The organism is Gluconacetobacter tumulicola, assembly GCF_014174215.1.
In the GTDB taxonomy this organism is placed as follows: Bacteria; Pseudomonadota; Alphaproteobacteria; order Acetobacterales; family Acetobacteraceae; genus Gluconacetobacter; species Gluconacetobacter tumulicola.
The window spans coordinates 1-56,441 of the sequence record NZ_JABEQL010000016.1; the positions used below are offsets into that span (position 1 = coordinate 1).

Genomic DNA, 56,441 nt, shown 5'->3' on the forward strand with positions numbered 1-56,441 from the left:
ATACGGATTCCCCGCCGGCGCATTGAGGCTGACACCCGCCAGACGGCTGTCCAGCGCATGCAGCATGTCGGCGGTGCCGGTCCCTTGCAGGTCATGCGCGGTCAGGATGGCCGTCGCGGCCGGCAGACGGTCACGGTCGATGCCGGAACCGGGCAGTGGCGAGGTTCCGATGACGGTGATGTCCTCCGCCTGCATGCCGGCGGACACGCCACCCGGGGCCGCTTCCGGCGCCGTCTGCGCCAGCACCGCGCGGGCGGGCAGAAAGCAGAGCGTGACCGAGGCCAGATACAGGGCCCTCCGTCCAGTCGTCTTCTCAAACATGCGTTTATTCTTCTTTTTTGATTGGCATGCCACGCGGTTCATCAGATCGAACGGGGCCAGGGAAGTCGATGGGACATTTTCCCGAAAATCATAAAAATCATCCGCCCGGCACTGCATTCTTCCCGTTCCGCCCCATCGGTGCGCGCCTGCGGCTGCTGGAGCGCCTGCTGCTGGCACTCATAGTGGCCACGATGATCGGCCTGGTGGCCGGCTCCGGCCTCGCGGCGTGGCAGGCCGCCCGCTCGATCCGGGTGGAGCTGGTCGCCGCCCTGGCCAATGCCCGCGCCGATATCAGCGCGATGCCCCCACCATCGGCCCCGTCCGCCGCCCGCTGGCTGGCGGAACTGTGCGACAGTTTCGACGGCAATCGCCACATCCAGGCCCGCATCACGGATCAGGCCGGGCGCGTGCTGCGCCAGTCCCAACTGGCTGCCGGGCCCCGCCCGCCCGCCTGGTTCCTGCACGCCACCACGCCGCCCATGGCCCCGGTCACGCTCGCCCCGGCCAGCCTGCCCGCCGGATGGCGGCTGCACCTGCAAGCGGATGCGACCAACGAGGCGGCGGAACGCTGGGGCGAACTCCGGGTGCAGATCGCCACCATCACGCTGCTGGTCCTGCTGATCGCCGGATCATGCTGCGTCATCATGGTGCGCGGCCTGCGCCCGCTGGCCACCCTGTCCAACGGCTATGCCCGGATCGCGGCGGGCGACGAGGCGGTGGAACTCCCCGAAAGCGGCCCGGCCGATATCGCCGCACAGGCCGCGTCCTTCAATCGCATGGCCCAGGCGCTGCGCACGGCCACCGCCCAGAATCGCCATCTTCAGGACCAGCTCGCACGTGTCGCGGAGGAAGAACGCGCCGACATCGCACGCGACCTGCATGACGAGGTCGGCCCCCTGCTGTTTGGAATCACGACCTTCGCGGCCACCCTCGCCCGCTCCGCCGCCGAAGGCCGCCACGACGCCATCCCCGCGCAGGTGCGCGCCATACAGGACGCCACCGGCTCCATCCAGCGCACCCTGCGCGCGATCCTGCAACGGCTGCACGGCACGCCGGGACGCGGGCTGCCCGAAGCCCTGGAGGCGATCGTCCTGTTCTGGAACAATGTCGCCCCGCACATCATCTTCACGCTTTCCTGCGATCCATCGCTCGGCACCCTGGACGGAGCAGAACGCGACGCCCTGTTTCACGTGGCACAGGAAGCTGTCTGCAACGCCGCCCGCCACGGACATCCTTCGCGCATCGCGCTGCGGGCCGGACGCGATGGCGGGCGGATCATCCTCTCGGTCCGTGACGACGGCACCACCGGCCCCAGCGCACCGGGTCTCGGGCTCGCCGGCATGTGCCGCCGCCTCTCGGACTTGGGCGGCCATCTGGACATCAGGCGCGACCAAGGCTGGACCGTCACCGCCAGCCTACCCGATCCGGACGCCCTTCCCCCATCGGCCAACACCCGCACCATGGCGCCGGAGGCGCACAACGCATGAAAATCCTGCTGGTGGACGACCATACGGTGGTGCGCGCCGGCCTGGGGCAACTGCTTTCAACGGCCCTGGGCGCCACGATCCTGGAAGCCGCCGACACCCCGACCGCCCATGACCTCGCCCTGCGCACGCGGCCGGATCTGGTGGTGCTGGATCTGGGCCTGCCCGGCGCCGGCGGCCTGTGGCTGCTGCCCCGCCTGCACGATGCCGGCCTGCGCGTGCTGGTCCTGAGCATGCACGCCGACCCGATCTATGCCCGCCGCGCGCTGGATGCCGGGGCCACAGGCTATGTCTCGAAGACGATCGGCCCCGACGACCTGCTGGACGCCATCCGGCAGGCCATGGACGGACAATGCTATGTCGAATCCGGAATCGCCTCCATGCTCAGCGAACATCGCGACGTGCTGGGCCGCAATTTCGGGCGCCTGACGGCCCGCGACCTGGATATCATGCGGTTTCTGGGCGAGGGACGCAGCCTGTCCGACATCGCGGCGACACTGGGCGTCAGCTACAAGACGGTGGCCAACACCGCCGGCATGATCAAGACCAAGCTGGGCGTCGCACGCACCGCCGACCTGGTCCGTCTGGCCATTGCCATGCCGGTGGGCTGGACCATCGGCGGGCGGGAAAACCGGGAAACGGTTTGACGCCTGCGGCAGGGTTCGGAGTCTTCTTTTTCTGAAGAAAAAGAAGCAAAAAGACTTTTATTCGTTTTGGCCATCGTCTGGGTGGCGGCCATCCACAAGACCGTGCGGAACGATCCGGGGGCACGAATGCCCCCGGACGAAAACATCAGAAGAACAGGATCGCGCCGCCCGAGACGGTATTGTCACTGGCCGAATTGCCGTTATGCGCCGCTGCCTGCGTATGAGCATATTCCGCCACCAGCTTCAGCCAGTCGGTCAAATCGTAATAGGCCGCACCAACCTCGGACTGGTTGCGACGCACCAGCCCGGTCGCGGTATCCCCCGACGCCAGATAAAGGTTGCTGACGCCATAACTGCCCACCAGCTTGAAGCGCTTGGTGAAGTTGTAGGCGCCCTGCACGTAATACCCTTCCGAATCACGCTTGTGCCCGTTCGGCGCAATGCCGTCGAAGAACAGGCCCGTCGTGCCGAGGCCGCTGCCGCGATAGTAATAGACCACGGCCTGAGCGGGGCCATAGGTCAGCTTGGCACCGATTTCGCCGGCCTCGGCCATGGCACCACGCCGGTCCGTTTCCGCCAGCAGGCCGCTCGTCAGACCCTGCTGATGCTGGATCAGGAAGCTGGACCAGATCCGGGTACTCAGCTCGCCGATCTTGAAATCGTACGTGATCTTGCCCTGGACCATCGGCGAACTGTGCTGCGTCGACTGCGCCGACAGGCCACCACCGGCAAAATTGAACGCATCCAGCGGCTGGAAGACACCAACCGACCCCTGGAAGCCGGCAATGACCGGCGACGCATAGGAAATCTGCGGAATCCAGTCGGCATAGACATAGCCCAGGCCGATCCGGCCCAACGAGGTATTGGCCGGAGCCGTATTGCTGCCCGTCGTGCCGACGCTGAGCAGCGTCGCATCGTTCAGGATCGCGTCGGAACCGAACAGCGCCAGATCGCGGCCGAGCTTGACGGTGCCGAAGCTCTTCGTTCCCGCCGTCACATAAACCTGGCGCAGATCGATGCCCGCCGTGCCCAACCCGACCGAACTGCCGCCGGAATTGGCATTGAACGCGCCCGGATTGGCGTTGTTGAGGCCGGGATACAGGCCCAGCACCGCCGACAGGTCGATCCCCGACTGCGTCGTCGACAGTTTGAGGACGAAACCGGCCGGCAGCAGCCCGTTGCGCACCGCCGACGAATCGAATCCGCTGCCCCCGCTCGACAGCCCGCCCGCCACCGGCAGGCCGTGCCCTGGCGAATTGTAGCTGTAGAACCCGTTCACGAAACCGGAGAAATTGATATCGATCTGGCCGGCCTTGAAGGTCAGCCCCTTGCCCGCGACATAAGGGGCAACCCGGACCACGCTGGGGCTGTCGATCGTGCTGCGTGCCGCCAGCATCGAGGCCTCGGCGGCGCGGGCGCTGGCCGCGGCACTGTCGGCTGCCCGCTGGGCGGCGAGCACCGCCGGCATCACCGCGCCATCCGCGGCGGCCTCGGTCGTGACCGCGCCATGGCGTGCCGCCGCACCCCGCCCCCGTCGCGGAGCCTGGGCCGAGGCCGGCTCCACCGCATGATGGCGATGCCTGGCCAGCAGGGTCGAATATTCGACCTGCGTCAACGCACCCTTGGCCCGCAGGATATCTAGAAGATCGCTGTAATCGTCAGCCCTGGCGCAGCGGGCCGACAGCATGGACACGCCGCCAGCGGCCAGAACGGCCGTCAAACCCACCTGCGCCCAATGTCTTGCCGACATCTGACAAACTCCGTTGTTTCTTGTTTTTATTATAACGCGTTCGCCTATGGCGCGAACTACCAATTACGCCGCGCCTGTACAGGCTCCGGTAACGTTCTGGAGGGCACGCAGCCGCATCTGTTCACGGTCCGGTCCGGCCTGCAACCTGGCCGGACCGGGTCCCCGCTTCCTAATCCCCGCTATAGACCAGCGGCACCGTCGACGATTTGGCCCCGTCGAACGTCAGTTCGGCCGAACCGGCAGGCATGCCGTTCTGCTGCAGCAGAAACGCCATGATGTTCACATAGACATCGTGCGGCAGGCTGGCCGGCTGGGTCGCCGGCATATTCTGCGACACGATCGTGAACACATCGCCAACATGGAAATTGGCCTTGGGCGAGGCGAAATTCTTGCCCTTGAGCGCGGGGCCGGCCATCCCCTCCAGATTGTCGCCATGGCATTGCGCGCAATTATCGGCATAGGCCTTCTTGCCTGCATCGGCCTGCGCCGCCGTAAAGAGCGCCGGCTTCGCCCCACCGGCAGCAGGCGTTGCCGGAGCGGCCGCCGGCGCTTCCGCCGCCGCGAGGACGATCGGGTTGGCCGGCGACATGGCATAAGGGCGCAGCAGGGCCGCCAATTGGCCGGACCGCCGCAGCGCCGCGATGCTCTTCTGGAAAGACGCCGCCGCCGCAGCACCCTGCGGGCCATACAGCGCCACGACGTCCCAGTCGGCATGGGGCTCGCTCAGCGCGTGCATGCAATAGTCACGCGCTTTTTCGCCACCGGGCAGATAGGCCACGGCACTGGCGCGCCAGACCATCGCCGCCCGATCCGTGCGATGGACCACGCTCGCAATGGTCTGCGCATCGGTCGGATAGATGTCGGCGTGGACGTTGGGATGTTTCACGAAATACAGGTTCGGCGCCGTCAGGTAGGTCACCGCCACATCCGTCCCGCTCGGCAGGGCCGCCAGCGTTTCGGCCTCGTGGCCGCGCGGCGTCACCAGCACGAATCCCATCCGTGCATAGGGCGCCGTCGCCCGCATCCCCTCTGGCACCGCGCCATGCGTGGCATCGACGGGAAAGCCCAGCACCAGCGCACAGCGCGAGGCCGCGAGCGTGCTGAATTTCCGGACATCGAATCCGTCATCGTCCCCTGCGCCACTGCCGTCGAACGTATAGATCGCGGCATCGGTGCCCTGCTGGTGGGCCACCGCCTGGACAACCCGGCGATCCATCGCATGGGCCGGGTTGGAGGAATCGATGCAGACCGAAACCGTGGCCCCGGCCGGCCGGGCGGCAAGCACGGCACCGGCCGCGACAGCACAAACCAGGGCGCGGCGCGACAGGCGGGCAATATTCATGCGCATGCGGTCCTCCTTACAGTGCGAAGACATAGAGATGGCCACCCAGTGGAATGGAGCGGACACGCGGGTCCTTCGCCATGTCGCCGCCCCAGATCGGCACGCCGCCGCCCCAACCGGCATAGACGCCGACATATTGCCTGTCGCCGACCTTCCAGGTGCTGGGCACGCCAAGAACGCCCGACGACATTTTCGGACTCTTCCACAGCACGGAACCCGTTTTCGCGTCGAAGGCATACAGATAGCCGTCGGCGCTGCCCGAGAAGACCAGCCCGCCCGCCGTCGCCAGCATGCCGCCATTCCACGGCAGCGCGGATTTGAACGACCAGGCCTGCTTGCCGGAATTCAGGTCGATGGCCTGGACCGAACCCCATTCATCGGGATGTTCCGGATCGCGCATGACGGTAAAGGTCTCGCCCAGGAACGGCAGGCCGGCCTTGTACGAAACCGAGGCCCCCTTCATCTTCATGCAGGTGTGCAATGTCGGCACATAAGCGAAATGGGTCTGCGGATCGACGGCGATCGGCCACCAGTTCTTGCCGCCCAGGAAGCTGGGGCAGGTAAAGATCTCCTTGTCCACGTCCGGCCGCATGGCGGGGTCGGTCATCGGCCTGCCATCCTTGAATCCGGAAACCGACGTCGCATGCGCGAACTTTTCAGCGTAGATCAGTTTCCCGTTCGTACGGTCGACCGCATAGAACCAGCCATTGCGGCTGGCGCTGACCAGCGCCTTGTACGCCTTGCCCTGATAGGTCAGGTCGGTCAGGACCGGCTCGTTCGTGCCGTCATAATCCCATGTATCGTTCGGCGTGTACTGGTAATGCCACTTGATCTTGCCGGTCGCCGGGTTCAGCGCGATCACGCTGTCGGTATAGAGATTATCGCCCGGCCGCAGCACCGCCAGCCACGGCCCCGGATTACCCACGCCCCAGATCAGCGAATCGGTCTGCGGGTCGTAACTGCCGGTCAGCCAGGTGGCGCCACCACCGGTCTTGTAGGCACCCTTGGGCCAGGTATCGCCGCCCGGTTCGCCCGGAGCCGGAATCGTCGACTGCCGCCAGATCTGCTTGCCGGTCTTTGCATCCAGCGACGCGATGAACCCCCGCCCGCCATACTCGCCACCCGAGACGCCGACAATGACATGGCCCTTGACCACCAGCGGCGCCAGCGTCATCGCATAGCCCAGGTCCGGCGCCTCCAGCGCCTGGTCCCACACCACCTTGCCGGTCGTGGCATCCAGCGCCAGCACATGATTGTCCAGCGTGGCCATATAGACATTGCTGCCATACAGCGCGACGCCACGGTTCACCACGTCGCAGCAGATCGTCTTCAGCCCCACATCGGACAGGTCGCGCTGATATTTCCACAGCAGCTTGCCGGTGCTGGCCTGAAAGGCCAGCAGCCCGTTCTTCGGCGTGGTGATGAACATGTAATCGCCATTGACGATCGGCGGCGCCTCATGCCCGCTCTTCGAGCCCGTCTCATAATCCCAGACGGGCTTGAGCTGGGCGACATTGCCCGCGTTGACGCCATCCAGGACCGAATAGCCCGTGCTGGAATAATCATGCCGGTACATCAGCCAGCCATTATCCTGCGCCGCGTGGCCCAGCCGCTCGCTCGTCACCGGCTGATAGGGGCCGGCCGGGTCTTCCGCCCGGACGGGGGATGTAACCGTCAGCGCGGTCGCACAGGCCAGTGCGACCGGCAGGGCCAGCACCGCATTGCGCAGGGGCCGCCTGGTAACGCTGGTACGGTAAGCAAACTTCATCTTGGATCTCCCGCAACACTCTTCCGGTAGGAACCGTCCGCACGGCATTTCAGCTTCCGGGAAATGAAAGTCGCGCCCAACCGTCCGCAACGCCGCCCGGCCGAGGGCCGGGCAAGCGTAACGATAGGAACAGGGCGCAAGATCCGTAAGTAATCCCCGGCAAGACCGTTCATGACGATGCTCCACCTGCACGTTCGTCGTTCTTATGTGTCAGGCCCCTCAGCATTTGCCGGTTCAGGCGTTTCTGTCACGACAGCGAAAAGGCATGGGGCCGGCGGACTGTCGCAAAACTGCGACAAGTCCGGACCCAGCCGCGCAAGAACAGGGCCGGAAAACCATGGTGCAATGCAGAAAATCGCGGACGGCGCTTTTATTTCCCCGCGGCATCGATACGGATTGACTATAATCACGTTTCAGAGATTATGACCGGCACGATGAAAGCGCCCCTGTTTCTGTCTCTCTATTGCGTGGCTTGACTGGGAATGTGGGCTGGTGCGCCAGAACGCCGCGCAAGCGGCACGTCCATCATGTGCTTCCGAGTCTCGGCGCGGAGCATGGAAAGCGCACGCCCAATTGCCGGCCCGCATTTCCAATCGGGCCCCGGATTTCCATCCCCTGATCGCGCGCGCCTGTCTCAATTCTGCGACAGGTCACGTATCCGGATCGAAACCGCCCCCGTGACAGGCCAGCGGCGACATCGGAAAGTCGCAGCCGAAGAGCGAGCGGGCCAATAAGCAAGAATACCAGGAACCGCGATGTCGGGGGATTGCGGGCTGTGCCCGATTTCCGGCAATCGCCTATAGCCTATCATATCGGCAAGACACCCGAACGGGAGAAAGGCATGCACCAGGCGGCGGAAAGCATCATCCGTCCAGGCCGGCGACGGGCTGGCGTATTGACGTTCTTGGGACTCACCCTGCTGGCCGCGCAACCGTCCCGCGCGGCCGATACGCCCGATCCGGCGGCGGGGCGGACAATCGCGGAAAGCGGCGTCCTGACCGGCCATGTCGGCTGCTCGGCCTGCCACCTGATGAACGGTGCCGGACAGCCCGACGTGGGCATACCGCGCCTGGCAGGCTTCTCGGCCACCTATCTGGAGCAGCAGTTGGGCTTCTTCGCCTCCGACAAGCGCAGCAACAGCTGGATGGCTCCCTATGCGCGGATGCTGACCCAGAAGCAGATGCAGGACGTCGCCGCCTATTATGCCAGCCTGCCCGAGCCGCCCCCGGCCGAGAACGACCCGGCCGGCGACACATTGCGCGCGCGCGGCAAGGAGATCTTCCAGAAAGGGGACATGCCCCATGGCGTGATGCCATGCGGCGGCTGTCATGGCCCGGCGGGCCAGGGCATGGGCAGCTTCGCCCCGCATCTGGCCAGGCAGTCCGCCCCCTATCTGCTGGAACAGCTGCGGCAATGGCAGCAGGGCAAGGATCGCGATCCGATGGGCAAGATGATGGTAACGGAAACCCACGCGATGGCCGACGCCGACATGCAGGCCGTCGCGGCCTACCTGCAAAGCCTGCCGGCACCGGACACGGGAGCCACGAAATGAGCACACCGACCAGACATGATGACGGGGATGACGGCATCGCCCCACCCGTGACGGAGGTCCGGCCAGTCGGCACCTGGGTTGTCAGCTTCGTGCTGCTGGCGGCGACGCTGACGGTCTGGATCCTGGTCTCGGTGATCTTCCTGCATCGCGCGTGACGGGAGAGGAACGGTTATGGACAACAAAACGGGCATGAGCCCTTTCGACGCCGCCTTCCACGCCTCGGCCGAACGGCACGAGCGGTTCTGGATCTTCGGCGTGCTGGTCATGCTGGTACTGCTGACGATCGGGACGATGTTCTACGTCGTCCATGATTACGGCCTGGTGACCGGCACCCAATCCTATGCGACCGACCCCCAGGCCCCGGCGCGCGAAGCCGCGTTCCAGGACGGCAAGGTGGTCCGCACCGGCCCGAATAGCTATGCGGTCTATATGGTCGGCCGCGCCTGGCACTGGGCGCCGGACGTGATCCATGTGCCCGAAGGGGCCGAAATCACCTTCTACGTCACCAGCGCCGACGTGCTGCATGGTTTCGAGATCCAGGGCACGCCGGTCAACCTGACGGCAATGCCCGGCGTGGTCGGCACCGTGAAATACACATTCCGCCATGCCGGCCTTTTCCGCATCATCTGCAACGAATATTGCGGCATGTTCCACCACGCCATGGTGGCCCGCATCATCGTCGATCCGGCAGGCACGCCATGAACATGGAAATCGCAGCCGACACCCTTCCGTCCACCCTGCCCCGCTCCGAGTCCGACCGCGCTGCCGCGAGCACATGCCGGCTGATGCTTGCCTTCCTGATCACGGGCTTCTCCGCCCTGCTGATCGGGGCGACCATCGGCCCGCTCCAGGCATTGAATTACGGTGGAGTCGACGCCTACCCCGCCCTGCGCCCGCTGCTGCAAAGCTATTACCAGGGCCTGACCATCCACGGGGTGATGAACGGCTACGTCTTCACCTTCTTCGTCACCTGCGGCCTGCTGGTCTACCTGCCCGCCCGCGAACTGGGTGTTGCGCCCAACCTCACGATGTGGCGCACCTGTTTCGCGGTCATGGCGGTAGGCGCGCTGTGCGTAATCTATGCCATGGCGGACAATTCGTCGTCGGTCCTGTGGACCTTCTATCCGCCACTGAAGGGCAGCCCGTTCTTCTATTTCGGCATCACGCTCCTGGCCCTGGGCAGCACGATGCCGCTGCCGATCCTGCTGAAAATGCGCGCGACCTGGCGCCGGCACCGCCCCGGCGAAATCACGCCGCTGGTCACGTACATGTCGCTCACCACCATGCTGATGTGGGGCCTGGCCGGCGTGGGCGTGATGGCCGAACTGGTGCTCCAGCTCGACCCGTGGTCGCTGGGACTGATCGGCACCGTCGACCCGATCATCAACCGCACGCTGTTCTGGCTGACGGGCCACCCGATCGTCTATTTCTGGCTGATGCCGGCCTATGTCTCATGGTACGGCCTGCTGTCGCGCCAGGTCGGCGGCAAGCTGATCTCCGACCCGATGGCGCGGATCACCTTCGCCCTGCTGATGATCTTCGCGCTGCCCGTGGGCACGCACCATCAATTCTCCGATCCGGGCTTCTCGTCGATCTGGCGCGGCATCCTGGTGGTGCTGACCATGTCGGTGGCCACCCCCAGCCTGGTCACCGCCTTCACCATCGGGCTGAGCCTTGAATATGCCGGCCGCCTGCGCGGCGGAAAGGGCTGGTTCGGCTGGTTCCGCGCCCTGCCCTGGGGCGATCCCAGCGTGGCGGCACAGATCCTCGCGGCAATCACCTTCATCCTTGGCGGCGCCACTGGCATCGTCAACGGCAGCTGGCAGCTCAACGCCATCGTCCATAACACCACCTTCATCCCCGGCCATTTCCACGTCACCGTCGGCAGCGTCACCGCCATGACCTTCATGGCGATCAGCTTCTGGATGGTGCCCCATCTGACCGGCCGCCAACTGATCAGCCGCCGGCTGGCGCTGTTCTCCGTCTGGACCTGGTTCGTCGGCATGACGATCTTCGCCATCGGCATGACATGGGCCGGCCTCTACGGCGTGCCGCGCCGGGCATGGGTCTCGGCCCTGCCCCACGACACCTATCACGCACTCTATGGTGCGGCATCGGTCCCGCTGGCACTCGTGGCGGCAGGCGGTGTCCTACTGTGGGTGGCCAGCTATGCGTTCTTCGCCGTCTTTTTCGGCAGCATCCTGTTCGGCCGGCGCGCGGCCCCTCCGCCCGTTCCCTTCGCCCAGTCCTTCGGCGGCCCGGCCAGTTCCACCATCGACTCGCCGCCCAACCCGGCCCAGTCGGCCTCGCCCCTGATCCGCGCGCTGGATCATGTGTGGCTGCTGACCGGCATCACGGTCCTGGCGACCCTCGCCGCCTATATCCCGATCCTCTGGCCGTTCCTGCATCATGTGACGCGGGCACCGGGCTGGATTCTCTGGTAGGCCACGCGGCGTGACGGCACTTGCGCCACCGCTCCGCCAGTCCCTGCGGCGCGCCGCCTGCACGGTGGCCGCCGTCCTGGCCCTGCTGGCGCTCCATGCCGGCTGGAGCGGCGGCTTCGGCCGGTTCGGCTCTCCGGTCGCACCGGTCCCGGCCCCGAGCCTCGCATTGCGCGACGATCTGGGCCGCCCGTTCGACCCGGCAACGCTGCACGACCGGGCAACGCTGGTCTATTTCGGCTATGTACGCTGCCCCGATGTCTGCCCGACCGTGCTGGGGGCGCTGGAACCCGTCTTCGCACGACTGGGCCCCGACGCGGCGCGGACAGGCATCCTGTTCGTCACGCTGGACCCGGCGCATGACACGCCCACCGTGCTGCACGCCTTCCTCTCCCAGTTCCAGCCGGCCCCGACCGGCCTGACCGGTCCCCCCGCCGATGTGGCCGCGGTAGCCCGCGCCTGGGGAATCGGCTGGACGGGAACCGACGGCCATATCAATCACAATTCAGTCCTGACGCTGATCGGCCCGGACGGGCGGATGCGCGCCCGCTACGGCATGACCCAGTTGAACGATCCTGATGCGATGGCCGCCGACATCCGCGCGGTTCTCCCCCGATGAGGGGCTGGAGCCCCCTGCTCCAGGCCGGCTGGGTCGCCGCCGGGCTGCTCCTGGGCACCGCGATCCTGCTGCTGGCCGCCCTGCACCGCCGGCCAGCATGGCGGCTGGCGGCAGGCGGCACCGGCACGCTGCTGCTGGCGGCCTCCTGCCTGGGGCTGCGTGACCCCCTCGCATCGATGACCCAATACACCACTGCCCTCATGGTCATGGGTCAGGTCGTTCCTCCCTTCCTGCTGCTGGCCCTCGCCGGCCCCACGACCAGGCAGGCCGCCCCCGTCCGAGTCGCGGGCTGGATGCGCGATCCCGGCGTGGCAGCGGCGCTGTTCGGCGGCCTGGCGGCGGCGACCGGCCTGCCATCAATCCTGGACCGCTCGCTGGCCAACGCCCTGTTCAGCGCGCCCCTGGGCCTGCTGGATCTGCTGGCCGGCCTGCTGTTCTGGGCCCAGCTGTTGCCAGGCAGCCGCGTGATCCGGCACGATCCGCTGGCCGGCGCCTACGCGCTGCTGGGCAGCCTGCCGATGACGGTCGTGGCCGTGATATGGATGACGGCGCCGCGCGTGCTCTACGCCCCCTATCTCGACGTGCTGTGCCGATGGGACCTGACCCCGCTTCAGGATCAGCACTGGGCGGGTTTCGTCATGCTGGTGGCGGGCCTGCCGCTCCAGGTCGTGGGCGCATGGCTGCTGGTCGCGGCCCAGGGGCAGAAACCCCCGCCGGCCTTGACCGGCCCCGCCGAATGATTTTATCTGCGCGCATGATCACCCCGTCCTTCCTGTCCGGACTGTATTACGCGCCGCATTCATAGCGGCGGGGGCTTGTCATGTGTTCAACCGCTGCGTCGTCGGCGGTCGAACAATCCAGATTCCTCCTGACAACGCAGCTTCCCGAAAGCAGTGTCATGTCAGACGGATCTCTTCCCTCTTCTTCCCAGATCGGCCTGTTCGGCTTCGGCGCCTTCGGGCGGCTGATCGCCCCCCACCTGGCCGCCCATTGCCCCATCCGCGTCCACGATCCCCTTCTGCCGCCGGGCCTCCTCATGCCGGGGGTCACGGCGACGAATCTGGAAGATGCCGCCGCCTGCCCGATCGTGATCCTGGCGGTTCCGGTCGCGCGGATGCAGGCGGTCGCGCGCGCAATCGCCCCCCATCTACCGCGCCACGCGCTGGTGGCCGATGTCGGGTCGGTCAAGATCCTGCCGGCGGAGATCCTGTGCCGGGAACTGCCGGACCATGTCCGGATCATCGCCACCCATCCCCTGTTCGGCCCCCAGAGCGCGCGGGACGGCATCGCCGGCCACCGCATCGTGCTCTGCCCGCTCCGGCGGACCAGGCCCGGCCCCGTGGCCGCGTTCCTGCGCCGGACCCTGGGGCTGGACGTGATCCTGACCACGCCGGACGCCCATGACCGCGACGCCGCGATGGCGCAGGGCCTGACCCACCTGCTGGCGCGCATCCTCTCCGAGATGGGCCCGATGCCCGAACGGATCAGCACCAGCAGCTTCGACCTGATCCGCGCCGCCACCGCCATGGTGCGGGACGACGCGCCGGACGTCTCTCACACCATCGCGCACCTCAATCCCCACGCAGGCGCGGTGCGCCGGCGCTTCCTCGCCATCGCCGGCCGGATCGCGGAAAGTGATGACGCGAAGGACGCAGCCCCCTTCCCCGAAAGGGCGTTCGGGTGAAAGATGATACGGTCTTGGACAGGGAGAAGAAGATCATGACAACGATCGACCCCGTGACATATGTCGTCGCCGACGCGCACACGGCGCGCCTGCTCCGCCACGAAGGACCCGCGCTGCACACCATCCGGCACATCGCGACCACCGAACAGTTCGCCACCACGATCGCCGCGACGCTGAACCACGGCGTGACGGACGGCACGATCAGCCGCTTCGTCCTGGCCGCGCCGGGCCATCTCCTGCACGCCATCCGCGCCGAACTGACCGCCGCCGCCCAGGACAGGCTGATCCTGGCCGTGCCCAGGGAACTGGCACAGCTGCCGGACCACGAACTGATCGATCATTTCGACATACCGGCGACCGGCTGGCCATAACCCACGCAATGGAGCGCCGGGGCTAAGCTTCGGCGCCCACGCCCTCCGCGCCCGACCCGTTCAGGCCGGAGCGCTTGGCCCATGCATCCAGATCGAGAAAGGCCTCGATCATCCGTTCCAGCGCGATCGCGCGGTTCGGCAGGTCCGACTGCCGTGCCTGCCAATCCTCGACACGCCGGAGAACGGAACCGTTGAGCGTAACCGTCACGATCTCACTGTCTGCGACCACCCGCGATGACGAGGGCACATGGACGGTCCGTACCGTCTGCAAGGCCACATGCAACCCCGACACCTCAGCGCGCAGCGCGGTCAGGTGCGACAGGATCTCGATGGCGGTCAGATCACGCATGACCGTTTCCTCCGAACCAGACAGAGAGCAAAAAGGGGGCCGTCAACCGATTTCGTAGCGCGCCGTGCCCACGATGGTTGCATCCGCCCCCAGCGCCGGCATGGCGCCCCCTTCTGGACAGCCACGGACGTTCCCGGTCATATGCGCCATCGGCGGGCCAGCGCCCGGACAGAAGCCTGATGGATGCGACCAGTGAGACAGAGCGGCCATGCCGGAAACCCGGATGCGGGGATCGGAATCCTTTTCGCATTCGAAAATCCGCTCCCCAGTGCCGAGGCCGACGCCGAAGTCTTCATCACCACCGCCCGTTATCTGGCCCGCCTGGCGCCCCGCGCGCGGCTGCACGTTCCCATGCGCGACCAGGCGGCCTGCGCAGCCATGGGCAAGGCCACGGGGCTGACGGTGGTACGGGCATGGGCACCGCTGGGCCCGGCCGTCCTGCGCCATCTGATGTGCGGCCTGACCATCGTCTGCCGCCGGGCCTTCCGTCAGGCCGACCTGGTCTATACCCGCAACCTGTGGATCGCCTGGATGGCCATCCGGTTCGGCCAGCGCGTGGTCTTCGACCATTACCGCCCCTGGCCCGACCAGATCCCCCCGCTGCGCCGCTGGCTCCACCGGCTGATGAGCCATCCGCGCTTCATCCTCAATATCTGCCATTCGGACTATACGCGGCGGAAATATCTGGAACTCGGCGTGCCCGCCGCGAGATTGCGCTGTATCCATAATGGCTTCGAGCCCGAGCGGCTGGATGCGCGCCCCACGCCGGAAGCCGCGCGACAGGTCCTGTCCATCCCCCCCGCCGCCCGGACGGTCGTCTATACGGGCCGGATCAACCAGCGAAAGGGGCTGGACGTGGTCATCGAGGCGGCGCGCCTGCTGCCCGACCGGCTGTTCATCCTGGTCGGCTCCTATGGCGACGGCCCGATCGAAGAGAAGGCCCGCCCCCTGCCCAACGTGCGGATCGTGCCGTTCCAGCAGCCCGAGACCCTGGGCCTGTATGTCGCCGCCGCCGATGTCCTGCTGATCCCGCCTTCGCTCCAGCCCCTGACGCGCTTCGGCTCGACCGTCCTGCCGCTCAAGCTGTTCTTCTACATGGCATCGGGCCGCCCCATCCTGGCCGGGGACACGCCAGACGTGCGGGAAATCCTGCGCCACGGGGTCAATGCCTGTCTCTGCCAGCCAGACTCTCCCTCCGCCCTCGCGGAAGCGGTGCGGCAGATGACCGACGACCCCACGCTCTGCGCCCGCCTCGCCGAGGCCGCGCTGGCGGAAAGCCGCACCCTGACCTGGGAGGCCCGCGCCACCCGGATCATGACCGCGATCTCCGAACGCCTGGATGCCCCGGCCGATCCGGTCATGCGCTGGCAAGCGCCCCAATGGCGCCTCTATCGGCGCCAGTGCTGGCGCTGGCTGAAACATCTGCTGCGCACCGGGTCGCCGATCCTCCCGCCCTCCGACACGTGAACCGGCCGGGGTAACTGGTTTGACGAAAGCAGGCCGCTCTTTTATCCTCGGGCAATCAGGGGTGCGTTCACGCGCGGCACAGGCCGCGCCCGTCCGGCGTGACAGGACGGAGGGACCGGTTCGTGCGCCCCGGCGCGACGCGTGTCCCCGACAGACGGTTTTCATACCTTGATCATTCGCAACTATCTTCTGCGCGAAATCGGGAGGCCCCTGGCGACCATGCTGGTGGTGTGCATGGCCCTGTTCGCCGGCTACAGCGCCGCCGATTTCCTGTCGGACGCGGTAAACGGCCTGCTGTCCACCAACACGATCGTGGAACTGATCGTGCTCAAGCTCCTGATCAGCCTGGAAGTGCTGGTGCCGGTGGCGCTGTACCTGTCGATCGTGCTGGCGCTGGGCACGCTGTATGGCAATTCCGAAATCACGGCGCTGCATGCCCTGCGGGTCACCCCCACCATGCTGCTGCGCCATGTCATGGTCCTGGCCGGATGCGTCGCCATCGGGGTCGGCCTCCTGTCACTGGTCGTGCGCCCCTGGGCCTATGAGCGGCTGCATGCCCTCTCGCGCAGCGCCGAACTGACGCTGGACGTCGACGCGATGCAGCCCGGCACCTTCTATGTCGTACAGAACGGCGCGCGCGTCATCTTCCTCACCCGGCGCCAGGGCCCCAACGGCCCGGCCCGGGATATCTTCGTCCAGCTGCGCCGCCCCACGGACATACGGATCATCCATGCCGAACTCGGCTATCCGGTGGCCGAAGAGGACAATGGCCGCACCGATCTCTATGTACGGCTGAAGAACGCCCATATCTACGATATCGGCACCAAGCCAGGGGCGCACGATCAGGTCCTGACCGTGCGCGAAATCACCCAGGACCCGAATCGCCATGTCGTGGAAACGCCGGACTACAGTTCGGTCACCGCCGGCAGCCTGCGCATCGCCACCTCGCACAAACCGGCGGACGTGGCGGAATTCCAGTGGCGCCTGTCCACCCCCCTGACCACCATGCTGCTGGCGATGCTGGCCGTGCCGCTGGCCCGGGGGCGCCCCCGGCAGAACCGCTACGGCAAACTGGGGACCGCGATCCTGATCTTCTTCGTCTATTACCTGCTCTATACCTCCGCCCGAACCTGGGTCCAGCACGGCATGGTCGCCCCCGTTCCCGGCATCTGGTGGGCGCCCGCCCTGCTGGCGGCCCTGACGGGGTTCATGCTGCGCAGCCAGATCGCCGAGCTGCTGTCCCGGCGGGATAACGCAGCATGAGAATGAGACGCTTCGATCGCTATATCCAGCTCGTCACGCTGCGGGCCTTCGTCCTGGTCGCCGGCGGGCTGACGGCGCTGTTCAGCCTGCTGGAATTCGTGGACCAGCTCTCCTTCGTCGGCCAGGGGCATTATCATCTGGCCGATGCCGCCGCCTATACCGCCCTGCTGGCTCCGGCACGGTTCATGCAGGTCACCCCCATCGCCATGCTGCTGGCCTGCCTGCTGGGCCTGGGCGGCCTTGCCAAACATTCGGAACTGACTGCCCTGCAGGGGATCGGCCTGTCGGAAATGCAGATCATCGGCGCGGTGCTGCGCCTGATCGTGCCGACGATCGTGCTGCTGTTCCTGGTCGGGCAGTTCATCGTCCCCTCGGCCCGCCACATGGCCCAGGTGGGCCGCACCGCCGCCCTGACGGCTGGCACGGCGAATGCCGGAGACGACAGCGCCTTCTGGGCCCATGGCGACCAACAGTTCCTCGGCGTCCACCGCTTCGTGAACGAAACGCTGGGCGAGGATGTCGACATCTACCGTTTCGACGACCAGGGCGCGCTGACACAATATCTGCACGCGGCCCGCGCCACCATCGGCGCGGACGATGACTGGGTGCTGGCGGACGTCATACGCAAGGACATCGTCGCCGACCAGTTCCACACCAGCCATCAGGACAGCATGATCTGGCATGCCTTCCTGTCGTCGCGGCAGATCCGTTTCCTCAGCCTGCCGCCCGAGAGCGTGCCGCCCATCGCGCTGTATCGCTACATCCAGGACCTGAAACGGCACCACCTGCCGGCCACGCGCTATGAGCAGGAACTCTGGTCGCGCATCAGCACGCCATTCGCCATGATCGCGCTGATCGCCTGCGCGGCACCCTTCGTCTTCGGACCGCCCCGCTCGCAGAATCTCGGCTATCGCATGGCGATCGGCATCGCGATCGCCATCGTGTTCTCGCTGGGACAGGAAATCACCAACCGGCTGGGCCTGCTGCTGGACCTGAACCCGGCCATCACGGCCCTGACGCCCCCGATCCTGCTGATGCTGTCCGCAGCCTACCTCTTCATTCACACCAGGGAATAAGAGGCCCTTTCAAAAGCCCCGCAGCGCCGTCAGGGCGCGACGGGCGCCTTGGCCTCGACCACAAAGGCCGCCTGGTCGCGGCGGCGGCCGGCCGGGCACGGCAGATCGGTGTCCAGGCCATCCAGCCCGGCCGTGAACGCGGCATCACACGCGCGCTGCCGGGCCAGCAACATCACCAGGATCGCCGAAAAACCCACGATCTCGAACATGAAATAGGCCAGCGGCACACGGCAGAAAACGCACAGGAAGATGCCGATCGTCCGATAATTGGCCGACAGGATCGACCAGCCGCGCAGCAGCGGCGCAAAGGCCTCGCGATAGACGGTCCGGATCACCGGCGCGCGGTCGGGATGCGCCGCCAGCAGGCTGGTCAGGCGCTGGTTCAGCCCCGCCTCCCCGCCCACGGCGGTCAGCGCCTCGAGTCGACTATAGAGCCCGAACAGCAGGTCGCCCATGCGCCGGCCCGAACGGACCTTCGCCCGTGCCACGGGTGCCGCGCCACGCGCCCAGCCCCAGAAATTATAATCCTGCCGCTGCCGTTCATAGGCGGCGGACTGCACCGCGTGGCACAGGCCGGCCAGCATGACCAGCGCCCACGTCCACGCCCCGTAAAGGGCGGAAAGGGCCAGCGCCAGCCCGACATAGACCGACACGAACGTCACATAATCGCAGATGCCATCCAGAATCTTGCCGGTCTGCGACTGCTTGCCCGTCAGCCGCGCCAGTTGGCCGTCCGCGCCGTCCATGACATGCCAGATGATCATGAGCAGGAACCCGGCGACCGCGAAACGCGGATCGCCGACATGGTAATAGGCCACCCCCGCCAGCGCACCCGCCGCCATGCCGAAGAGCGACACCGCATTGGGCGCCACCCCCATGCGGGCAAAATGCCGCGTCAGCCACCCCGAGACCGGATGGATGACATACAAATTGGTCAGTTCTTCGATTTCCGACGTGCGCCGCACGGGATCTGTCTGCTGCAACACGACTGGCGCCCTTGTTTCCTCGTCCCCTGACCCGTGGGGGCCAGGGCAATGCCTGTCAAAGCAGCCCTTGGGCCATCAGGCGTTCGGCCTTGTCATAGGCCACCGGGTCATCGACATCGATCCACAGACGCTCGCCGATATCGAGGACATAAGCCTTGTGCCAGCGGGCCAGCGTGTTCATGGCGCCGGAAATACTGTCCTCGCCCTCGGCCTGGCTGCTTTCCAGGGCATCGAACATAGAAGGCGTGCACCGGAAGATCCCGGTGTCGAACGCATTGAATTCCGTCAGCGACTTGCCGATGCGCTCGATCCGACCGTCCCCGCACAATACCCGCGTCACATCGTCCGGATCGTTCAGCATGCGCTCGACATTGCTGTCGATACCCAGCGTCACACCGTCCCGGCCGGCCGGAATCGACGCCATCAGGCGATTGATGTCCGGGTCCAGCACGTGGTCGCACATCGTCAGCAGAAACGGCCCATCAAGGAACGGCCGGGCACAGAGGACGGAAACCCCGTTGGCGCGGTCCCATGCCGGATTATGGACATGGGTGACGCGCACCCCGTCACATTCCGCCATGCCGTCCAGGGCCGCGCACAGTTCGTCGCCGCGATAGCCGTTGATGATGACGAATTCATCGACCCCGCCACGGCGGGCGCGGTCGATGACCTCGGCAATCAGGGGGCGCCCCCTGATCGGGACCAGGGGCTTGAGCGGCCCCTTGCCACGCAGGCGACTGCCCTGCCCGGCGGCGACGATCAGGCACTTCATCAGGCGGGAACGGCCTCGGTCGAATGGGTGGCGATGAACGCCTCGACCATCTTGTACGCCTCGTCATCCGTGTACTGGACCAGCGGATGCTTGCAGAAATAGGCGCTGGGCGCCGCCAGGACCCCACCCACGCCGGAATCCAGCGCCAGCTTGCAGCAGCGGATCATGTCGATGGCGACACCGGCCGAGTTCGGCGAATCCTGCACCGACAGGCGCAGCTCCAGCTCCAGCGGAACGTTGCCGAAGGCGTGGCCTTCCATGCGGATGAAGCAGACCTTGTTGTCGTTCTGCCACGGCACATAGTCGCTGGGGCCGACATGGATGTCCTCGTTCTCCATGCGCGTCTTCGCGACAGCCTGCACGGCTTCGGTCTTCGAGGTCTTCTTCGACGCCAGACGCTCCTGATTCTTCATGTTCAGGAAGTCGGTGTTGCCGCCGGTGTTGAGCTGGTAGGTGTGCAGCATCTTGACGCCGCGCTTGGCGAACAGGTCGGTCAGCACGCGGTGGACGATGGTCGCGCCCAGCTGCGACTTGATGTCGTCACCGATGATCGGCACGTTGCGCTCGGCAAAGCGGGCGGCATATTCCGGATCGCTGGCGATGAAGACCGGAATGTTGTTGATGAAGCCGACACCGGCCTCCAGCGCGCATTCGGCGTAGAAGCGGGTGGCCTTCTCCGAGCCGACCGGCAGGTAGTTCACCAGGATTTCGGCACCGCTGCGGCGCAGCTCCGCCACCACGTCATCACGGGTCGGCTCGGCCGCGTCGGCGCGCACGAAGCTGCGCTTCTCGTCATGGTTGGCCATGTGCTCGGACACGCCGTCCAGCACCGCGCCCATACGCACGGTCACACCACTGTCGGGGATGTTCGGCTCGAACTTCACGACGCAATTGGGGGCAGCGAAGATGGCGCGGCTGACATCGGTGCCGACCTTGCGCGCGTCGATATCGAACGCGGCCACCACCTCGATGTCACTGGGACGATAGCCGCCGAGGCTTTCGTGCATCAGGCCGATGACTTCCTCGTTGTGGCGGTTCGGGCCGTAATAGTGAATGCCCTGGATCAGGGCGCTGGCACAGTTGCCGACGCCCACGATCGCGATACGGATACCGCCCTTAGTCTTCATAATGTTTCCCTGCCCTCTTCGAGACCATAATAAACCAACAGTCGCGACGGCCGCCGGCCGCACGACGAATCAAAAAGCACATTGTCGCCTGAACAGGCCCGGTATCGGCACGCGACGCGGCATCGAACCACGGGGTCGCCATGACCGCGCTCACTCCCTGGTGCGATCCGCGCCGATCGCCACGAGCCTCCTGCTCTTTCGCCAAGCATCGGGGAAATCCGACGCCAGATCAAGAATGCGTCCCTGTCAGGTCTCCCTCGGCCAGCGCTGCCACGGGCCTGATCGGACGCACCCACGGCTCGGGAGCGATCTTTTCCAGCCCTTATGTTACACAGCTCGATGGTCTTTTAGTTAATTTAAGTCAATCTATCATCGGGCAAAAAACCATCGTCCCGCCCACGGAACGCGAGGCACTTTCCCCATATCTTCATAAAAACAATATTTTATGGATAACCCATCCCAGATAGGAAAACAGACATAGCACAGAGACGCTGTCTTCGTTTTGTCATATTTGACATAAAATAAAATCAATCTCGCACGGAACCCGGCCCGCCGGTTACATTTGCCTCATCTCGCCCGAAAGATCGCGGTCGCGGCGGCGACGTTGCGCGCCGTCACACGGATATTGATCGCCGCCTCCGCCAGGGCCTCTTCCAGCGCGCAGGGCCGGCTGACGACGCTGAAGACGGCATCGATCCCATGGGCATGCACCCTGGCCGCATCCGCGCCCAGCGATCCGGCGATGCCGATCACCGGCCGTCCATGCCGCCGGGCCACCCGGGCCACGCCGATCGGCGCCTTGCCATGCACGGTCTGCCCGTCGATCCGACCCTCGCCGGTAATCACCAGGTCGGCATCGGCCACAATGGCGTCCAGCCCCAGCGCCTCCATCACAATCTCCACCCCCGGCCGCAAGGTGGCATCCAGGAATGCCAGCGCCGCCGCCCCCAGCCCGCCCGCCGCGCCGGCGCCGGGAACGGCATCGACCGCGCGCCCCGTCGCCGCCGCGACCTGATCCGCATATCCCGCCAGCGCACCATCCAGCAGGCGCACCATCTCCGGCGTCGCCCCCTTCTGCGGGCCAAAGACCGCAGAGGCCCCGGAGGGACCGGTCAGCGGATTATCGACATCGCAGGCCACCTCGATCCGGCAGCCGGCCAGCCGGGCATCGAGGCCCGAGAGGTCGATGCGCGCCAGCCGGGCCAGCTCCCCGCCGCCGAACGGCAGCGCGACATCGTCCCGATCGCGCAGCGACACACCCAGCGCCTGCGCCATGCCGGCGCCACCGTCATTGGTGGCGCTGCCGCCGAGTCCCAGAATGACGTGCCGGCATCCTTCATCGAGCGCCGCCAGGATCAGTTGCCCGACGCCATAAGTCGTGGCCGTCATCGGGTCGCGCCGGTCGCGCGGCACCAGCATCAGCCCCGCGGCAGCGGCCATCTCCACCACCGCCGTCCGCCCGTCGCCCAGAATGCCGAACGCCGCCGTGACCGGCGCGCCCAGCGGCCCCGTCACCTCCCGGGTCAGCATCCGCCCACCCGTCGCCAGAACCAGCGACTCCGCCGTGCCTTCCCCCCCATCGGCGGCCGGCAGCTTTACATAAGTCGCGTCCGGATAGATCTCGCGGAACCCATCCTCGATCGCATCGGCCACCTGCAGCGCCGGCAGGCTTTCCTTGAAGGAATCACACACGATCACGATCTTCATCGCCGCCCCCTCCCTTGTTTTTGATCATGCCACCCGAGCCTCGGAAAGCGTGGCTGGACATGGGGGCTGGTGAGCGAGAGTGCCGCGCAAGCGGCACGCCCGTCGTGCGTTTCCGAGCACCGGAGCGGAGCGGCCTTGATGGCCGTGAGCACGGGAGCACGGGAGCACAGGAAACGCGCGCCGGATCGCCGCCAGCGCGCATGTCCAGCCGCGCTTTCAGCGGTTGACGCGGGTGGGGGGCATGCGCAGCACAAGCACCACCCCCAGCACCGCCATCGCCGCCAGCAGGGCCAGCGCCCCGTCGGTCCGCTGCGTCGCGTCCTTGATCCAGCCCACCAGATACGGGCTGACGAATCCTGCCAGCTGCCCCATCGAATTGATCAGCGCCAGCCCGCCCGCCGCCGCCGCCGGGCTCAGGTAACCGCTGCAAAGCGGCCAGAACATCGGCAGGCCGGTCAGCGCCCCCGCGGTCGCCACCGTCAACGCCCCCAGCGCCACAGGCATCGAATCCGGGAACCGGGCCGCCAGCGCCAGCCCACCCGCCGCCATCAGCAGCGGAACCGCCAGATGCCACCGCCGCTCGCGCATCCGGTCCGCCGAACGGCCCATGACGATCATGAACAGGCTGGCCCCTACATACGGCACCGCGCTCAGCCAGCCGATCGTCGCCGCGTCATGGATGCCGCTGGAGCGGATGATCGTCGGCAGCCAGAAATTGATCGCATAGACCCCGGCCTGGATGCAGAAATACAGCAGCCCCAGCATCCAGACCGCCGGATTGCGCAGCACGGCGCCGAAACTGTCGGCCAGCTGCTTCGGCTGCTCCAGCCGGTCGCGCCGCAAGGCCTCGCCGACCGCCATCCGCTCCTCCGGCGCCAGCCAGGCCGCCTGCTCGATCGTGTCGCTCAGCAGCATCACCATGCCGATGCCCAGTGCCACGGTCGGCAGTCCCTGCAGCAGGAACAGCCACTGCCACGCCGCCAGCCCACCGGGCGCCGAAGCGAAATGCGACAGCATCCACCCCGATAACGGACCGCCCACCACGCCGGAGAGCGGAATCGCCGACATGAACAGGGTCAGCGCCCGGCCCTGCCGTTCGGAGGGGAACCACCGCGTCAGATACAGCACCAGCCCGGGAAAGAACCCCGCCTCGGCCGCCCCGGTCACGAAGCGCAACAGGTAGAAGCTGATCGGACCGGTCACGAACATCTGCGCCGCCGACAGCAGGCCCCACAGGACCATGATCAGCGCCAGCCACCGCCGCGCGCCCACGCGCTGCAGCATCAGGTTGCTGGGCACGCCGCAGGCGATATAGCCAAGGAAGAAGATCCCGGCCCCAAGCCCATAGGCCCGTTCGGACATGTGCAGCGCGTCAAGCATGTCCAGCTTGGCGAAGCCGACATTCACCCGGTCCAGGTAATTGAACAGGTAACAGACGAAAATATAGGGCACCACCCTGCCCGCGACCTTGCGAAAGGTCGCGTCCAGCCGGCCCACCGCCGGTGACGAGAGTGCGGAGGCTGCGTGCATCATTCTTCCCCGATGCTTGTTTTTCTTGCCCGGCCACGTCCCGGGGGCGGGACGCGGGCGGGGGCTCCAGACACCATGCGGCAGCCGGGCCATTGAATCGACCCTACGGGCAGAAGCGGCCCGCCGTCTTGGTGCATCCGCACGATAAATATGCCAGAATCGGCACAAAATTCTGGGCATATGACAGAGCAGCATGAAGACACCGGAACCAACCGCCCATACCGCCACGCCCGACGGCATCGGGCGTCCGGACATCGACCCCGCCCTGGCCCAGGCGATCGTCGACCGGTCGATGGCCATCACCGGCTGCAACATCAACGTGATGGACGCCCGCGGCATCATCATCGCCAGCGGCGACCCCGCCCGGCTGGGCCAGGTCCATGACGGGGCCCTCCTGGTCCTGGCGCGCAGCAGCGCGGTCGAGATCGAAGCCCGCGCCGTCCGGCAGTTCGGCGGCGCACGGCCGGGCGTCAACCTGCCGCTGCGGATCGGCCGGACGGTCGTGGGCTGCGTGGGGCTGACCGGCGCCCCCGGCTCGCTGCGCCCTTACGCCGAGCTGGTCCGCATGGCGGCCGAGACGATGCTGGAGCATGCGCGCCAGAACCGCACCCTCTCGCGCGACGCCCGCCTGCGCGAGGAACTGGTGCTGAGCCTGGTGCGCGAGGTCCCCACCCCGCCGGCCCTGGCCCGCTCGGCGGCGCGTCTGGGCATCGACCTGCGGCAGCCACGGGTGGCCGCGATCATCGAAATCCGCTCCGAAGGGCCGGACGCCGCGGCATTGCTGGGCGAACGGCACCAGCTGATCACCCTGCTCGGCGAACCGGAGCGCGGGAATCTGGTGGCACCGCTCTCCCTGGCCGAAATCGCGGTGCTGAAACCGGCCCTTACCGCCAAAGGCACCTGGAACCTGGACTGGCATCGCGAGCGGGCGCACCGCCTGCTGGCCCGCGCCCGCGCCACCACCGGGCTCGACCTGCGCCTCGCGCTGGGCGGGTTCGTCGACGGGGCCGACGGGCTGGTGCGCTCCTTCCACACGGCCCGGGCAACGCTGGATGTCGGACGGCGCCTGCACCCGGAACGCGAACTCCTGTTCTACGAGGAAATGCGCCTGGCCGTCCTGCTGGACGCCCCGTCCCAGGATTGGCGGACCCAGGAATTGCGCGCCCCGTTGCGCCCGCTGCTCGAGGCCACGGGCCACGCGATGCTGCTGCATACGCTGCGGGTCTGGCTGGCCCACGGCATGCGGCCCCAACCCACCGCTGCCGCCCTCGGGCTGCATCGCAACAGCCTGGACTACCGCCTGCGGCGGATCGAAAGCATCTGCGGCGTCGACCTGACCGCCAGCAAGGATATCGTCGCGCTGTATCTGGCGCTGCACCTGACCCCCGACAGGGCGCCCCTGGAACACGGCCTTTCCGAAGACGCCACATAACGCCGCGTTCGGTTACAGACTGTTGCTTTCCCTCCAGCCCGCCGGTCCCCATCATCGCGCCTCCTGTCCATCGATGGAGCGCCGACCGTGAAACTGACCCGTATCCTGCTGCCCTGCCTTTTTGCCACCTGCCTGCCGATGCTGGCCGCCTGTGGCGGAGACGATTCCGATGGAGCCTGCCGCTCGGGGCATGGCGGCTCGGGCGGCTTCGGCGGCCACAATGGATTCGGCGGGGGCATGGGTGGTGGCGGCATGGCGGGCGGCGGTTTCGGCGGCGGCTTCGGTGGAGGCGGTGGCGGTGGCGGCATGGGCGGCATGCATCATGGCATGAGGGGCGACGACACGTCGTCATCCGCTCCCTGCCCCACCTCCAGCCATGCGAAAGGCAAGGCCCCCACCCGGATGCGCGAAGTCACGCCCGACCAGGCGACGATCGGCGACGAGCAGCACTGACCGCATTCCAGAATCGCCAGGCCCGTCACGGAAACCCGGCTACGCAACCCCCATCGGTCCCGGACGTTTTACGCCGTGCCAGCCTCCGGCCCGAGAGGCCACGAACCAGAGGAGTCACGGAGATGGGCGAACTCAAGGACAAGATCAAAGGCCACGCCGACAAGATGGTCGGCGAGATCAAGCGCAATGTCGGCAAGGTGACCAGGAATCCCAATCTGGAAGCCGAAGGCGAGGCGCAGAAGATGAAAGGCTCCGCCGAGAAGGCGAAAGGTGCCGTAAAGGGCACGATCAACAAATTCTGATCACCAGACGCACAAGATCGGCGGGGCCTGTCACAATGGCAGGTCCCGCCGGTCGCAGATCGCCTCCATCGCCATGTAGGACGTGACGGTATCCAGTTCGACCCGCGCGATCAGCGCGCGATAGATGGCATCGAACGCATTCATGTCCGTCGTCACGATCTTCAGCATGTAATCGTAATCGCCGGCGATCCGGTAGAAATCGATCACATTGGGCACCGACACCACCGCCTCGCGAAAGCGGTCCAGCCAGTCCCGGGAATGGTGGCGGGTGCGCACCATCACAAACACCGTCAGCCCCAGCCCCACGGAATCGGGATCGAGCAGCACCGTCTGCTGACGGATCAATCCGCGCTCCCGCAGCGCATGCAGCCGCCGCCAGCAGGCATTCTGCGACAGCCCGATCCGCTCGGCCAGCTCCCGCTGCGACACGCCGGCATCGCGTTGCAGCGCCTGCAGCAATGCCCGATCAAAATGATCCAGTTTTTCGCCCATTCCCGATCATATGACCCAATTTCGGCCGTTTCAATCGAGAGAATGATAAAGTTCTTCTACCGAATCCCGTCTATTTTTTTGCCATCCATTGACGGAGGCGAACGGTGCGCGACGGGCAGGATCTCTTCACGGATTTCACGATGTCCCTGCAGGCGGGCGGGCTGGACGGTCTCCGCGCCGGGCTGATCGGCGAAGGCGCCCCCGTCCCCGGCCCCTTCGGCGTGCAGAAGCTCATCTATGCCGACTACGTCGCCTCGGGCCGGGCCCTGCGCCAGGTCGAGGACTTCATGATGAATCATGTCCTGCCCTGGTACGCCAACAGCCATACCGAGGCCTCGTTCTGCGGCCGGCATGTCAGCCGCCTGCGCCATGCCGCACGCGCCGCCATCGCCCGCCTGTGCTGCGCCGGGGAAGGATTTTCGACCATCTTCACCGGCTCGGGCGCCACGGCGGGGCTGAACCGGCTGGTGTCCCTGCTCGGCGTGCCGCAAGCCGCGCGCAGCGGCGCCACCCCCATCGTCTTCATCGGCCCCTACGAACATCATTCCAACATCCTGCCCTGGCGCGAAAGCGGCGCCGAGATCGTCGAAATCGGCGAGGCCGCCGAGGGCGGACCGGACCTGGCGCATCTGGCGGCCTCCCTGAGGGCCGCCGACCCGTCACGCCTGAAGATCGGCGCCTTCTCGGCCGCATCCAACGTCACCGGCATCGTCACCGATACCGATGCCGTCACGGCGCTGCTGAAGGCCCATGGCGCCCTTGCCGTCTGGGATTATGCCGGCGGCGGCCCATACCTGCCGATCGACATGAAGCCCGGCACAGAATGGGAAAAGGACGCCATCGTGGTCTCGCCGCACAAATTCGTCGGCGGCCCAGGCGCCTCGGGCATCACGATCGTCCGCGATGCCGCCGTCACGCTGCACCGCCCGGTCGTCACCGGCGGCGGCACGGTGCGCTTCGTCTCCCCCTGGGGCCATGATTATGCCAACGGCATCGCAACGCGCGAGGAAGCCGGCACCCCCAACGTGACCGGCGACATCCGCGCCGCCCTCGCCTTCCTGGTCAAGGACGCGATCGGGCAGGATGTCATGAATGCCCGCCACGACACGCTGTACCGCGCGGCGCGGGCCGTCTGGGACCACAACCCCAATCTCGTGATCCTGGGCAACCCGCGCGCCACACGGCGGCTGCCGATCTTCTCGATGCAGGTCCACGACCGGCAGCGCGGCGGCATGCTCCACCAGCAGCTCTTCACCCGCATGCTGTCCGACTGCTACGGCATCCAGGCGCGCGGCGGCTGCGCCTGTGCCGGCCCCTACGCCCACCGGCTGCTCGGCATCGACCGCACGGAATCCGACACGTTGCGCGCCGCGATCCTCTCGGGTGAGGAAATGCGCAAGCCCGGCTGGACGCGCCTGAATTTCAGCGTGCTGATGGATGACGCAAAAGCGGCACGGATTATCGCCGCCGTGGACGAACTGGCCCGCGCGCCGTATCCGACGGCAGATTTTTACAAGGCGGACCCTGCCACCGCACGGTTTCGTGCGGTGGCAGAAGAGTCTTCTTTTTCTGAAGAAAAAGAAGCAAAAAGACTTTTATCCGTTTAAGGCTTTACGAAGCCCGCAGGACAGAACTCAAAAGATCAAAAGTTTTTCTGTTCTTTTTTCAAAAAAGAACAGAAACCTTACTCCACCACGGCCACGTCGATCGCACTCCCCCCAGCCCGGAACTTCTCCCCCATTTCCGCCAGCCCGGCCGTGATTTCGGCGGCCGACATACCCGCCCCGTCATTCTGACTACGCGCCGCGTCGCGAATATCCTGGCTGATCTTCATCGAACAGAATTTCGGCCCACACATCGAACAGAAATGCGCCGTCTTGTGCGCCTCCTTCGGCAGCGTCTCGTCATGGAAGCAACGTGCCGTCTCGGGGTCGAGCCCGAGATTGAACTGGTCCTCCCAGCGGAATTCGAAGCGCGCGCGCGACACCGCATCGTCATGCAGCCGGGCCGCCGGATGCCCCTTGGCCAGGTCGGCGGCATGGGCCGCAAGCTTGTAGGTGATCACCCCGGTCTTCACGTCGTTGCGGTCGGGCAGGCCCAGATGCTCCTTGGGCGTGACGTAGCAGAGCATGGCCGTGCCGAACCACCCGATCATCGCCGCCCCGATGGCGCTCGTGATGTGGTCGTAACCCGGCGCGATATCGGTCGTCAGCGGCCCGAGCGTGTAGAACGGCGCTTCGCCGCAATGGGCAAGCTGCTCGTCCATATTGGCCTTGATCTTGTGCATCGGCACATGGCCCGGCCCCTCGATCATCACCTGGCAGCCATGGTCCCACGCCACCCGGGTCAGCTCGCCCAGCGTGCGCAGCTCGGCGAACTGGGCCGCGTCGTTGGCATCGGCGATCGACCCCGGGCGCAGCCCGTCACCCAGGCTGAAGCTGACATCATATTCCCGCATAATCTCGCAGATTTCCGCGAATTTCTCATAGAGAAAGCTCTCGCGATGATGGGCCAGACACCATTTGGCCATGATCGAGCCCCCGCGCGAGACGATGCCCGTCACCCGCCGCGCCGTCAGCGGCACATAGGCCAGCCGCACCCCGGCATGGATAGTGAAGTAATCCACCCCCTGCTCGGCCTGTTCGATCAGCGTGTCGCGGAAAACCTCCCATGTCAGGTCCTCGGCCACGCCGCCAACCTTCTCCAGCGCCTGATAGATCGGCACCGTGCCGATCGGCACCGGGCTGTTGCGGACGATCCAGTCGCGGATATTGTGGATGTTGCGACCGGTCGACAGGTCCATCACCGTATCCGCGCCCCAGCGCGTGGCCCAGACCATCTTGTCCACCTCGTCGGCCACATGGCCCAGCACGGCGGAATTGCCGATATTGGCGTTGATCTTCACCAGGAAGTTCCGGCCGATGATCATCGGCTCCAGTTCCGGATGGTTGATGTTGGCCGGCAGCACGGCCCGCCCACGGGCAATTTCGTCACGGACGAATTCGGGCGTCACGAAATCCGGAATGCTGGCACCGAAATCCTCGCCGTCCCGCAGCGCCGGGTCCGTCGCCGCCCGGCGCAGATTCTCGCGGATCGCGACATATTCCATCTCCTCGGTCACGATCCCGGCGCGGGCATATTCAAGCTGCGTCACCGGCCGGCCCTTCAGGCCACGCCGCACCACCCGCCCGCGATTGTCGAAGGCCGGCGCCAGCGTCGCCCCGGTGGCCCCGCCATTATCCTCCGGCCGCACCTGGCGCGGCTGGTCGACCACCGCACAATCGCCACGCCGTGCGATCCAGCCCGCACGCAGGCCCGACAGGCCGCGCGCAATATCGATGTCGACCGTGGGGTCGGTATAGGGGCCCGACGGATCATACAGTGTCACCGGCGGCTCGCCGGCGCTGGGATGCAGGTCAACCTGCCGGAAGGGCACGCGCAGGTCGGGAAACAGCGTGCCGCCCTGATAGACCTTGTATCCGCCGACGCGGGGGCCGACCGTCACATCGCCGGTCGCAGGCGTACGCGTCGGCTGGCGCGACGGGGTCGCGGGTTGTGTCTGGATATTCATGGCGCGTCCTCTTGCTCATGGAGGGGGCGCGCCGGCGCGAAATGTCATGACGGACGGCGCATCACGGCGCCGCACTCAATTCCCATCCCTTCGCCGGCATGACCCGGATCAGGTTCGACGGGTCAGGGGGAAAACACCCCTCTCTCAGCCGCTCGCATGCGACTCCCCGGAGAACGGGGCGATCTTAGTCCCGGCCCGAGGGATGGGGTCAAGAGCAACCGGCATGCGCCGATGGCGCCACGCGTCACATTCTCGCGCGGCGCCACCGTCCATTCATACCGCGCGGGGGCGGATCGCGGCCTGCCGCACCTCGGGCGCACAACCGTCACGGAAGGTCTCGAAATTCTTCTCGAACCGCTCCGCGAGGTCCGCGGCCGCGCGCGCATAGGCCGCCGGGTCGGCCCAGGTCGAGGCCGGGTCCAGCAGGCTGTCCGGCACACCGGGCACATGGGTCGGGATCGACAGGCCGAAATGCTCCTCGACCCGGAAGGGCACGTCGTCCAGCCGTCCGTCCAGCGCGGCATTGACCAGCGCACGCGTCTGGGCCAGCGCGATCCGCCGGCCGGTCCCGTACGGCCCGCCGGTCCAGCCGGTATTCACCAGCCAGCACGTCACCGGCGTGCGCGCCAGGCTGGCCGCCAGCCGTTCGCCATACAGTTCGGGCGGGCGCGGCAGGAACGGCGCGCCGAAACAGGCGCTGAAGGTCGCCTGCGGCTCCTTCCCCAGCCCTTTCTCGGTCCCGGCGATCCGCGCCGTATAACCCGAGAGGAAATGATACACCGCCTGCGCCGGGGTCAGCCGCGCAATGGGGGGCAGCACGCCGAACGCATCGGCCGTCAGCATCACCACATGGCGCGGCACCCCGCCCCGGCCGTCCGGACTGGCATTGGCCACGAAATCGATCGGGTAGCAGGCGCGCGTGTTCTCCGTCAGCCCGCCATGCATGAAGTCCGGCACGCCGTCGCGATCGGCCACCACATTCTCCAGCACGGTGCCGAACCGGTGCGATGCATCCCAGATCTCCGGCTCGGCCTCGCGCTTCAGGCCGATCACCTTGGCGTAGCAGCCCCCCTCGACATTGAACACGCCATCCTTCGACCAGCCATGCTCGTCATCGCCGATCAGCCGGCGCGCGGCATCGGAAGACAGCGTGGTCTTGCCGGTGCCCGACAGGCCGAAGAACAGGGCCACATCGCCGCCAGGCCCGATATTGGCCGAGCAATGCATGGGCATGACATCCTGCTCCGGCAGCAGCCAGTTCATGACCGTGAAGATGGATTTCTTGATCTCGCCGGCATACTGGGTGCCGGCAATCACCACCAGCCGCTGCTCCAGCGACAGGATCACGCCCGTGCCGCTGCGCACCCCATGCCGCGCCGGGTCGAGTTCGAGGTCCGGCGCATGCAGGATCACGAAATCCGGCTCGAACCCCGGCAGGTCGGACGAAGGCGGCCGGATGAACATGTTGCGCGCGAACAGCGCATGCCATGCATGGGTCGTCACCAGGCGGACGCGGATGCGATGGGCCGGGTCGGCACCCGCATACAGATCCTGGGTAAACAGTTCCTGCCCGGCCAGATAGCCGCGCACATGGTCGCAGACCCGCAGGAACGAATCCGCCGGCAGCGCCGCGTTGATCGCCCCCCACCAGACGCCGTCGCGGGTCGAGGGTTCGTCGACGATGAACTTGTCCTGTACCGAACGGCCGGTATGCAGGCCGGTGCGCACCATCAGCGCCCCGCCGGAAGACAAGGCGCCCTCTTCCCGGCGAATCGCACGCCCGATCAGCTCGGGCGCATGGAGATTGGCATGCACGGCCCCGACATGATTCAGGCCGGTGCCCCTTATCGCGTGTTCTGAACCCGCAGGCCGGAATATATTATTGTTGTTCATTCTTTTTCCGTTTCCCGATCATTGTTTCCCCCGATGTGTCGTCTGGGGATGGCGAGTGTGACCCGATCAGCGTGGCAACCTCCTGATCGATGTCCCCTCGCCCTGTCACAAATTCGTGATCGCATTTTCCAGTATTGTCCTGCCTCTCCTTTTGCCCTCTCCCTGACTGCGCATCCCCTTGTCGGAAAGTTTCTTGAAAGACGATAGAAAACCATCACAAATTCGTCCGAAACCGCCGTCTTTTTGTACCGGACACCCTACTTTGCTTTGATTTTTTCCGAATCAGTTCATAAAATAATTAAATGAGTGATATAGAAAATTCGCAGGCCAAGCTGCTCATCGATGTCATCGCGGGCATTTCCGCCGCCGGCGGGCTGCTGTTCGGGTATGACACCGGCATCATCTCCGCGGCCCTGCTGCAGATCACCCCGCAATTCCATCTGGATATCGGCGGCCAGCAGATCGTCACCTCGGCCATCATCGCCGGGGCGCTGGTGGGCTGCCTGGGGGCTGCGCCCCTGTCCGACCGCGGCGGCCGGCGGCGCACCGTCATGGTTGCCGCCGCAATCTTCATCCTCGGTACGCTCGTCGCCTCACTGGCCAACGGTACCTGGATGCTGACCGCGGCACGCTTCGTGCTGGGACTGGCGGTGGGCGCGGCATCGCAGATCGTGCCGCTCTACATCTCCGAGCTGGCCCCGGCCCACCGGCGCGGGCGCCTGGTCGGCCTCTTTCAGCTCGCGGTGGTCTGCGGGCTCCTGGTCTCGTTCGTCACCGGCTACCTGCTCCGGCATGAAAGCTGGCGGCTCATGTTCGGGCTGGGGATCATTCCCGCCGTGATCCTGCTGCTGGGCATGGCCTTCCTGCCCAACAGTCCGCGCTGGCTGGCCATGCAGGGCGATTTCGAGGGCGCGCGGACCGTCCTGCGCCGGGTGCGCGAAAGCCACCACACGGCAGAGGAAGAACTGCAAAGCATCATCGACGCGCACGACCGGCAGGATCCCTGGTCGGAACTGGCCCGCCCATGGGTTCGCCCCGCCCTGGTGGCCGCGATCGGCGTTGCCCTGCTCTGTCAGCTCAGCGGCATCAATGCCGTCCTCTATTACGCCCCTACCATCTTCTCCGGCGCCGGGTTCGGCCAGGGCTCGGCCCTCCTCACCTCGGTCGCGGTCGGGATCGCGATCATCGTCGCGACATTGTTCGGCAACTGGGCGGTCGAGGCGATCGGCCGGCGTGCCCTGCTGCTGTGGTTCCTGCCGGGGGCCAGCCTGTGCCTGCTGGTACTGGCCGAGCTGTTCCACATGCAGGCGTCGGGGGGCACGTCGCATCCCTGGCTGATGGTGACGTCGCTCCTGGGCTATGCGGTGCTGAATGTCGGCAGCCTGTCGGTCACCATCTGGATCATCGGGGCCGAGGTCTTTCCGCTCTCGGTGCGCGGCAAGGGCATGGGCCTGGTGGCGGCGGCGCATTGGGGGGCCGACCTGCTGATCTCGATGACGACCCTGTCGATGGTCAAGGGGTTCGGCGCCGGCGGCACCTTCCTGCTGTTCGGGCTGATCAACGCCCTGGCCTACCTGTTCGTGCTGCGCTTCGTCCCCGAAACGCGCGGCCTGTCGCTGGAGGAGATCGAGGCCCGGCTGCGTGCCGGCACCTTCCTGCGCACGGCGAGCGGCCAACAGTTGGGCCGGTAGGTAACGCCGAAGGGGGCTCCAAAAGCCCCTCCAGCCGCACGACCGCTTGTCGGCGGCCGGCCGGGCGACTATGCCGACAGGGTTCGCCCTCCCACGCCGGACGAGGCCCGCCCATGACCGTCCCCCGCATCGATCCCTTCCATGCCGTCGGGCTCAGCACCCTGGCCCACCAGATGGCGGCGGAAGGGCGCGATATCGTGCATATGGAATTCGGCCAGCCCTCGACCGGCGCGCCGAAGGCGGCGATCGCCGAGGCCCACCGCGTCCTGGACAGCGACGCGATGGGCTATTGGGAGAGCGCGCCGCTCAAGGCGCGCATCGCCCGCCATTACCAGGAAACCTATGGCGCCACCGTCCAGCCCGAACAGATCTGGCTGACCTGCGGGGCCTCGCCGGCCTTCGTCCTGGCGCTGAACAGCGCCTTCAGGCCCGGCGCGCGGGTCGCGCTGGCCCGGCCGGGCTATGTCGCCTACCGCAACACATTGCGGGCTCTGTATATGGAACCGGTCGAGATCCCCTGTGGCCCGGCCGAGCGTTTCCAGCTTTCGGCTTCCGCCATCGCGGCACTGGACCCGCCGCCGGACGGCATCATCCTGGCCAGCCCCGCCAACCCCACCGGCACGATCCTGTCGGAAGCCGAGATGCAGGCCATCGTCGCTCTCTGCCGCGACCGGGGCATCCGCATCGTCTCCGACGAGATCTATCACGGCCTCAGCTATGTCGGCCCGGTCCGCTCGGTCCTGCAGGACGAGCCCGAGGCGCTGGTCGTCAACAGCTTCTCGAAATATTTCAGCATGGCCGGCTGGCGGCTGGGCTGGCTGGTCGCCCCCCCGTCGCTGATCGAGGCGGTGCAGACACGCGTGGGCAACATGTTCCTCACCCCGCCCTCGCTCAGCCAGCATGCCGGACTGGTCGCCTTCGACTGCCGCGAGGAGCTGGAGGGCCATGTCCGCATGTACCGCCACAATCGCGACCTGCTCCTGGAGCGCCTGCCGGAACTGGGGATCGAGCGCATCGCACCACCCGACGGCGCCTTCTACATCTATGCCGATATCGGGCATCTGACGAATGACAGCCTGGCCTTCTGCGCCCGGCTGCTGGCCGATACCGGCGTCGCCACCGCGCCAGGGCTGGATTTCGACCCCGTCGAGGGCAATCGCTTCATGCGCTTCAGCTTCGCGGTCTCGACCGACCGGCTGGAAGAAGCCCTGCGCCGCATGGTCCCCTGGTTCGCCCGCGCGGGCGGGGCGGGGCGCTGACCGGCACCTCGCCACGCCCGCAACACCTTGCCAGGATTGTATGACATCCTAACATGACGCCATGTTTCGATCCCTGCGCTGGTTGCCGTTTTGCATCCCCCTCGGCCTCGGCGCATGCGCTGATAACGGCTCTTGCACCGTCGCCTCGGTCGGCGATCTGGACGTCCTGAACGATCGCGGTTCCCCGGTCGTCAAGGCGACCGTCAATGGGCATCCCGTGGCACTCATCGTCGATACCGGTGCCATCGTCAGCAGCCTATGGCCGCAGCAGGTCGACAAGCTCGACCTGTCTTCCAGCTTCCGGCAGGTCCGCCTGCTCGGTGTCGGCGGCGAAACCATCGGCACGATCGTCACGGCCCATACGGTCGGCCTGGGCAGTGCGACGGCTTCGGATGTATCCTTCGTCGCCGTCGGCAGGCTGATGGACGGCCGCACCATCAAGGGGCGCCCCATTGTCGGGCTTCTCGGCGCCGACTTCCTGTCCAGTTACGATGTCGTCTTCGACCTGCCGAACCATCGGGTCAATCTGTACGATGTCCATGGCTGCAAGGGCCTCATCCCGCACTGGACCGGCGCCTATTACGAAGTCCCCACCGACCATGACGGCAGGGACCAGACCAAGATCATCGTCCGCGTCAAACTCGATAACCATGCCATGGACGCGATTCTCGACAGCGGCGCGTCCAAGACCCTGATTTCCGCGGACGATGCCGCAGAGGCAGGCGTCAGGAAATCCGACCTCGCCAATGATCGCAAGGGTATCGGCTTCGGCATCGACGACGAGAAAACAGCCCGGTTCCTGCACAGGTTCGACAGTCTTGAACTCGGCCCCTTCCGCTTCAACCATCCCGTCCTGATGATCGGCGAGACCGATCACAGCCTTCTGGGGGCGGAATTCCTCCGCCGCCACCGGGTCTGGATTCCCAGGGACCGGACCGAGATCTTCGTTCAACCGATCGCCGCCCTCCCACCCTATCAGCCACCGCCACCATCGGCGCCGCCGGCACCGCACGCCTGACGACAGGCCGGTATCAAAGGCGCGCCTCCAACGGCGCGCGCCCGTCACGGCGCAGCATCAGGCCGCAATAAGCCAGAATGACCAGATAGGCCGGCCCCGCAACCAGAACAAAGGCCGCCTGCGCCCCGCAGGGCCCCGCCAGATGCACGAAAACCTGCGGCAGCACGCCCCCACCGCAAAATGCCATCACCAGCAATGCGGCGGCATGGTCGGCATGCCGGCCCATCGTCCGCATGACCACCGGGAACAGCGCCGGCATGATCATCGCGTTGGCAAAGCCGAGCAGCGCCACGCACGACACGGAAAGCAGGCCCGTCGTCATCCACGCCGCCCCGCACAAGGCCAGCCCCATGGCGCAGGAGAGCCCCATATAACGCTCCTGCGACACCAGGCGCGGCACCATCACCATGCCGGCCAGATATCCCGCCAGCATCGCCGCCAGGGTCGCGGCGGTAAAATATTTGGTCACGTCCAGCGACAGGCCGAAGGACCGGCCATACAGGCCGATCGCATCCCCCGCCATGACTTCCACCCCGACATAAAGGAACGTGCTGAACACCCCCAGGGCCAGCAGGAACAGGCCCCCATCACGCCCGTCGGCCGGCACAGCCACCTCCAACCCGATCCCGATATCCGGCAGGCGCGACCGCAGGACCCACACCGCCATCACCACCAGCAGCACGGCCATGAACAGGTATGGCGCATGCACCGCGCGGGTGAAATGCGCCAGCACGGCATCCCGCGCCGCCAGGGACGGCGCCCCCTGAACCAGGGTGGCGATACCGCCGATATCGCGCATCACCAGGGAAGCGAAGACCAGCGGCGCCAGGATGCCGGCGAATTTGTTCGCGGTCCCCATGATCGCAATCCGCTGCGCCGCACGATCATGCGGCCCCAATAGCGTGACGTAAGGATTCACCGTCACCTGCAACAGCGACAGGCCGGCCCCGATGACCGCCAGCCCCGCCAGCGCGCCAGGATACCAGCGCCCGGTCACGCATTCGCCAAACAGCGCCGTGCCGGCCGCCATCACCATCAGCGCGATCGCCATGCCGGCCTTCAGCCCGCTCCGGCGCGCCAGCAGCGTCGCGGGCAGCGGAAAAACGAAATAAGCCAGATAAAAACAGGATGGAACCAGAAAGGCCGCGACATCGCTGAGGCTGAAGGCAAGCTGCACGAAGGTGATCAGCGGCCCGTTCAGCCAGGTGACGAAGCCGATGCTGAAGAACAGCAGCGCCATGATGACGATCGGCCGCCAGCCATGGGCCCCCGCCGGACTGGCGGCGGAAATATGCTTCATGCCAGTCCCCACATCGCCCACGCTCGCCGCATCCAGCCTCCTTCCGTCTTCGCCGCGCAGACCACGAGAAAGACAGCCAGGATGACGGGAATGATTACGATTTCGACAAAAACCGCAATGGCGGAATGAAAAAATACCGGAATGGCCGAAGCGGACAGAACGGCCCCGAGGAACAGCAGCAGCGTCACCCATCCCTGCCACGCGACAGGCAGGCCCGCACCGATGCCATAACGCTTCGCGGCAAACCATTTCTTCGATGATGGAACGGGCATCCGGGCCACTCCGCGTCGCAGGAAAACCACGCACGCATCGGAGCATATCATCACCCCGGCTGACCAGCCCTGAAGAGCCCCAAAACCGCGCCTTACAGCCCGTGCAGCGTCGCCAGCCAGGGCGTCGCGGCGCCAAGGCCACGCACCGCCAGCATGCCGGCCAGCGCCAGCATCACCGCCGCGACGATCCCATCCAGCACGCGCCACGCGGCCGGGCGGGCAAAGATCGGGCGCAGCAGGCGCGCACCGAATCCCAGGCCGGTAAACCACAAGGCGCTGGCCGTCGCCGCCCCGGCCACGAACAGCGGCCTGGCCCCACCCGGCAGCCCGCCGCCCACCGCTCCCATCAGCAGCACCGTGTCCAGATAGACATGCGGGTTCAGATAGGTGAAGGCCGCAGCCCGCCCCAGCGTGCCGGCCAGGCTATCCTGCCCCGCGCCCCCGTCGGCCACCATTGCGGAAGGGGAAAGGGCACGCCGCAGGGCACCGAACCCGTACCACGCCAGAAACACCGCGCCGCCCAGGGACATAACCCAGACCAGCGCCGGCAGCCTCTGCACGATCACCCCCATCCCCAGCACACCGGCCGAGACCAGCAGCATGTCGGACAGGGTGCAGAACATCACCACCGGTACGACATGCCGCCGGAGCAGCCCCTGGCGCAGGACGAACAGGTTCTGGGCGCCGATGGCGACGATCAGGGCGGCCGCAAGGCCGAACCCGCTGGCAAAGCCGGAAGGAATCAACATGGCCGCTTCCATGCCGGGCGATGATCGCGTAATCCAGCTTAATTCTCTTCACCTGATTAAGCGGAGCTAAATCCGATGCTGGATTACGCCGCGCTGGCCGCCGTCGCCGCCGTCGCGCGGGAGGGCAGTTTCGAACGCGCGGCGGCGGCGCTGGGCGTCACGGCCTCGGCGGTGTCGCAGCGGGTGCGCACGCTGGAAGACCGGCTGGGCGCCGTGCTGATCGTGCGCGGGCAACCCTGCGACGTCACCGTGATCGGCGCGCGGCTGTGCGCCCATGTCGAACGGGTCCGCCTGCTGGAGGGCGAAATGGCATCCGCCCTGCCCGGGCTGGCAAGCCAGATCGCCGAGTCCGGGCCGCCGACGATCCGCGTCGCGGTCAATGCCGACAGCCTGGCCACCTGGTTCATTCCCGCCATCGCGGGCTTTGCCGGGCGCGGCGACCGGCTGGTCGACCTGGTCATCGCGGGCGAGGACCATACGGCCGAACGGCTGCGCACAGGCGACGTGCTGGCCGCCGTAACCACCGACCACACACCCGTCCAGGGATGCCGCACGGTGCCGCTGGGCGCCCTGCGCTACGCGGCAACGGCGTCGCCCGCCTTCGTGGCGCAATGGTTCGCAAGCGGCGTCGACGCCGAATCCCTGGCCCGGGCCCCGGTCCTGCGGTTCGATCGCCGGGACGATCTGCACGCCCGCTGGGCCCGTACCCTCTTCGGGCCGGAACCGGACATGCCGACGCACTGGATTCCCTCCACCCACGGCTTTATCGACGCCGCCCTGGCCGGAATGGGCTGGTGCATGAACCCCATCCCCCTGGTCGCCAGCCACCTGCGCACCGGGCAACTGGTCAGCCTGACGCCGAACCACCATCTGGACGTGCCGCTCTACTGGCAGCACGCCCGCATCGGCACCCGGCTGCTGGACGCCCTGACGAGCGAGGTCGTCGCGGCAGCGCAGGATGACCTGCTTTAAGCAGACTGCGTCAAAAGCCCCGGCGACGGCCGGCCATCAGGGCCGGTCAGCGGGACGCGAGATGAACCGGTGCCAGCCCTGCCTGCGCCGGGGGCGCCGAGACGGCATTGACCACCGCCGGATCGAACACCCGCAGGAAGCTGGTGGGATGAATACCCATCCACAGCGTGACCAGCGCGCAGGGCACCAGCACCGCCAGTTCCGGCCCGGTCAGGTCACGCAGCATCGCCACCACGCCACGCCCCGGCGCGCCGAACATCACCCGGCGATACAGCACCAGCATATAGACCGCACCGAGGATCATGCTGCTGCCCGCCAGGAACGCGATCCAGAACGAAACATGGATCGCCCCCACCATCACCAGCCATTCGCCGACGAAGGCACCGGTGCCGGGCAGGCCGATATTGGCCATGACGAACAGCATCCCCAGCGTCGCCAGCACCGGCATCTTGTGCGCGACACCCGAGAACGCGTCGATCGACCGCGTCTCGGCCCGCCAGGACACGGCGGCCACGCAGAAGAACAGGGCGGTGATGATCACGCCGTGCGACAGCATCTGGAAGATCGCGCCATCAATGCCCTCTGGCGTGAGCGTGAACAGCCCCACCGCGATCACCCCCATATGCGAGAAAGAGGAATAGGCGATCAGCCGCTTCATGTCCGTCTGCGCCAGGGCGACGATGGCGGCATAGATCACGGCGATGACGCCCAGCGTCAGCACATAGGGCGCGAACAGCCGCGCCGCGTCGGGGAACATCAGCACGCCGAAACGCAGCAGCCCATAGGCACCGGCCTTCGACAGCACGCCCGACAGCAGCGCCGTCGTGGGCGTGGGCGCCTCGGTATAGGCATCCGGCAGCCACGCATGCAGCGGGAACAGCGGCAGCTTCACCCCGAAGGCCAGGATAAAGCCCAGCAGCAGCCAGCACTGCATGGAAGGCGCGAAATTCGCATGCATCAGCGCGGGAATGTCGGTGGTGCCGGTCATGGTCCACATCGCCAGCAGCGCCAGCAGCATGAACAGCGACCCGCCGAAGGTGAACAGGAAGAACTGCATCGAGGCCCAGACCCGCTTCGGCCCGCCCCATACGCCGATCATCAGGCTGCCAGGAATCAGCGTCGCCTCGTAGAACACGTAGAAGAGAACCAGGTCCAGTGCCGAGAACAGGCCGACCAGCGTGGTTTCCAGCAGCAGCAGCGCGACCATGTAGTCGCGCACCCGCGTCGTCACCAGCTTCCACCCGCCGATCACCGCCAGCGGCGTCAGGAAGGTGGACAGCAGCACGAACAGCAGGCTGATCCCGTCGACCCCGGTATGGTACGAAACACCGAACGACGCCGCCCAGTCCGCCTGCTGCACGAACTGGAAGCCCGGCACCTGCGGATCGAATTCGCCCCACATCACCACCGACAGCGCGAAGACCAGCAGGCTGGTCCACAGCGCCGCCCATCGCGACGCGGTCTCGATCGCCTCGGAGGTGCCGCGCATCAGGAAGATGGCAAGCGCGCCGCCCAGCGGCAGATACGTGACCAGGGAGAGCAGGATCGGGTGCACGTCGGTCTCATCGTCCGTGAAAGATGGCGAAGCCTATCCCTGTTCCGGCAGCGAGACCACCCGGGCGCCGCATCACGTTCTCCCGAGCAGCGCCGGTTTTCCGCCCTCAACGCAACCGGGGCCACGCGCTGACGTCGAAGCAGCCCCGCGTTTTCCACCCCGCGCGGCTCGCGCGTCGATCAGCGCCGCCCGAACAGGGTTTCGAGATCCGCGCGACTCAGCTTCAGCCAGGTCGGCCGCCCGTGCGAACAGGTGCCGGCACGTGGGGTCCGTTCCATGTCGCGCAGCAGCGCGTCCATCTCCGCCCGCGTCAGGCTGCGCCCGGCCCGCACGCTGCCGTGGCAGGCCATCCGGGCCAGGATGGCATCCAGCCGCCCGTCCAGCGCCTGCACCTCGTCCGCGTCGGCCAGATCGTCCTCGGCCATTTCCTCGGCCATATCCCGCAGCAGCGCTGCCGGATCGTCGGTCCCCAGCAGCGCCGGCAGCGCGCGCACCAGCACCGCATCACCGCCGAACGGCTCGATCTCCACCCCCAGCGCCGACAGCGTACCGGCCCGGGACAGCACGGCCTCGGCCTGCCCGCGCGGCAGGGTCACCACTTCGGGCAGCAGCAGCCGCTGGGCGCGCAGCGTACCATCCAGATACTGGGCCCGCAGCCGCTCATGCGTCAGGCGTTCATGCGCGGCATGCTGGTCCACCAGCACCAGCGCCCCGTCACCCGATACCGCGATGACATAGGTCCCCATCACCTGCGCCACCGGCGCACCCAGTGGATAATCCGCCGGGTCGGCCAGCACCGCCCCCTCATCTTCCAGCGGCACCGCGCCCTTGCCCGCCCCCGCTACCGGCGGCACGGCCGGCAATACCGGGTCCAGAACGCGCGCGGCCGGCCGGTCGCCCAGATCGAGTCGCCCGCCGGAAATTGCCGCCGGCCCCGGCGCCGCAAAGACCGGCGCCACCACACGCGCGGGCGCGGGATCGGCCGGCGGATACCAGATCCGCGCCGGCCCCGCCGTGCGCGACTGCAACAGCCCCGGCCGCACCCCAGCCACGCCGGCCCCGCCCCCCAGCGCCCGGCCCAGCGCGCCGATCACCAGTCCCCGCACCGCGGCCGGGTCGGCAAAGCGCAGTTCGGTCTTCGCCGGATGAACATTCACATCGACCATGTCGGGCGGAATGGTCAGCGACAGCGCCACCACTGCATGCCGCCCATGCTCGATCACATGCCGATAGCCGACGCGCACGGCCGTGCGCAGCACCGGATCGACCACCGGCCGGCCATTGACCAGCAGGATCTGCCCCGCCGCCGTCGCCCGATGCACCGACGGCCCGCAGGCGAATCCGCTCAGTACCAGATCGCCCTTCACGCCCTCCACCGGCAGCATGCCGTCCGCGCCTTCGGTCTCCAGAATGGCCGCCACACGCGCCGCCATGTCCTGGCCCGGCAGGTCGAACACCACCCGGTCGTCCAGTTGCAGGCGAAACGCGACATGCGGCACCGACAGGGCCAGCCGGCGCACGGTGATGTCGGCATGGCCGCCCTCGACCCGGGGACTCTTGAGGAATTTCCGCCGCGCGGGCGTGGCGAAGAACATGTCCTCCACCACCACGCGGGTCCCGGCCGCGCCGGCACACGGCGCGGGCGCGCTCACCAGCCCGCCTTCCACCGTCACCCGCCATGCACTGTCCGCTCCATGCGGGCGCGAGGTCACCGACAAGCGCGCCGCCGCCCCGATCGAGGGCAGCGCCTCGCCCCGGAAACCCAGGGTCTCGATCCGCACCAGCGTCTCATCGCGCAGTTTCGAGGTACAATGCCGCTCGACCGCCAGCATCAGATCGTCCGGCGTCATGCCGCACCCGTCATCGACCACTTCGATCCGGTTGATCCCGCCCTGTTCCAGCAGGATCGCGATCCGCCGCGCACCGGAATCGATCGCGTTCTCGACCAGTTCCTTCAACGCGGCAGCGGGACGTTCGATGACTTCGCCCGCGGCAATGCGGTTGACCACCTGTTCCGACAGACGCCGGATCACCGGTCGGGCGAGCAGGCTGGACGAATCGCTCATGGGGTCAGGCTAGACCATCCGCCCGAACGGGCGAACTCCTTTTCGGCTGGGGCAGCCCAGAGCGGGGGCCAAACAAAAAAGGATCGGCCATGGCCGATCCCCCTGTCCTGGCCGGCCGGAATACCGGCCGGACCATCCCTGGATGCTACTTGCTGGGGGCCTTGCTCTTGACGGTCGGCGTGGCGCCCTGGGTCGGGCTGTTACCCAGCGCCGCATTCTGGCGCAGACGGCGATTCTCGGCGTCGCCATCCACCTCGCCGCCGGCTCCCCCGCCGTTCCAGAACATCAGCTGGTTGATGAAGCCCTGCCCCGCCTGGCCGAGCTCGCCCTTGTCGGAGCTTTGCGATGCCGCATCGGCCTCGTTCACCAGCGCGGCCTGGCCGGCGCTGGGCGTGCCGTCGGCACCCTGCAGCGCCACGTTGGGCGACAGGGTCTCCAGCGCCTGCAATCGCGGGCTTTCATCCTGCGGCCGCGACGCATCGCTGTGCGGAACCGCCAGCTCCTGGGTCGGCGGCATCGACAGCGGAGCGCGCGTCGTCACCGTATACTCATCCGGCGAATCGCGTTCCAGGCCGAAGGCCCGATTGAGGTCCGAGCCGGAGCAACCGGCAAGAAGGACTCCGCCCGACAGCAGAAGTGCGAACGGAAGCAGACGAGGGAATAGGGGCGCCATGCTTCGCTTTCTACCGCTCCTGCCCGGTTCCGGCAAGGCCACGCCGCTCGGTCAGGCTGTCGAACAGCAAAATGGCGACGCCGCAATCGATCGAGGCATCGGCCAGGTTGAACACGTAGAAACTGTGCCCGTACGCATGCAGATGCACAAAATCGACCACCGCCCCGTAATGGAGCCGGTCGATCACATTGCCGATCGCCCCACCCATGACCGCGCCCAGCCCGCCGGCCACCCAGGGACGGGTCGTCCGCGCCAGCCAGATCGTCAGCACCAGCACCACCGCCAGGGCCAGCGCGGTGAAGACAATGCGCCCCATCCCCGCCAGCCCGCCCAGCATGCCGAAGGTGATCGCGTGGTTCCACACCATGGTCAGGTTGAAGAACGGCAGCACCGGAACCGACACCCGGTTCGGCAGGTCCAGGCCGTACAGAATCCAGTATTTGCTGCCCTGATCCAGCAGCAGCACCAGGACGAACAGCGCGGCGCCGATGGCGCGGCAACGCCAGGCCGGCCGGGGCGCGCCGGCGGCCAGCACGGCTTCGCTCACGCGTCGGCCCGCGCGTCGACGACGGCAACGCAGCGCAGGCACAGTTCGGGATGGTCCGCATGGCTCCCGACCTCGTCCAGCACCTTCCAGCAGCGGGCACATTTATGCCCCGACGCCGCCGAGATGCTCGGCACGCCATGGGCACCCACCGCACCGCCGTCACGCGCCTCGCCCTCGGCTGCGCCGGAGAGGAAGATCGACGCCGCCCCCGGCTCCACCGTGATCGACGCCTGCGACACGATGGCCAGTTCGCACCAATCGACATCGGCGAAGCGCCCGGCTTCTTCCTCCGACAGTTTCAGGTCCAGCGCGGCCTGAAGCGACGACCCCACGATGCCGCCACGCCGCGCGGCCTCGATCTCGGTCGTCACGACACGGCGCACGCCGCGGAGCGTCGCCCAGCGATCGGCCAGATCCGGGCGGATCCACTCTTCCGGCAGCGAAGGGAAGGATTGCAGATGGACGCTCTCCCCCTCGCCGAAACGCGCCGTCCAGGCTTCCTCGGCGGTAAAGACCAGCACCGGCGCCAGCCACGCGCACAGGCAGCGATGCAACTGGTCCAGCACCGTGCGCGCGGCCCGGCGGCGCAGGCTGTCGGTGCCGTCGCAATAGAGCGCATCCTTGCGCACGTCGAAATAGAAGGCCGACAGGTCGGTGGCGCAGAACCCGTGCAGGGCGGCATAGACGCCGACCCATTCATGCGTCTTCACCGCACGGTCGATCTGCGCGCCCAGCTCGGTCAGGCGATGCAGCACCCATTGTTCCAGCTCGGGCATCTGCTCGTAGGGCACGCGCTCGGCATCGGTAAAGCCGTCCAGCGCGCCCAGCAGCCAGCGCAGCGTGTTGCGCAGCCGGCGATACAGCTCGCCCTGCTGCTTCAGGATCTCGTTGCCGATCCGCAGGTCTTCGTTGGTGTCGGAATTCATCACCCACAGGCGCAGGATGTCCGCACCCAGCGAGTCGTTCACGTCCTGCGGCGCCACGACATTGCCCAGCGACTTGGACATCTTGCGGCCCTGCTCGTCGAGCACGAAGCCGTTGGTCACCAGCGCGCGATAGGGCGCAATCCCCCGCGTGCCCACACTTTCCAGCAGCGAGGACTGGAACCAGCCGCGATGCTGGTCCGATCCTTCCAGATACAGGTCGGCCGGGAACGGCATGCCGTCGCGCCCCAGCACGAACGCATGGGTCGATCCGCTCTCGAACCACACATCGACGATATCGAAGACCTGCTCGTACTCGTCGGGGTTGCGTTCGTTGCCCAGGAACCGGCTGGCCGGGGCGCTGTACCACACATCCGCGCCCTCGGTGCGGAAGGCGTCCACGATGCGCTGCATCACCGCCGGGTCGCGCAGCACCTCGCCGCTCCGCTTCTCGACAAACACCGCAATCGGCACGCCCCATGCCCGCTGGCGGCTGATGCACCAGTCCGGGCGCCCGGCGACCATCGAAGTCAGGCGGTTGCGCGCCTGGGCCGGCACGAAGGTCACATCCTCCAGCGCCTTCAGAGCGCGGGTCCGCAACTCTCCCTCGCCATCCATGCGGATGAACCATTGCGGCGTGGCGCGATAGATCACCGGCGCCCGCGACCGCCAGGAATGGGGATAGGAATGAACCAGCGTCGACCGCGCGACCAGCCCGGCCGGCGCCGCGCCGTCATTATTGGCCCGCTCCATCGCCTGCGTCAGGGCCGCGCAGACCGGGTCGGCGGCCTTGAAGACATGCGCGCCGGCAAACAGCGGCACCCAGTCGGCATAGCGCCCATCATCCAGGACCAGTTCCGGGACCTCGACCCCATTCGCCACCGACAGGGCGAAATCGTCCTCGCCATGCGCCGGCGCCATGTGGACCAGACCGGTGCCGGCATCGGTGGTGACGAATTCGCCGCCCAGCAGCGGCACGTCGAAATCATAGCCCTCGCCGCGCAGCGGATGGGCGCAGATCGCACCCGTCAGCGCCTCGCCCGGCATGGTGTAGAGCACGTAATGCTCGGTGATCCCGGCGGCGGCGCAGAACGGCGCAATCAGCGCCTCGGCCACCAGCAGGCAGGCCCCCGGCTCCAGCAGCGCGCTGTCGGTCACACCATCGACGCGCAGCACCGCATAGGTGATCTCGGGCCCGAAGGCGATGGCGCGGTTGCCGGGGATGGTCCAGGGCGTGGTCGTCCAGATCACGGCCGAAACGTCCTGGAGCGCACGCGCCGGCGTGGGGTCGTGGATGAACGGGAACGCGACATGGATCGTGGTCGATTCATGGTCGCGATATTCGATTTCGGCCTCGGCGAGCGCCGTCTTCTCCACCGGGCTCCACATCACCGGGCGCAGGCCGCGATAGAGCAGCCCGTTCAGCAGAAAGCGGCCGATTTCCTCGGCAATCGTCGCCTCCGAGGAAAAATCCATCGTGGCATAGCGCTCGTCCCATTCGGCCTGCACACCCAGGCGGCGGAACTCGGCGGCCTGGATCTCGACCCATTTCGCGGCATAGGCCCGGCATTCGGCACGGAACTGAAGAACCGGCACCGAATCCTTGTCGCGGCCGGACTTGCGATATTCCTCCTCGATCTTCCATTCGATCGGCAGGCCGTGGCAGTCCCAGCCGGGCCGGTAATGCACCGCGAAACCGGCCATGCGATGGGCACGGTTGACCACATCCTTCAGGATCTTGTTCAGCGCGTGGCCGATATGCAGATGGCCGTTCGCATAAGGCGGCCCGTCATGCAGCATGAAGGACGGCCGGCCCTCGGCCCGCGCGCGCAGCAGCCCGTCCAGGCCGCTCGCCGCCCAGTGCGCCAGAATCTCCGGCTCCCGCTTCGGCAGGCTGCCCCGCATGGGGAAGCTGGTTTTCGGCAGGAATACCGTATCCCGATAGAGATCCTGTGACTTCGTCTCGGTCATGACCCTGAATTTCTGACTGGCAACAATGGATAACGATGTGACGGGAGGATCATTCCCTCCCCTCGCGGCCCCAACCTTATGCGGAGCCGCACGGCGGATGGTCAAGCTCGGCCGCTCTCGCTCGCCGGCCCGCATCTTCGGTCAGGCCCTCAGGCGCCGGTCCGCGCCAGCCGGTCGAGATAGGCGCGGGCGGTCGCCGCATCCTCGGCGATCTGCGCCTTCAGCGCGTCCAGCCCGGCAAAGCGCCGCTCCTCGCGCAGCAGCGTATGCAGGGCGACCGACAGGGTCTGCCCGTACAGATCCCCCTCGAAATCCAGCAGATGGACTTCCAGCCGGCTCTCCTGCCCGTCATCGATGGTCGGCCGGCGGCCGATATTGGCGACACCCGGCCAGGTCCGGCCGTCCGGCAGCCGCACGGTCACGGCATAGACGCCGCGCGCCGGCTCCAGATGCCGGCCCAACGGCACGTTGGCCGTGGGAAAGCCCAGCAGCCGCCCGCGCTTGTCGCCATGCTGCACCACCCCCCGGATCGCCCACGGGCGCCCCAGTTCCTCGGCCGCGCGCTCGGAATAGCCGTCCTGCAACAGCCGGCGGATGCGCGTCGAGGAATAGGGCGCCCCCTCGTCGGCCAGTGCCGGCACGATGGTCATCCCGATCCCCAGCTCCTCGGCCCGCTCGGCCAGGAACGCGGCATTGCCGCCCCGGCGATGGCCGAAGGCGAAATCGGCCCCACAAGCCAGGTGACGCAGACCCAGCCCCTCCTGCAGTACATCGGTCACGAACCGCTCGGCGGTCATGGCGCTGAACGCGGCATCGAAGGGAATCTGAAAGACATGGCGCACGCCCAGCGCGGACAGGGCCGCCAGCCGTTCCTCGGCCAGGGTCAGGCGAAAGGGCGGGTCCTGTGGGCGGAACAATTCGCGCGGATGAGGCTCGAACGTCACCACCGCCAGCCCCAGATCGGGCCGCGCCGTGTGCAGCGTATGCAGCAGATGGGCATGGCCCAGATGCACGCCGTCGAAATTGCCCAGCGCCGCCGCCATGCCCCGCGCCTCGGTGGGGATATGGCGCCAGCCGGTATGCAGATGCGCCCTCATGGCGTGTCAGGCAGGGCGAACAGACGCGCCACCTCGTCCAGCGTCGCGGCCACCGGGTGCGTATCGCCGGCGCGGGTGCCATCCTCCGGCCGGGCGAGCTGGCAGGTCCGCAGCCCCGCCGCCGCCGCCGCGTCCAGCTCGGCCACGATGTCGGACAGGAACAGGGTCCGCCCGGCCACCCAGCCGGCCTCGGCCAGAATCGCGCGATAACTCTCCGCCTCGCGCTTGCCGCCGATCCGCAGGTCATGGAACCCGTCGAACAGGCCGCGCACGTCGCCCTCGGTCGTATGGCCATAGATCAGGCGCTGCGCCGCCTCCGAACCCGAGGAATAGACCGCCAGCCGCAGCCCGCCCGCATGCCAGCGCCGCAAGGCCGGCAGCACGTCGGGATACAGCGCGGCCCGCAAGGCGCCGGTGCGATAGCCCTCCGCCCATGCCAGCCCCTGCAACGCCTTCAGCGGGCCGATCTTCTCGTCCCGGTCCATCCAGGCGTTCAACTGCGCCAGCGGCGCCACGCCGGGCACCAGCGCCGCGATCTCGGCCACCGCCTCCCGCACCGCCGGCTCATCGCCGCGCGTGGCCAACAGCCCAGGCAAGGCCTCGCGGGCATAGGGAAAGAGAACCTGATGCACGAAGGCGACCGGAATCGTCGTGCCTTCGATATCCAGCAGGACAGAGTCGATCCCGCCCGCCTGCGTCACCGCTTCCGCCACGATCATCCGCTCCTCAGGCCGCCGGAAAGCGCTGGGCGATATCGTCGCCCGTATATTGGGCAATCCAGCCGGTCTTGTCGGTAAAGACCCGCAACGCCACGACATCGGGCTCCATCCCGGCATCGAACCAGTGCGGAATGCCGGCAGGGACCGAAATCAGGTCGCCCGCGACGCAATGCACGTCATAGACGCTGCCCCCAACATGCAGCACGAAATTGCCCCAGCCATGGACGAAGAACCGAACCTCGTCCTCGCTGTGGATATGTTCCGACAGGAACTTCGCCCGCAATTCGGCCAGGTTCGGCGTCCGGGTGGTAATCCGCACCACATCGGCCGAACCCGCCCCGGTCACACCCATCAGCTCGTCCAGATAGGGGCGATAGGCCTCCAGCACCAACTCGGGCGCGGCATCGGGCGCCGGCACCACCGGGCTGTTCCAGCGTTCGAAACGCACGCCAATGCCCCGCAGCGTATCGGCAATCTCCGGCGCGCTCTCGGTACGCAGCACGATATGCTCCGGATCGTCGTCGCGATAGACGGTCAGGCGACTCATCGGCGGAGCTTCCTCTTTTCCAGTTCGCAGGCCAGCAGGAATTCCAGCCCCTCCAGCCGCGCCAGCGCCACATCCATCGTGGGGCCCCACACATACACGCCGTGGCCGCGAATCACGTAGCCCGCCGGCATCCGCCCCAGATCGGGCGCCACCACCGTACACAGCCGCGCAATGTCCTGGTCGTTGTCGAACACCGGCACGCGCACGCTGGCCTCGTGGGTGGTCTGCCCCTCGAACACCTTCTGGACCTCATAGTCCGCCAGGATGATCGCGCCATCCGTCGCCACCATCGACAGCACGGTCGAGGCGACGGAATGGCCATGCAGCACCGCCCCGATGGCCGGATCATGCGCGTAGAGCTGGCAATGCAGCAGGGTCTCGGCACTGGGCCGGTCGCCGGCATGCATGGCCCTGCCATCCATCCCGACCTCGATCACGCCGTCCGGGGTCAGGAAGCCCTTGTGCCCGCCCGACCGCGTGATCGCGATCCGCCCGTCCGGCAGGCGGCGGCTGATATTGCCGGCCGTGGCCGGCACCCAGCCGAACCGGTCCATCCGCCGGCCGGCGCCGATGATGTCCTGCACCGCGTCGACCCACAGATCGGTCGTCGTCATCTGGTCCATATCGTCACATGATCCCGAATCGTTCGCCCGGCCACAGGCTCAGGGGGTCGAAGACCCTGACGGACGGCTCGATGCCGAGAAGCTGGCATCGCGCTGCGCACCGGTCGCCGGCCCCGGCGGGGCGATATGCCCGCCCGATCCGCTATTCGCGTTTTCCATGCTCTCGTCGTCGGCCATGTTCTTCTTGAACGATTTCACGCCGCGCGCGACATCGCCCATCAGCGTGCTGATCTTGCCGCCGCCACCGAACAGGACCAGCACCACCGCCAGAACGATCAGCCAGTGCCAGATGCTCAAGCTACCCATAACACACACCCTCGTTTCCGCGCCTTGGCGCCGTCGGCTTCGGGGCCGACACCGGCCGTCCCGACAATTCCGACATGACATGGACCCCGATATGACATGGAACCGGGAGGCCCACCATGCAAGCGCCGCCTGCCCCGCGCCCGGTCACGCGTCTGGCGACGGACGATCCGGCAGATCGCGCGAGATGAACCCATATGTGGGATAGACGCTTTTACCCAGGCTGTGAACCGGCTGCCACCACACCCTGACCGCCGACCAGTCATTGGCCTGCGAGACATCGACCACCGGAATGCCATGATCGATACGCCCCGGCACCCAGTTCGCCTGATCGACCAGGATCGCCCGCGACCCGCGCACCTGCCGCACGACCGAGACATGCCCGTCCGGCAACCGGTGGGTGGAGCGGAACACCAGCACCTCGCCCGGCGCGGGCACATGCGTATGCGCATACGCGCCTTCCGACTGCCGCCACCAGCCGGCGGCGGCGCCGTTCAGCCGCAACCCGGTGACCGAGCGGGCATAGGGCGCGCACTGCACTGACCCATTCCAGCCACGGCCGCTTCCGCCCCCACAGGCCGCCAGCGGCAGCAGGCCGCACAGCATCAGCCCGCGCGCAACCCATCCCCCGGCCCTCACGCCGATTTCATCCGGATAATCCGGTCCTCGGCTTCCTTGGGGTCCATGTCCAACGCCGCCTCGGCCGTCGCGCGGCCGAACCCGGCCCGGGCCATGGCATCCAGCGCCTTGCGGCGCCGCACCGCCCATTCGTCGCCCGATACTGCGTCCTCGCCCCCTTCCGGGACGGGGGCAAAGGGCCCGACGCGGCGCCGGCGCGCAAAGATCAGGGCCGCCGCCAGCTCCATCTCCTGCCCGTCCAGCCCGCGCTCCCCCAGCGCCTCATCCAGCACGGTGCCGACAATGTCCGCCTCCACCCCTCGCGCCGCCAGATGCGCCTGCACCGCGCGGCGCGACCGGCCGGAGCGCGTCAGCGACCGGGCGCGCGACCCGGCGAACGCCGCGTCATCCACCGCCCCCAGGGCCACCATTTCCGCCACCACCTGTTCGATCACCGCGCCCAGCGGCGCGGCCCGGGCTTCCACATCTTCCGACAGTTCGCCACCCTCGACGGCGCGCCGGGTCCAGCGCTGCACGCGGCGCTCCAGCACCTGCGTCAAACCGGCGCGCGTGGTGCCGAAACGGGCCAGATGCGCCAGGGCGGTCGCGCGCAGGGATGCGCGATCCGGCACCGGCCCGGCCACCCGGCGCCCACCCGCTGTCGTTCCACGTGCGGCCTGATCGTTCATGCGAACGATCATGCCATAAAATGTCGGGAATCGCGATAGTTACGTATCGCAAGTGACGTATCGCAGGGGGGCATCCCGCAACCGCGCTGTCAGGTCGGGCGACCGAATGCCTTCAGATGCAGCCGTTCGCCATTGGCGCGGCCGCCATCCACCATCGGGTCCAGCGCCATCACGCGCTGCCAGGCCCGCTCGGCCGCCTGCCAGTCGCCACGCTGCTCTTCGACCGCCGACAGCAGCCGCCAGGCCACCGCATCCTGCCCGTCGCGCTGCAAGGCCACCCCCAGATCGGCGATCGCCCCGGTCAGGTCCCGCGCCGCCAGCCGCGCCTGCGCCCGGTCGCGCCACAGGATCGCGACATCGGGTTGCAGCACCAGCGCATCATCCAGATCCTCGACCGCACCCAGCGCCTTGCCGTCGGCCAGATGCGCCATGGCCCCCCGTTGCAGCAGGCGCGTGGTGGGCGAGAGCGCATGCCGCCGCGCCCGCTCCAGACGCGCCTCCAGATCGGCCGCCGCAGCGCGCGAGGTCGCGGCCGCCAGCTGGGCCGTCAGGGCGGACAGGTCCGGAGTCGAAGCCGGGCCGGACTGCGCCGGATGCCCCGCGCCAGGCGCCTCATGCGCCGGCGCGGCAGGCGCATCGGCCCATGCCGGCATCGCGCCGCCCAGCCACAGCAGCGCCGCCACCATGGCACGTACGCGCGAAAACCCGCGCCAACCACCCGCAATGCGGGGGCGGGCACGGGTTTTCGCGTCACCAAAAAAGAACGGTACGGCCAAGGCCGTCCGCGACATTCAGCCCTGGCGGGCCTTCATGCGGGGGTTCTTCTTGTTGATGACATAGACCTTGCCATGACGACGGACCACACGGCAGTCCTTGTCACGAACCTTGGCCGACTTCAGGCTGTTTCTGATCTTCATGACCCGACCCTCACTGGCGGCGGTAAACCGCGAAGACGGGCCGAATACCGGGCGAGCGGCCCCGAGTCAACCATGCAGCCCCTTTTCCGCCCTTCCAGACGGCATTTTCACCCCACCGCCGGCACGCCCAGCGCCGGCGGCCGGACATGCGGGGCCAGCAGTCGGAACTCGCCCGCGCGGGGCGAACGGGCCCGCCAGCCCAGCCCGATGGTGCGCCAGGCCTGGCACCCCGTCACCGGCCGCACGGCCACCGGAAGGTCGCGCAGAATGCCCGACTCCACGGCCAGGCGCGGCAACAGCGCGATCCCCAGCCCCTCCGCCACCATCTCGACCAGTGTATAGAGCGAGGTCACGACGAATTCCTCCTCGCCATCCGTGCTGGTCCAGCCCCGCTCCTGCCGGCACAGCGCCAGGGTCTGGTCGCGCAGGCAATGCCCGTCTTCCAGCAGCACCATCCGCTCGCCCGCAATGCGCTCCACCGGAATCGACTCCAGCGCCGTCAGCGGATGATTGGCCGGCAGCACCAGCATGAACTCGTCCCGCCACAGCGGCAGCGTCTCCGCCCCCTCGCACGGGCAGGGCATGGCCAGCAGCACCAGGTCCAGCCGGCCCAGGGCCAGCTTGTCCAGCACATTGCCCGTCAGGTCCTCGTTCACCGACAGGCGGATCTGCGGAAAATGCCGCCGCAGCCGCGCAACCAGCCCCGGCACCACAAAAGGCCCGATGGTCGGGATCACCCCGATCCGCAGCAGCCCCGTCATCGGCACGCGCGAGGCATCGGCCACATCCTGCACCCCCTGCAGGGCCTCCAGCGCAAATCGCGCCCGTGCGGCAACCTCGTCCCCGATAGGGGTAAAGACCACGCGCTTGCCGACATTCCGGTCCAGCAGTTGAATATCGAGCTGCCGCTCCAGCGCCAGGATGCCGGCCGACAGCGTGGATTGCGTCACCGCGCAGGCCTGGGCGGCACGGCCGAAATGCCGCAGTTCCGCCAGCGTGATCAGATAGCGCAGTTGCTGCGCGGAAGGCAGTGGCGTCATCGATTAGTTCGATCATCCAGATATAAATTATTCATTGGCATGATATCGACTTCGGAGCCATAGATACAACCCATGCCGTGACCGCCTGGTGTGGCCACGGTCACGACCACCTCTACAAGGGAGCAAAACCGATGCTGACAGTCGGCGATAAATTTCCGGAATTCGATCTGACGGCCGTCCCCGGCGGCCCGGAAGGGCTGAAGGGCGATTTCGTCCAGATTTCGGACAAGACCGATGCGGGCAAGTGGAAGCTCGTCTTCTTCTGGCCGAAGGATTTCACGTTCGTCTGCCCGACCGAAATCGTCGCCTTCGGCAAGCTGGCCGGCGAGTTCAAGGACCGTGACACCGTGGTCTACGGCGTCTCGATCGACAGCGAGTTCGTGCACCTGAACTGGCGCCTGCACCATGAAGACCTCAACGGCCTTCAGATCCCGATGCTGGCCGACATCAAGCGCGAGCTGTCTTCGGCCCTGGGCGTCCTGTCGGCGACGGCCGGCGTCGCCAACCGCGCGACCTTCCTGGTCGATCCGGAAGGCATCATCCGTCACGTCAGCGTCAACGACCTGTCGGTCGGCCGCAACCCGCAGGAAATCCTGCGCATCCTGGACGCGCTGCAGAGCGACGAGCTGTGCCCGTGCAACTGGAAGCAGGGCGAAGCCTTCCTGAAGCCCTGATCCTTCCCGGTCAGGACGGTCCGGCCCCATGGCCGGACCACCCCGCCCGTCCGGATCGCGGACGGGCGGCACGCGGGCCCTGCCCGCGACGGGGCCAGGCTCGCCACGCGGCGACGTCCCGATGACGATGACGGGAAACGCCCGTCCCCCTGTTTTCCATTTGCCGGAGCCCTCCCGCGACCGTCCGTCCGGCCGGGTGTCTCCGCCCAGCAGGTCTGTCCGCCATGTCGATCGAATCCCTCAAGGACCGCCTTCCCGATTACGCGAAGGATCTCAAGCTCAATCTCGGGTCCCTGGCCAACGACATCACCCTGTCGCCGCAGCAACTGGCCGGTACCTTCGTGGCCTCGGCCCTCGCCGCGCGCAACGATGACGTCACGCGTGCCATCGTGGCCGAATACCAGTCCATCCTGTCGCCCGAAGCCCTGGACGCCGCCAAGGCCGCCGCCGCGATCATGGGCATGAACAACATCTATTACCGCTTCGTGCATATGGTCGAAGGCGACTACGCCAAGATGCCCGCGCGCCTGCGGATGAACGTCATCGGCCGCCCTGGCGTCGAGAAGCTGGATTTCGAACTGTGGGCCCTCGCCGTCTCGGCCATCAATGGCTGCGGCATGTGCGTCGAAAGCCACGAGCGCGTGGTGCGCGAAGGCGGCCTGTCGGCCGAACAGGTCCAGACCGCGGTCCGGATCGCCGCCACGGTCCACGCGGTCGCCGTGACGCTGGAGGGTGCCAGGACCCTGGGCGACGCAGGCACGAACTAAGCTAGGCCTGCCCGGCGCATCAACGCACCGGGCAGGTTTTCCCGCGCCTGTCATTTTTTTCTCACACAGGCTGTTGCCAGAATCGCCGGGCTTTGTTAATTCGCCCTCCACACACGGACGAGGGGTGCGAACCCCAAGCCGATGCGGGTGTAGCTCAGTTGGTTAGAGCGCCGGCCTGTCACGCCGGAGGTCGCGGGTTCGAGCCCCGTCACTCGCGCCACCCTTTCCCAAAAAAGCGGTCTTCAAGGCGCCTCATAGGTCACGCGATAGATCGCGCCGGACAAATCGTCGCTCACCAGCACGCTGCCATCCGCCAGCGGCTGCACGTCCGCCGGGCGCCCCCAGGGCGTCTCGTCGTTCTGGAACCCGTCCAACAGCGGCGTATAGGACGCCACCCCGCCATCGGGGCCGAATCGCACCGCCATGACCCGATAGCCCGCCAGCCGGCTGCGATTCCACGACCCATGCTCCGCGATCAGCGCCCCGCCACGATAGGAATCGGGGAACATGCCCCCTTTATAGAAACGCATCCCCACTGCCCCCACATGCGCGCCCAGTTTCAGCACCGGCGGGGTGAAGGCACGGCAATCCTGCCCACGCCCGAAAACCGGGTCCAGGATGTCGCCCTGATGGCAGAAGGGATAACCGAAGGACTGGCCGGGATGGTCCAGCCGGTTCAGCTCGTCGCTGGGAATATCGTCGCCCAGCAGGTCGCGCCCATTATCGGTGAACCACAGCGTGCCCGTGCCCGGCTGCCAGTCCAGCCCGACACTGTTGCGAATGCCCCAGGCCATATCCTCGCGGCCGGACCCATCCGCATTCATCCGCATCAGTTTGCCGAAACGATGGCCGACATCACAGATATTGCACGGTGCGCCGATCGGCACATACAGCTTGCCGTCAGGCCCGAAGGCGATGAATTTCCAGCCGTGATCGCCCATCCGCCACGGCAGGTCCGTCACCGCCACCTCGGGCTTCGGCGGGTCGTCCAGATGGTCCTCGATCCCGCGCAGCACCACGATGTCACGCACGTCGGAAATATACAGGTCGCC

General features: G+C 67.1%; 54 protein-coding genes, 1 tRNA gene, 1 pseudogene and 1 riboswitch (1 of these 57 running past the window's edge). Of the genes and pseudogenes, 24 read left to right on the forward strand and 32 right to left on the reverse strand.

Annotation, left to right across the window (positions count from 1 at the left end):
• Nucleotides 1-321: pseudogene (locus HLH29_RS12255) on the reverse strand (hypothetical protein); the annotation flags it as partial.
• Nucleotides 322-389: 68 nt separating this feature from the next.
• Between HLH29_RS12255 and HLH29_RS12260 the strand changes: the two are divergent.
• Nucleotides 390-1,808 carry a HAMP domain-containing sensor histidine kinase gene (locus HLH29_RS12260; RefSeq protein WP_182967205.1) on the forward strand — a complete coding sequence of 473 codons (1,419 nt, stop codon included), beginning with the start codon at nt 390-392 and terminating at the stop codon, nt 1,806-1,808.
• Nucleotides 1,805-2,452 (forward strand): response regulator transcription factor, encoded by a 648-nt coding sequence (locus tag HLH29_RS12265; RefSeq protein ID WP_246374206.1) that lies wholly within the window; start codon nt 1,805-1,807, stop codon nt 2,450-2,452. The genes HLH29_RS12260 and HLH29_RS12265 overlap by 4 nt, the downstream gene beginning before the upstream one ends.
• A gap of 145 nt (nt 2,453-2,597) precedes the next feature.
• Here HLH29_RS12265 and HLH29_RS12270 read toward each other — a convergent pair whose 3' ends face one another.
• The 3 genes from HLH29_RS12270 to HLH29_RS12280 all read right to left on the reverse strand — a co-directional run bounded on the left by HLH29_RS12270 (nt 2,598) and on the right by HLH29_RS12280 (nt 7,312).
• Nucleotides 2,598-4,202, reverse strand: a complete 1,605-nt coding sequence (locus tag HLH29_RS12270; protein ID WP_182967207.1) for a porin family protein — start codon at nt 4,200-4,202, stop codon at nt 2,598-2,600.
• Between the two features lie 169 nt (nt 4,203-4,371).
• Nucleotides 4,372-5,550 (reverse strand): c-type cytochrome, encoded by a 1,179-nt coding sequence (locus HLH29_RS12275; protein ID WP_220791504.1) that lies wholly within the window; start codon nt 5,548-5,550, stop codon nt 4,372-4,374.
• 10 nt (nt 5,551-5,560) lie between these two features.
• Complete coding sequence (locus HLH29_RS12280) at nt 5,561-7,312, reverse strand: methanol/ethanol family PQQ-dependent dehydrogenase (protein ID WP_182967209.1); 1,752 nt, start codon at nt 7,310-7,312, stop codon at nt 5,561-5,563.
• Nucleotides 7,313-8,207: 895 nt separating this feature from the next.
• Between HLH29_RS12280 and HLH29_RS12285 the strand changes: the two genes are divergently transcribed.
• From HLH29_RS12285 to HLH29_RS12320, 8 genes are all read left to right on the forward strand, one after another.
• Nucleotides 8,208-8,864 (forward strand): c-type cytochrome, encoded by a 657-nt coding sequence (locus HLH29_RS12285; RefSeq protein ID WP_182967210.1) that lies wholly within the window; start codon nt 8,208-8,210, stop codon nt 8,862-8,864.
• A complete protein-coding gene (locus tag HLH29_RS12290) occupies nt 8,861-9,019 on the forward strand; it encodes a hypothetical protein (protein WP_182967212.1) in 159 nt (52 codons plus the stop codon). Before HLH29_RS12285 ends, HLH29_RS12290 begins: the two co-directional genes overlap by 4 nt.
• A gap of 34 nt (nt 9,020-9,053) precedes the next feature.
• Nucleotides 9,054-9,566: a cytochrome c oxidase subunit II gene (locus HLH29_RS12295; RefSeq protein WP_182967214.1), complete on the forward strand. Its 513-nt coding sequence runs from the start codon at nt 9,054-9,056 to the stop codon at nt 9,564-9,566.
• Nucleotides 9,563-11,308 carry a cbb3-type cytochrome c oxidase subunit I gene (locus tag HLH29_RS12300; RefSeq protein WP_220791505.1) on the forward strand — a complete coding sequence of 582 codons (1,746 nt, stop codon included), beginning with the start codon at nt 9,563-9,565 and terminating at the stop codon, nt 11,306-11,308. The genes HLH29_RS12295 and HLH29_RS12300 overlap by 4 nt, the downstream gene beginning before the upstream one ends.
• Before the next feature lie 10 nt (nt 11,309-11,318).
• A complete protein-coding gene (locus HLH29_RS12305; RefSeq protein WP_182967216.1) occupies nt 11,319-11,924 on the forward strand; it encodes an SCO family protein in 606 nt (201 codons plus the stop codon).
• On the forward strand, nt 11,921-12,664 hold the full coding sequence (locus tag HLH29_RS12310; RefSeq protein WP_182967218.1) for a cytochrome c oxidase assembly protein: 744 nt from the start codon (nt 11,921-11,923) through the stop codon (nt 12,662-12,664). The genes HLH29_RS12305 and HLH29_RS12310 overlap by 4 nt, the downstream gene beginning before the upstream one ends.
• A 158-nt stretch (nt 12,665-12,822) precedes the next feature.
• Entirely contained in the window at nt 12,823-13,608 is a 786-nt protein-coding gene (locus HLH29_RS12315; protein WP_182967220.1) for a prephenate dehydrogenase/arogenate dehydrogenase family protein, read from the forward strand.
• A gap of 35 nt (nt 13,609-13,643) precedes the next feature.
• Nucleotides 13,644-13,979, forward strand: coding sequence for a host attachment protein (locus HLH29_RS12320; RefSeq protein WP_182967222.1), 336 nt, complete (start codon nt 13,644-13,646; stop codon nt 13,977-13,979).
• Between the two features lie 22 nt (nt 13,980-14,001).
• On the opposite strand, the gene HLH29_RS12325 is transcribed toward HLH29_RS12320, so the two are convergent.
• Nucleotides 14,002-14,328, reverse strand: a complete 327-nt coding sequence (locus HLH29_RS12325; RefSeq protein WP_182967224.1) for a hypothetical protein — start codon at nt 14,326-14,328, stop codon at nt 14,002-14,004.
• Between the two features lie 183 nt (nt 14,329-14,511).
• Between HLH29_RS12325 and HLH29_RS12330 the strand changes: the two genes are divergently transcribed.
• From HLH29_RS12330 to lptG, 3 genes are all read left to right on the forward strand, one after another.
• A complete protein-coding gene (locus HLH29_RS12330) occupies nt 14,512-15,795 on the forward strand; it encodes a glycosyltransferase (protein ID WP_220791506.1) in 1,284 nt (427 codons plus the stop codon).
• 168 nt (nt 15,796-15,963) lie between these two features.
• Complete coding sequence (gene lptF / locus HLH29_RS12335; protein WP_182967226.1) at nt 15,964-17,058, forward strand: LPS export ABC transporter permease LptF; 1,095 nt, start codon at nt 15,964-15,966, stop codon at nt 17,056-17,058.
• Nucleotides 17,055-18,134, forward strand: a complete 1,080-nt coding sequence (lptG, locus tag HLH29_RS12340) for an LPS export ABC transporter permease LptG (protein ID WP_246374208.1) — start codon at nt 17,055-17,057, stop codon at nt 18,132-18,134. The genes lptF and lptG overlap by 4 nt, the downstream gene beginning before the upstream one ends.
• 29 nt (nt 18,135-18,163) lie before the next feature.
• Here lptG and HLH29_RS12345 read toward each other — a convergent pair whose 3' ends face one another.
• The 5 genes from HLH29_RS12345 to HLH29_RS12365 all read right to left on the reverse strand — a co-directional run bounded on the left by HLH29_RS12345 (nt 18,164) and on the right by HLH29_RS12365 (nt 24,259).
• Nucleotides 18,164-19,120, reverse strand: coding sequence for a CDP-alcohol phosphatidyltransferase family protein (locus HLH29_RS12345; RefSeq protein WP_338030235.1), 957 nt, complete (start codon nt 19,118-19,120; stop codon nt 18,164-18,166).
• 55 nt (nt 19,121-19,175) lie between these two features.
• The gene (locus tag HLH29_RS12350) at nt 19,176-19,892 is read right to left on the reverse strand and encodes a phosphocholine cytidylyltransferase family protein (protein ID WP_182967229.1); all 717 of its coding nucleotides are present in this window, start codon (nt 19,890-19,892) and stop codon (nt 19,176-19,178) included.
• Nucleotides 19,892-21,019: an inositol-3-phosphate synthase gene (locus HLH29_RS12355; protein ID WP_182967231.1), complete on the reverse strand. Its 1,128-nt coding sequence runs from the start codon at nt 21,017-21,019 to the stop codon at nt 19,892-19,894. Before HLH29_RS12355 ends, HLH29_RS12350 begins: the two co-directional genes overlap by 1 nt.
• A 567-nt stretch (nt 21,020-21,586) precedes the next feature.
• The gene (locus HLH29_RS12360) at nt 21,587-22,726 is read right to left on the reverse strand and encodes a glycerate kinase (RefSeq protein WP_182967233.1); all 1,140 of its coding nucleotides are present in this window, start codon (nt 22,724-22,726) and stop codon (nt 21,587-21,589) included.
• 216 nt (nt 22,727-22,942) lie between these two features.
• Entirely contained in the window at nt 22,943-24,259 is a 1,317-nt protein-coding gene (locus HLH29_RS12365) for an MFS transporter (RefSeq protein ID WP_220791507.1), read from the reverse strand.
• 190 nt (nt 24,260-24,449) lie between these two features.
• Here HLH29_RS12365 and HLH29_RS12370 point away from each other — a divergent pair, with 190 nt between their 5' ends.
• From HLH29_RS12370 to HLH29_RS12380, 3 genes are all read left to right on the forward strand, one after another.
• A complete protein-coding gene (locus HLH29_RS12370) occupies nt 24,450-25,688 on the forward strand; it encodes a sugar diacid recognition domain-containing protein (protein ID WP_182967235.1) in 1,239 nt (412 codons plus the stop codon).
• Nucleotides 25,689-25,775: 87 nt separating this feature from the next.
• The gene (locus HLH29_RS12375; protein ID WP_182967237.1) at nt 25,776-26,141 is read left to right on the forward strand and encodes a hypothetical protein; all 366 of its coding nucleotides are present in this window, start codon (nt 25,776-25,778) and stop codon (nt 26,139-26,141) included.
• 122 nt (nt 26,142-26,263) lie between these two features.
• The gene (locus HLH29_RS12380; RefSeq protein WP_182967239.1) at nt 26,264-26,443 is read left to right on the forward strand and encodes a CsbD family protein; all 180 of its coding nucleotides are present in this window, start codon (nt 26,264-26,266) and stop codon (nt 26,441-26,443) included.
• A 30-nt stretch (nt 26,444-26,473) separates the two neighbouring features.
• Here HLH29_RS12380 and HLH29_RS12385 read toward each other — a convergent pair whose 3' ends face one another.
• Nucleotides 26,474-26,935, reverse strand: coding sequence for an Lrp/AsnC family transcriptional regulator (locus HLH29_RS12385; RefSeq protein WP_182967241.1), 462 nt, complete (start codon nt 26,933-26,935; stop codon nt 26,474-26,476).
• A 140-nt stretch (nt 26,936-27,075) separates the two neighbouring features.
• Between HLH29_RS12385 and HLH29_RS12390 the strand changes: the two genes are divergently transcribed.
• Complete coding sequence (locus tag HLH29_RS12390; RefSeq protein WP_182967367.1) at nt 27,076-28,542, forward strand: aminotransferase class V-fold PLP-dependent enzyme; 1,467 nt, start codon at nt 27,076-27,078, stop codon at nt 28,540-28,542.
• Nucleotides 28,543-28,619: 77 nt separating this feature from the next.
• On the opposite strand, the gene thiC is transcribed toward HLH29_RS12390, so the two are convergent.
• A complete protein-coding gene (thiC, locus tag HLH29_RS12395) occupies nt 28,620-30,506 on the reverse strand; it encodes a phosphomethylpyrimidine synthase ThiC (protein ID WP_220791508.1) in 1,887 nt (628 codons plus the stop codon).
• 67 nt (nt 30,507-30,573) lie between these two features.
• Nucleotides 30,574-30,685, reverse strand: a riboswitch (TPP riboswitch).
• A 94-nt stretch (nt 30,686-30,779) separates the two neighbouring features.
• Nucleotides 30,780-32,399 carry a phosphoenolpyruvate carboxykinase (ATP) gene (gene pckA / locus HLH29_RS12400; RefSeq protein ID WP_182967243.1) on the reverse strand — a complete coding sequence of 540 codons (1,620 nt, stop codon included), beginning with the start codon at nt 32,397-32,399 and terminating at the stop codon, nt 30,780-30,782.
• 302 nt (nt 32,400-32,701) lie between these two features.
• On the opposite strand from pckA, the gene HLH29_RS12405 reads away from it, so the two are divergent.
• The 3 genes from HLH29_RS12405 (at nt 32,702) to HLH29_RS12415 (ending at nt 36,367) form a co-directional block, all read left to right on the forward strand.
• Nucleotides 32,702-34,090 carry a sugar porter family MFS transporter gene (locus HLH29_RS12405; RefSeq protein WP_182967245.1) on the forward strand — a complete coding sequence of 463 codons (1,389 nt, stop codon included), beginning with the start codon at nt 32,702-32,704 and terminating at the stop codon, nt 34,088-34,090.
• 113 nt (nt 34,091-34,203) lie between these two features.
• The gene (locus tag HLH29_RS12410) at nt 34,204-35,349 is read left to right on the forward strand and encodes an aminotransferase class I/II-fold pyridoxal phosphate-dependent enzyme (protein WP_182967247.1); all 1,146 of its coding nucleotides are present in this window, start codon (nt 34,204-34,206) and stop codon (nt 35,347-35,349) included.
• Nucleotides 35,350-35,410: 61 nt separating this feature from the next.
• Nucleotides 35,411-36,367, forward strand: a complete 957-nt coding sequence (locus HLH29_RS12415) for an aspartyl protease family protein (protein ID WP_182967249.1) — start codon at nt 35,411-35,413, stop codon at nt 36,365-36,367.
• 13 nt (nt 36,368-36,380) lie between these two features.
• Here HLH29_RS12415 and gluP read toward each other — a convergent pair whose 3' ends face one another.
• The 3 genes from gluP to HLH29_RS12430 all read right to left on the reverse strand — a co-directional run bounded on the left by gluP (nt 36,381) and on the right by HLH29_RS12430 (nt 38,688).
• Nucleotides 36,381-37,667 carry a glucose/galactose MFS transporter gene (gene gluP, locus HLH29_RS12420; RefSeq protein WP_182967251.1) on the reverse strand — a complete coding sequence of 429 codons (1,287 nt, stop codon included), beginning with the start codon at nt 37,665-37,667 and terminating at the stop codon, nt 36,381-36,383.
• Nucleotides 37,664-37,855: a hypothetical protein gene (locus HLH29_RS12425; protein ID WP_220791509.1), complete on the reverse strand. Its 192-nt coding sequence runs from the start codon at nt 37,853-37,855 to the stop codon at nt 37,664-37,666. Before HLH29_RS12425 ends, gluP begins: the two co-directional genes overlap by 4 nt.
• 176 nt (nt 37,856-38,031) lie before the next feature.
• On the reverse strand, nt 38,032-38,688 hold the full coding sequence (locus tag HLH29_RS12430) for a LysE/ArgO family amino acid transporter (RefSeq protein ID WP_182967255.1): 657 nt from the start codon (nt 38,686-38,688) through the stop codon (nt 38,032-38,034).
• A 75-nt stretch (nt 38,689-38,763) separates the two neighbouring features.
• Between HLH29_RS12430 and HLH29_RS12435 the strand changes: the two genes are divergently transcribed.
• Entirely contained in the window at nt 38,764-39,660 is an 897-nt protein-coding gene (locus tag HLH29_RS12435) for a LysR family transcriptional regulator ArgP (protein WP_182967257.1), read from the forward strand.
• A gap of 46 nt (nt 39,661-39,706) precedes the next feature.
• Here the strand turns inward: HLH29_RS12435 and HLH29_RS12440 are convergent, their stop codons facing one another.
• The 15 genes from HLH29_RS12440 to HLH29_RS12510 form a co-directional block, all read right to left on the reverse strand.
• The gene (locus tag HLH29_RS12440; protein ID WP_182967259.1) at nt 39,707-41,215 is read right to left on the reverse strand and encodes an NADH-quinone oxidoreductase subunit M; all 1,509 of its coding nucleotides are present in this window, start codon (nt 41,213-41,215) and stop codon (nt 39,707-39,709) included.
• Nucleotides 41,216-41,394: 179 nt separating this feature from the next.
• Entirely contained in the window at nt 41,395-43,281 is a 1,887-nt protein-coding gene (gene mutL, locus HLH29_RS12445; RefSeq protein WP_182967261.1) for a DNA mismatch repair endonuclease MutL, read from the reverse strand.
• A gap of 145 nt (nt 43,282-43,426) precedes the next feature.
• Nucleotides 43,427-43,954, reverse strand: coding sequence for a DUF3035 domain-containing protein (locus HLH29_RS12450; protein ID WP_182967263.1), 528 nt, complete (start codon nt 43,952-43,954; stop codon nt 43,427-43,429).
• Nucleotides 43,955-43,964: 10 nt separating this feature from the next.
• Nucleotides 43,965-44,501, reverse strand: a complete 537-nt coding sequence (gene lspA / locus HLH29_RS12455) for a signal peptidase II (protein WP_408871892.1) — start codon at nt 44,499-44,501, stop codon at nt 43,965-43,967.
• On the reverse strand, nt 44,498-47,395 hold the full coding sequence (ileS, locus tag HLH29_RS12460) for an isoleucine--tRNA ligase (RefSeq protein ID WP_182967266.1): 2,898 nt from the start codon (nt 47,393-47,395) through the stop codon (nt 44,498-44,500). The genes lspA and ileS overlap by 4 nt, the downstream gene beginning before the upstream one ends.
• Before the next feature lie 149 nt (nt 47,396-47,544).
• A complete protein-coding gene (gene ribF, locus HLH29_RS12465; protein WP_182967268.1) occupies nt 47,545-48,492 on the reverse strand; it encodes a bifunctional riboflavin kinase/FAD synthetase in 948 nt (315 codons plus the stop codon).
• A complete protein-coding gene (gene mtnC / locus HLH29_RS12470; RefSeq protein ID WP_182967270.1) occupies nt 48,489-49,211 on the reverse strand; it encodes an acireductone synthase in 723 nt (240 codons plus the stop codon). Before mtnC ends, ribF begins: the two co-directional genes overlap by 4 nt.
• 7 nt (nt 49,212-49,218) lie before the next feature.
• A complete protein-coding gene (locus HLH29_RS12475) occupies nt 49,219-49,758 on the reverse strand; it encodes a 1,2-dihydroxy-3-keto-5-methylthiopentene dioxygenase (protein WP_182967272.1) in 540 nt (179 codons plus the stop codon).
• Nucleotides 49,755-50,372, reverse strand: a complete 618-nt coding sequence (locus HLH29_RS12480; RefSeq protein WP_408871972.1) for a methylthioribulose 1-phosphate dehydratase — start codon at nt 50,370-50,372, stop codon at nt 49,755-49,757. Before HLH29_RS12480 ends, HLH29_RS12475 begins: the two co-directional genes overlap by 4 nt.
• A 48-nt stretch (nt 50,373-50,420) precedes the next feature.
• Nucleotides 50,421-50,687: a twin-arginine translocase TatA/TatE family subunit gene (locus tag HLH29_RS12485; protein WP_182967276.1), complete on the reverse strand. Its 267-nt coding sequence runs from the start codon at nt 50,685-50,687 to the stop codon at nt 50,421-50,423.
• 144 nt (nt 50,688-50,831) lie between these two features.
• The gene (locus HLH29_RS12490) at nt 50,832-51,290 is read right to left on the reverse strand and encodes a CHAP domain-containing protein (protein ID WP_182967371.1); all 459 of its coding nucleotides are present in this window, start codon (nt 51,288-51,290) and stop codon (nt 50,832-50,834) included.
• 29 nt (nt 51,291-51,319) lie between these two features.
• Nucleotides 51,320-51,991: a regulatory protein RecX gene (locus tag HLH29_RS12495; RefSeq protein WP_182967278.1), complete on the reverse strand. Its 672-nt coding sequence runs from the start codon at nt 51,989-51,991 to the stop codon at nt 51,320-51,322.
• An 89-nt stretch (nt 51,992-52,080) separates the two neighbouring features.
• The gene (locus tag HLH29_RS12500) at nt 52,081-52,782 is read right to left on the reverse strand and encodes a tetratricopeptide repeat protein (RefSeq protein ID WP_246374211.1); all 702 of its coding nucleotides are present in this window, start codon (nt 52,780-52,782) and stop codon (nt 52,081-52,083) included.
• Nucleotides 52,783-52,908 (reverse strand): type B 50S ribosomal protein L36, encoded by a 126-nt coding sequence (gene ykgO, locus HLH29_RS12505; RefSeq protein WP_012223099.1) that lies wholly within the window; start codon nt 52,906-52,908, stop codon nt 52,783-52,785.
• Nucleotides 52,909-53,015: 107 nt separating this feature from the next.
• The gene (locus HLH29_RS12510) at nt 53,016-53,948 is read right to left on the reverse strand and encodes a hydrogen peroxide-inducible genes activator (protein WP_182967280.1); all 933 of its coding nucleotides are present in this window, start codon (nt 53,946-53,948) and stop codon (nt 53,016-53,018) included.
• A gap of 131 nt (nt 53,949-54,079) precedes the next feature.
• Here HLH29_RS12510 and HLH29_RS12515 point away from each other — a divergent pair, with 131 nt between their 5' ends.
• The 3 genes from HLH29_RS12515 to HLH29_RS12525 all read left to right on the forward strand — a co-directional run bounded on the left by HLH29_RS12515 (nt 54,080) and on the right by HLH29_RS12525 (nt 55,609).
• Complete coding sequence (locus tag HLH29_RS12515; RefSeq protein ID WP_182967282.1) at nt 54,080-54,622, forward strand: peroxiredoxin; 543 nt, start codon at nt 54,080-54,082, stop codon at nt 54,620-54,622.
• Nucleotides 54,623-54,846: 224 nt separating this feature from the next.
• Nucleotides 54,847-55,389 (forward strand): carboxymuconolactone decarboxylase family protein, encoded by a 543-nt coding sequence (locus tag HLH29_RS12520; RefSeq protein WP_182967284.1) that lies wholly within the window; start codon nt 54,847-54,849, stop codon nt 55,387-55,389.
• Between the two features lie 143 nt (nt 55,390-55,532).
• Nucleotides 55,533-55,609 (forward strand) — tRNA-Asp (locus HLH29_RS12525).
• A gap of 22 nt (nt 55,610-55,631) precedes the next feature.
• Here the strand turns inward: HLH29_RS12525 and HLH29_RS12530 are convergent.
• Nucleotides 55,632-56,441, reverse strand: partial view of a PQQ-dependent sugar dehydrogenase gene (locus tag HLH29_RS12530; RefSeq protein ID WP_182967286.1) — the 3' portion only. 300 nt of this gene lie beyond the right edge of the window; 810 of the gene's 1,110 nt are visible here — the last part of the coding sequence; the start codon falls outside the window, past its right edge; the stop codon is at nt 55,632-55,634.

Excerpts from the sequence above, each read along its gene's own strand:
- HLH29_RS12260 (WP_182967205.1), top strand. The coding sequence starts at position 390 with ATGGGACATTTTCCCGAAAATCATAAAAATCATCCGCCCGGCACTGCA.
- HLH29_RS12265 (WP_246374206.1), top strand. The coding sequence starts at position 1,805 with ATGAAAATCCTGCTGGTGGACGACCATACGGTGGTGCGCGCCGGCCTG.
- HLH29_RS12270 (WP_182967207.1), bottom strand. The coding sequence starts at position 4,202 with ATGTCGGCAAGACATTGGGCGCAGGTGGGTTTGACGGCCGTTCTGGCC.
- HLH29_RS12275 (WP_220791504.1), bottom strand. The coding sequence starts at position 5,550 with ATGCGCATGAATATTGCCCGCCTGTCGCGCCGCGCCCTGGTTTGTGCT.
- HLH29_RS12280 (WP_182967209.1), bottom strand. The coding sequence starts at position 7,312 with ATGAAGTTTGCTTACCGTACCAGCGTTACCAGGCGGCCCCTGCGCAAT.
- HLH29_RS12290 (WP_182967212.1), top strand. The coding sequence starts at position 8,861 with ATGAGCACACCGACCAGACATGATGACGGGGATGACGGCATCGCCCCA.
- HLH29_RS12295 (WP_182967214.1), top strand. The coding sequence starts at position 9,054 with ATGAGCCCTTTCGACGCCGCCTTCCACGCCTCGGCCGAACGGCACGAG.
- HLH29_RS12300 (WP_220791505.1), top strand. The coding sequence starts at position 9,563 with ATGAACATGGAAATCGCAGCCGACACCCTTCCGTCCACCCTGCCCCGC.
- HLH29_RS12310 (WP_182967218.1), top strand. The coding sequence starts at position 11,921 with ATGAGGGGCTGGAGCCCCCTGCTCCAGGCCGGCTGGGTCGCCGCCGGG.
- HLH29_RS12315 (WP_182967220.1), top strand. The coding sequence starts at position 12,823 with ATGTCAGACGGATCTCTTCCCTCTTCTTCCCAGATCGGCCTGTTCGGC.
- HLH29_RS12320 (WP_182967222.1), top strand. The coding sequence starts at position 13,644 with ATGACAACGATCGACCCCGTGACATATGTCGTCGCCGACGCGCACACG.
- HLH29_RS12325 (WP_182967224.1), bottom strand. The coding sequence starts at position 14,328 with ATGCGTGATCTGACCGCCATCGAGATCCTGTCGCACCTGACCGCGCTG.
- HLH29_RS12330 (WP_220791506.1), top strand. The coding sequence starts at position 14,512 with ATGCGACCAGTGAGACAGAGCGGCCATGCCGGAAACCCGGATGCGGGG.
- lptG (WP_246374208.1), top strand. The coding sequence starts at position 17,055 with ATGAGAATGAGACGCTTCGATCGCTATATCCAGCTCGTCACGCTGCGG.
- HLH29_RS12350 (WP_182967229.1), bottom strand. The coding sequence starts at position 19,892 with ATGAAGTGCCTGATCGTCGCCGCCGGGCAGGGCAGTCGCCTGCGTGGC.
- HLH29_RS12355 (WP_182967231.1), bottom strand. The coding sequence starts at position 21,019 with ATGAAGACTAAGGGCGGTATCCGTATCGCGATCGTGGGCGTCGGCAAC.
- HLH29_RS12360 (WP_182967233.1), bottom strand. The coding sequence starts at position 22,726 with ATGAAGATCGTGATCGTGTGTGATTCCTTCAAGGAAAGCCTGCCGGCG.
- HLH29_RS12365 (WP_220791507.1), bottom strand. The coding sequence starts at position 24,259 with ATGATGCACGCAGCCTCCGCACTCTCGTCACCGGCGGTGGGCCGGCTG.
- HLH29_RS12370 (WP_182967235.1), top strand. The coding sequence starts at position 24,450 with ATGAAGACACCGGAACCAACCGCCCATACCGCCACGCCCGACGGCATC.
- HLH29_RS12380 (WP_182967239.1), top strand. The coding sequence starts at position 26,264 with ATGGGCGAACTCAAGGACAAGATCAAAGGCCACGCCGACAAGATGGTC.
- HLH29_RS12385 (WP_182967241.1), bottom strand. The coding sequence starts at position 26,935 with ATGGGCGAAAAACTGGATCATTTTGATCGGGCATTGCTGCAGGCGCTG.
- HLH29_RS12390 (WP_182967367.1), top strand. The coding sequence starts at position 27,076 with ATGTCCCTGCAGGCGGGCGGGCTGGACGGTCTCCGCGCCGGGCTGATC.
- thiC (WP_220791508.1), bottom strand. The coding sequence starts at position 30,506 with ATGAATATCCAGACACAACCCGCGACCCCGTCGCGCCAGCCGACGCGT.
- pckA (WP_182967243.1), bottom strand. The coding sequence starts at position 32,399 with ATGAACAACAATAATATATTCCGGCCTGCGGGTTCAGAACACGCGATA.
- HLH29_RS12405 (WP_182967245.1), top strand. The coding sequence starts at position 32,702 with ATGAGTGATATAGAAAATTCGCAGGCCAAGCTGCTCATCGATGTCATC.
- HLH29_RS12410 (WP_182967247.1), top strand. The coding sequence starts at position 34,204 with ATGACCGTCCCCCGCATCGATCCCTTCCATGCCGTCGGGCTCAGCACC.
- HLH29_RS12415 (WP_182967249.1), top strand. The coding sequence starts at position 35,411 with ATGTTTCGATCCCTGCGCTGGTTGCCGTTTTGCATCCCCCTCGGCCTC.
- gluP (WP_182967251.1), bottom strand. The coding sequence starts at position 37,667 with ATGAAGCATATTTCCGCCGCCAGTCCGGCGGGGGCCCATGGCTGGCGG.
- HLH29_RS12430 (WP_182967255.1), bottom strand. The coding sequence starts at position 38,688 with ATGTTGATTCCTTCCGGCTTTGCCAGCGGGTTCGGCCTTGCGGCCGCC.
- HLH29_RS12435 (WP_182967257.1), top strand. The coding sequence starts at position 38,764 with ATGCTGGATTACGCCGCGCTGGCCGCCGTCGCCGCCGTCGCGCGGGAG.
- mutL (WP_182967261.1), bottom strand. The coding sequence starts at position 43,281 with ATGAGCGATTCGTCCAGCCTGCTCGCCCGACCGGTGATCCGGCGTCTG.
- HLH29_RS12450 (WP_182967263.1), bottom strand. The coding sequence starts at position 43,954 with ATGGCGCCCCTATTCCCTCGTCTGCTTCCGTTCGCACTTCTGCTGTCG.
- ileS (WP_182967266.1), bottom strand. The coding sequence starts at position 47,395 with ATGACCGAGACGAAGTCACAGGATCTCTATCGGGATACGGTATTCCTG.
- ribF (WP_182967268.1), bottom strand. The coding sequence starts at position 48,492 with ATGAGGGCGCATCTGCATACCGGCTGGCGCCATATCCCCACCGAGGCG.
- mtnC (WP_182967270.1), bottom strand. The coding sequence starts at position 49,211 with ATGATCGTGGCGGAAGCGGTGACGCAGGCGGGCGGGATCGACTCTGTC.
- HLH29_RS12475 (WP_182967272.1), bottom strand. The coding sequence starts at position 49,758 with ATGAGTCGCCTGACCGTCTATCGCGACGACGATCCGGAGCATATCGTG.
- HLH29_RS12480 (WP_408871972.1), bottom strand. The coding sequence starts at position 50,372 with ATGACGACGACCGATCTGTGGGTCGACGCGGTGCAGGACATCATCGGC.
- HLH29_RS12485 (WP_182967276.1), bottom strand. The coding sequence starts at position 50,687 with ATGGGTAGCTTGAGCATCTGGCACTGGCTGATCGTTCTGGCGGTGGTG.
- HLH29_RS12490 (WP_182967371.1), bottom strand. The coding sequence starts at position 51,290 with ATGCTGTGCGGCCTGCTGCCGCTGGCGGCCTGTGGGGGCGGAAGCGGC.
- HLH29_RS12495 (WP_182967278.1), bottom strand. The coding sequence starts at position 51,991 with ATGAACGATCAGGCCGCACGTGGAACGACAGCGGGTGGGCGCCGGGTG.
- HLH29_RS12500 (WP_246374211.1), bottom strand. The coding sequence starts at position 52,782 with ATGTCGCGGACGGCCTTGGCCGTACCGTTCTTTTTTGGTGACGCGAAA.
- ykgO (WP_012223099.1), bottom strand. The coding sequence starts at position 52,908 with ATGAAGATCAGAAACAGCCTGAAGTCGGCCAAGGTTCGTGACAAGGAC.
- HLH29_RS12510 (WP_182967280.1), bottom strand. The coding sequence starts at position 53,948 with ATGACGCCACTGCCTTCCGCGCAGCAACTGCGCTATCTGATCACGCTG.
- HLH29_RS12515 (WP_182967282.1), top strand. The coding sequence starts at position 54,080 with ATGCTGACAGTCGGCGATAAATTTCCGGAATTCGATCTGACGGCCGTC.
- HLH29_RS12520 (WP_182967284.1), top strand. The coding sequence starts at position 54,847 with ATGTCGATCGAATCCCTCAAGGACCGCCTTCCCGATTACGCGAAGGAT.